The organism is Bradyrhizobium sp. CB3481, assembly GCF_029714305.1.
Lineage (GTDB): Bacteria > Pseudomonadota > Alphaproteobacteria > Rhizobiales > Xanthobacteraceae > Bradyrhizobium.
Genome location: NZ_CP121647.1, coordinates 2,086,063 through 2,141,640 on the forward strand (window position 1 = coordinate 2,086,063; position 55,578 = coordinate 2,141,640).

Here is a 55,578-nt window from a genome sequence, read left to right on the forward strand (position 1 = left end):
CCAATGTCTGATATAATTGATATCTGCCGGGTTTATCCAAGAAAGGCCCGCATGAAAAATTGATCCCCGGGGGAGCACTGCCGCCGAAATGGCCGCGGGCCGGCGGTTTTATTCAATACGCAATCATCCATAGGGGAAACGCCATGAAACGTCGTCAATTTCTAAGTACGGCAAGCGCTGGCCTCGCCGCGTCCGCCGCTCTTGCTGCGCCAACCATCGCCCAGTCGATGCCTGAACTAAAGTGGCGCTGCACCACGAGTTGGCCGAAGTCACTGGATGTGCCTTTCAGTGCATCAGAGACGATCGCGAAATATGTTGCGGAAGCTACCGACAACAAATTTCAGATTCAGCCCTTCGCAGGCGGCGAGATCGTGCCTGCCTTGCAGGCGGTCGATGCAGTAAGCAATGCAACGGTCGAAATGTGCCACACCGCCGCTTATTACTTCATCGGCAAGGATCCGACCTTCGCACTCTATTGCTCAGTACCGTTCGGCCTGAACTCGCGACAGCAGAATGCATGGTTCCAGGATCATGGCGGTCAGGACATGCTCAACGAGTTCGGCAAGAAGTACAACATATACGGCATTGCGGGCGGCAATACCGGCACTCAGATGGGCGGCTGGTTCCGTAAGGAGATCAACAGCGTCGAAGACCTCAGCGGATTGAAGATGCGGATCGGCGGTTGGGCGGGCAAGACCCTTTCAAAGCTCGGCGTGGTCCCGCAGCAGATCGCAGGCGGCGACATCTATCCGGCTCTGGAAAAAGGCACGATCGACGCGACCGAATGGGTTGGTCCCTATGACGACGAGAAGCTCGGCTTCTACAAGGTCGCCAGGTACTACTACTATCCGGGCTGGTGGGAAGGCGGCACGGCGCTGCATTTCTTCATCAACCTGGACAAGTGGAACGCTCTGCCAAAGGCTTACAAGTCGCTCCTCGCGCTGGCCTGCGGCTATGCCAACATGGACGTTCAGGCGCGCTACGATGCGCGCAACCCGCCGGCCATCAAACGGCTCGTCGCCAACGGGACACTTTTGCGTCCGTTCAGCCAGGCGGTGATGGAAGCGTGCTTAAAGGCTTCGAACGAGGTCAATGCGGAAACCTCCGCGGCCAACCCTGATTTCAAGAAGATCTACGATTCGCAAATGGACTTTCGAAATGACGAGAATCTCTGGTGGCAGATCGCGGAGTATTCATATGAAACATTCATGATTCGGATGCGCCCGAAGGGCTGAACGAGCCGCGCGCTGGCACTTCGGGAAACTCCTCGATCTGTCTGACCAGCTTTATGGCGTGCCGACGAGGGCATTCGCCCTGACCGAGTCCATGACGGCACGCTTCTAGAATGCAGTGGCTTCTACGGTCAGCAGCAAATCGCTCTTCTGATTGAAGTGGTCTCGTCTTGAAAGTTCGTCAGGTTAGTCGGATACTGGGTAGGATCCCTTGGGCCATCATCAATCCGAGGAGGACGATCATGGCGATTCAGATCGTTATGGACCGCACCGGCGACAGCCATCACCCTTTCAACCCTCGCGACCTGCAGGAAGTGGCGAAGGCGGAGCAGCGGTTTTATGAACTGACGAAGGCCGGCTTCACCGCCGCGGTCCGGACGGGTCCCGCTCAGATCTCGCAGATCAGATCGTTCGACCCCACTGCGGACGAAACTCTTTTTTTCCCCAGGCTGATCGGCGGGTAGCCGCTCATGTTCGGTTTTCGGCCGGTGGCGCCGGGCGTCCGCTCCCGTATGAGAGCGGCGCGAATGCTCTTCATCAAGCACGGCGCCGAACGCACACCAGAGGGAAGGTCGCTGCTGCTCTTGCGGCGTTGGCTATCGCCCGCGCAGCGGGAGCAGTTCGCAAGGAGGGGCTACTTCGAGGTTGTCGGAAGCGAAAGTGGGAAGCGGTACCGGATCCACATCGGGACGTCGGTCAACGTATGCGAGATTGACGAAAGAGGCCGCCTGCAGGTGGGGTTGTGCTTCATGCCGATCGGCGCGCTGCCGATCGGAGATGTCATGCTCGCTCAGAAGATTGCGTTGGAAACATGCGAGGGCAAGGCGCGCGCCGTGGCTAGGAGGTTCACGCCGAGCAAATTTCAGTTCAGACAAGCCCGACCTCTCGGTTGACGCCGCGTACCTCATCGCGCCGCTGCACCAACTTCAAAGTAAGTTCGCTCGCTGTCTTGACGTTGGAAGCTGATCCACCCGTCCATCTCGGCGCTCGAAAGCTGGCCCGTTTGCGGACGCAATCGGCGCGTGGCGGCGCACCGAACAAGGCGTCCAGGCTTACGAAGCCGGCCCCAAGCCTTCAAGTCGGGTATCCTCATGATTGCGACCACGTTCCCGTCGTTGGATGCTTGCTCTTTTGTGTCCTTGTCGCAGGTCCAGGCAAAATTTACTTTGCCGTAAAGCTCTTTCCCTCCTGTTCGATCCGTAGCCCCCTTCTTGCAGGCGGCGGTGAACGATCCGGCTTTGCAAGGTCCGGGCATGCGCGCCATCGTCGTCGTCCACACCAGATATTCCATGCGGCTGGGGACGGTGAGCAGCCTGGCGTTTCGCCACCATAGTTCGAGGATGCTATAGTTTGGATGATGCGTTACCAAATGAGCCCGTAAGGGAGGCTGACATGAGGGCGTACCGCGATTTGGTTTTGGCAATCACTTTACATCGCGCTGATTGCAAGTCCAGCAGTTGCGCAGAACTACTCGCCCAAGCAAATTGCGCCGAGAACTGAACTCTACCAGATTTCCACGCTGACCTTATCCGATCAGCAGTTCCTGACAGGAAACCCCGCTGGCGCCGCGGTGACTATTGTCGGCCAGCTTCGGATCGCTCAAGGTTCTGGCCGACTTCCGGTTGTTTTGCTCCACACGCGTCCAGCGGATACGACGCTCGCATCGATGTCTGGTCTAGAGAGCTAAACGAACTTGGTATTTCGACTTTTGCGCTGGATGGCTTTACCGCTCGTGGCTTGACAGATGTGAATAGCAATCAAGCTGCGCTCGGGCGAACCAACCTCATACTAGATATTTATCGTGCGCTAGACATTCTCGCCAAACATCCGCGTGTCGATTCGGCACGCATCGCGCTGATGGGCTTTTCGCGTGGTGGCCAGGCCACGCTGTATGCGAGCCTCAAGCGATTCCACCGGCTTTGGCAAGTCAGGCGTGGAATTTGCGACCTACGTCCGTTCTACCCGGATTGCATGACAACATTCCTGTCCGAGACCGACGTTGTCGGTCGACCGATCCGCATCTTCGGCGGTATGCAGGATGACTATAATCCAATTGCTGTCTGTAAGGCATACGTTGAGCGACTGCCAGCCGCAGGCGCGGATGTTGAAGTGACCGAATATCCGAACGCTGCGCACGCATTCGACAACCCGCTCGGCGCACAGCCAGCAAAGGAGCAGCCGACATTTCGGAGCGTACGCAATTGCAAAATCCGCGAAGAAGCAGAGGGGCTTCTCATCAACACCGAAACTGGGCAGCCATTCAATTACAGGGATGCTTGCGTCGTACACGGTCCACACACTGGACACGATCCCGACTCCACGCAGGATGCCAAACGGGCGGTGAAAGGACTATTCAGAAGGGTGTTCCAGCTAAGCTGATTCAGCAGGAAGCGGGCTGCGCCCACCGCCCAGAGGCGAAGGAACCAGGTCGGCTTGTGGCCGTAGCAAGGTGACATTGACCATCGGAACGTCTGCTTATCAGGGTAGACCTCACGCTTAAGGCGGCCGTCATCGTCGTTTTAGAGCGGCTCCCTACCTCGGGGTCACGTTTGTTCCTAGCATGACAATCCCAAACAAGTGTGTCAAAGCTGCTGCCCGAATCCGTCTTCGCGGGGGGGGCGTGGAAAGTTGCTCCCAAGGATCGGCCACGGGGCTATAGTCTTGCCAGTTGCCCCCGTCACCAAGGCCAAGTGAATCTAACCTCTGATATTGGTAGCGTGTCTAATGCGCGGATCAGTATACGTGGGGAGGTTACGATGACACCATTCTCCCGTCGCCGTTTGCTCGACATTGCTGGTGCAACGGGTTGCTCGACGGTAGAGCGGCTGGCCAATGATCGGCGGATGGTGTCGGCCCTATAACTTGTCGGACGATTTGCGATGGCAATGGCGGATTTTCGTGCACCTTTGTGAGTATAAAGCCCGAGATCAGCAGGCGTGGTGTAAGGAGTGTTCAATTGGAAATAGGCGCCACGGCAATCGGCGCAGATTGATGGTTGGGCGCGACCGCCTTTGTTACTGTTGAGGGAATCAGAGTTCCCGAATTCCCCCAGCCAAGCGCTCTCGACCGCCGATCAATTTGGAGCGCGGCGCAAGATAGATGAGCTCTGGAACCATTTCAGCGAGTGTCCGGTTATTCCGTGGGGCCGATGAAGGAACCATCGCCATGAGGATCGAATATCTTGCTGCAATTGCGATAATTGCCGCTGGTACCGGACTGGCGGTCCATTCTGTTAGCTCGTTGCCAACCGATAAGCAGGCTGCGATTGACGCTACCCAACTGGCAACCTTGCTAGCTCAGTCCGTGGATCCGTTTTTGCATCGCTCTGGCGGCTGATTCCGTTGCAGTATCCCCGTCCCTTGGTCCGCAACCTTCGGGGAGCAACCTTCAACCGCGTAGCGCTGCCTGAGCGGAGCGGAGTGGCCGGACAGCAATGCATTATCTCACGTTGGCAATCCTTGTTTTGGCATATGCGCCGATTTCATCGCCGGCGTTTGCGCAAACCTGTTGCCCCGCCGGCTGCGCGCTGGAAGCCAATCGGTGCGTGACCACGGGTCCGCTGTGGACCAGATGCATTCCCATCGCCTGCGCCGAGGATGCTCAAAGGTCGCCCGCCGTGTCCTCTGGCCGCCCGCCCGAGCGCCGAAAGAGTGCGGTGCTTGTCCGCCCGCTGCGCACGGCAAGTACCTACGTGGTCCCACGTCAGATCCCCCCGCATTGCCAATTGACGTATCCAACCCAGGCGCAGGTCGACGAAGCGACCAATCAATGCATTAGCGCGTTGACCCGAAGTGCGCAGTTGTGGGAGTGCTTTTTCGAGGACGATGCGGGCAGGGCCGAAGACAGGCGAACTGGCCTGAACTGCCCCGACCGTCAAGCTGCGCTGACAAAGCAGTGTCAAAAGCGCTGCGTCAACTACGCATCGGATACGACCCACTTGGTATGCAGTGGCAGTTATCCGAACACCGTTTGGCGTATCTCCTTTGGAGATATCGTGGGCAGCACTGGCAATTCTGCGCGAGTAGACCTCTGCGGGCCTCCGCTAAAAACCATTCTCGCGAAGAAACCGCCACCGGGTTGAGAATGATGGGAAAGCGCGTGGAGCTTCGAAAGGCAGTCTGCCGCTGCGCAAGCCTGATGGATCGCCTTCTTCGTGATATTTTTTGCCTTCATCTTGTGCTGCCATTGCGTTTCCGCTCATAGCGGACACCCCAACGCACGTTGCTCATTTCTGCTTGACCCTGGCAGTGAAAAGTCGCTAGTCAGCTACGATTTGTCCGTTTCCTGATGGGGGATACGGATGGACCCTTCTTACCCTGCAGGCCTCGGGCGCCTCCACGACTGGAAGCGGCGGTATTCACTTCAATGGCACAACTTTTGGAAATGCGCAGATGGGAGCGTCGCAGTCCACGACGTTCACTTTTGCTAGCCTCGGGATCACCAACGCAAACCAGCGGGCTCTGATCGTCAACCTCGCACGGCCTGGATCAGAGAATCCACCCTCCGTGACCACAGCTCTGAGCCCGCTCGTCACAAATGCTAACCTTGCGAATGCAGTCACGCTGAACGTTTGCAGTGCAAGCGGCGCGCTCTGGAGCAGCACACCACGGCTGCCGGTCAGACGCTCAACCAATTCTAGGGAGGTGTCGGCGGATCTGGCCTTGTTTTCGGGCCTACACCGGCCGAGCAGACTCAGGTGAACAGCACGATGGCGGCCAATGCTCGCCTGGAAGTGTTCACGGTGGGTGCCACTTTCGCCAACGCTCAGGGCGGCCTTGAATCGTCCAGGCCGGTATTCTCACTGCCGCAATTCCGGAAGCTTCTACCTGGGCAATGATGGTCCTCGGTTTTTTAGGGTGGGTCTTGTTGCCTATCGCCGCCGGGGCAAGGACTTGCATTCCGCGTAACCTAAGTGGTTGTGTCCCACCGGTAGTGCTCAACAGGGGGCGGCGGCGTGCCCCTGCTGAGAATTTGCGCTTCTTAATTACGATGAAGCACAAGACGCGCAAGGCAGGCGAGACTTTAGGACATTTGATGCCGCCGTATCGCTTCTATATCGCTATTTTTATATCCGCTATAACGCCTAGGCCCGTTGGGGTTGATAGTGGTTGATCGTCTTAAAAGCTCTACAGAGCATCTAGAAGCGACTGGCTGCCAAAGGTTGATAGAAGCGAAATGGTTCTGCTCGACGCTGGTCACAAGCGACCCCTGCTCGGTCATCGAACATCAATTCATCTGTCCGATTTGCAATTCGGCTGACCAGAAAAAACAGTTGGCGCCACTTCGAGTATTGCCGGATAGGCTCTCGGCACCCGCTTTGGCGCGATTGACGCCCGACAAAGGTGTATTTGGTGTAATCGTTTTGCGAGAGCTCGTCGCTCTGGCATATTTTTCCGCTCTGGAATTCGCCAGCGCGTCAGAACCGCCGTGGTCGCAAACTTGCTAGCGACGAAACGAGGCTTACCCATCGGCTTAATCCTTGTCAGGACTCACGATGAGGAGGCGGTCTATTGCCGGCACTCACGTCGCCGCCCATCCAAAGTCGTGTATGTCTCTGATACTGGATCGAAAGAGCGGAACTGCGCACAGCCTGCGGGACCGGCAGCGGATTTGCGGGGCGATGGCGCAACTCGCCTTTGACCGGCCGGAATTGCCCCGACCTGATCGACGGTCTCGGGTGACATACTGTCCGCTTGCTTTGCTGCAGGCGAACCTTCCAGAACGGGAGCGGAATTCTCCTTTGTAGATGATGTCACTGTAGGAGCTGGAGCTTGGGCGGTGGAACCTCGCGGCTCTTCCTCTGCAGCCATCTTGTCCCTATTGGACTTTGCCGCGATTTCGTCACGCGCTGAATTCAGGTTGTTGAATGAGGATATGAGAACATCCATACGAGCGTTTAGCTCATGGAGGTGTCCAATCATTTTTCCCCGCTCGGCCGATTCGCTGGATAGCAAAGCCGCCATAGTCTGTATTGTTTGGTCCTGTGTTGATGGCGGTGTGTCGTGCTTTGATGGAGAGACGTAGAGTGACCAATACTCTCTAGCCTGCTTAGATGATGCTCCGAGCACGCCTGACAAAATAATCACCACCAACAACATCCAGATAAGCATCCAGCGAGGCGGCGCCGGCTGTTGACCAGCAGTCTTCGAACTCGCAGCCTCTTCGTGATCTCCGGCATGAGGAAAAGACAGGCCCACCCGGTCCGTGCCTGCATCTGCACTGTTTGTCGGAATACTCTTTTCAAGTTCGAGAGCAAGTTCATGCAGGTGTTCCGCTGTCCTGACGAACACCTGTCCTTTACCGTCAGTGACAAGCTTACTTAGCAACACACATTCGGCCGCGTCTGAGCGGATTTTGTCCAACTGCCTGCGTACGTTGGTCATGGGAGCCTTGCATCCCGAAAGCTGGCGACGGCCTCAAGAACCTAATGAGCGAATGATCGTCGCGATTGGCCTTGATTTCAGTTGTCACAAGTAGCGGCTCGGTGCGAGCGGACTTGTTGAGTGAGCAACATCCTCAACGAGTCCGCAACCGATGCCGCCGCGTGCCCCCGTTAGCAAGCTTGCAAATGTTCGCGGGCTAGTCTGTATCAAAACGTGCAGTTTGCGGCGGAACTGATGTGGATGTGGTAAGAGGGACACACATAGTTCGAGCCCTACCGCACGTGTTTGTTCGCGGAACGTTGAAGACCTTACTCAACTGGGGCTCTCGCCACCTCGGGAGGACCAATGTTCGGGAGCGCTATACTCCAGGGACAAGCCGGCTCATCAAGCGACCAATGACGACACCGATCGAGTGGATCGGTCCCGCGGCAACTAACCCGACGCAACCGTCTCTGGCAGCTGCGGCCTGCCTCCACAGCGCCAGCGCCTCATGGCTCGCTGTGCAGCGGATAATGAATACAACGTGAGATCGGCGGTCCTCATACGCACCACGCCTCCGCGATCCGCCGGGCTGCAATCTGGAGTTTTGGCGTCAAGCCGAGGCCGAGATCAGCGAGCGCGATCCGCGGAGTGCGTCATTATGGGCTGCTCAAGATGCCCTAGATGATCTCTACGCCAGGACCGTTGCCTGGCACCACAAAATCCGGGTTTGCAGGTGAGGGTGAAATATCACGCTCGATGATGCTGGTGGCTATTAGCCACTCGTTTGCATTTCCGCTCGCAATAATCACCAGAGCATCTTGGTTGTCGAGTGCCTGCAGTTGAACTATCAGCTCTTTGACGGTCATCGTGGTTTTAAGCCAATCGAAGAAATCGTCGCCTCGATTCCATCTTATCGAGAAGAGACCGCGATCCACCAAATCAAATGTAGGCTGCAAGTTCGGCTATTAATTCCGTGACGTCATCTCCGACCGAATCTGGTGCCCTTTTCCGCCTCTTGCGCAAGCTTCAGCCAATCCTCGGCAAGGTGCAACCAAGCGTCCCTATCCACAGGGCTCGCGGCCTTCTCCGCCAACTCATGGCACTCCAGCTCGCGCGAAATAGTTTAGCCCCAGCAGGCGTGAAGGTCACGAAGGTCCCGAATTCGTGCATCCTGAGCCAGCCGCGCTCGATCGAGAGTTTGAGGCCCGCCGCCGTACTCGGCTGGCCTGCCGCGGTCACGGAAATGAAACGGCTCGCTGATTTTCTCGATGTGTATGCGGCACTGGATCAGCTCGACCGCATTTGGAGATTTCCCAGGATCCGGCGGTGCTGCCATGACGACGCTCCCTATTTGAGTGGGCGGGAGCGCAACTGGCGTTCACATCACCGATGTCTGCCGGGGGACCGCAGCGCAAGTCGGCCTAAAGTAGAGGTGATGTCAGGTCCCGAGGCACCGACGGCCTATTTACCGTCGTTCCAAATATCAGTCCCGAGCTTCCAGTCTTTTCCGACCTTTTCCCAGACCACCACATATTTCCCCGATGTCTCTTGCGGCGTCGAGCCCTTGGTCTTCAGGCTATAGGTCCCCATCTCGCGTGCGGCGGAGGCGCCGAGCGGTTTGACCTCAACGGTTGTCAGTTTCAGATCGCCACCTGTTCCGCCATGCTTTTCCACATTGCCTCGATGGCCGATGCGCCGCGCACCACTGCAGAACCTGGCGGCAATGCGGTCGCATCGGGGGAGTAGAGTGATGCGATTCCAGCGAAATCGTCCTTGTTGAAGAGTTCGACCAATTTCGCATGATCGCCTCAATCTCGCCTTTCTGAGCAGGCGCCGGGGCCATCGATCATGAATGCAATCACAAGCGTCAGACTCCGCATCATCGTCATAGCCATCATCTCTGCTAATACGTGTTTCATCGGCATCGAAGGGGAGGAGGATCAGAGCGATCCTCCTCCGGTTATCGCTTCAGATCAACCACTCAGTTGAACGTCTGAAGCCTGAGCTTCAGCGAGCCGTCGGCCTGCCGCTCGAACACGTGCATTGCGAGACCGCTGAAGGGCGCCGGCTTGCCATCCTTGTCCTTGCCGGTAGCGCTCCACTTGGCCGTGGCGAACACCACCTTGTCGTCTCCGCCGGCGTCGATTATCTCCAGCTTGTGACCCGTCACGCCGCTCGCGAAGAGCTCGGCCCAGAACTTCTCGATCTCCGCCGGACCTGACGCGACCTGGTGGGTCGGCGGCATCAGCTTGGCGGTCGCAACATAGTGCGCTGTAACGGCCTTCGCATCCTGCTTGTTGAATGCGACGTCCCACGCGGCATACGCTTTCTCGACATCGCTCTTGGCGTCTGCGGCAAACGATACGCCCGAAGCGGTGGCGAGCAGACAAATGACTAATGCTGATGCTTGAGCCAATTTCATAGGATAACTCCTTTGTTGGACTGAGGCCTTTGGCCTCTTTTCCGATCGCTAGACAATCAATGATCGCATGCAGCAGCATGACGATAGCGTCGCTCGTGCTGCACCTGGCTGTGTTCGTCCTTAGACGCGGTAAGTTTGCATGTCCCGCAGGCGCGATGGCGGCTTTGGCGGCGCCATTGACCTCGAGCTTCCGATTTCGCGCGCCGTGACGCCGCTAACAGCCGTCATACATGCGCCGAGTGCCAACCATCGTTGCCGGTTCTGCGACGGATCATTGTGTCCCGCCACGGCTTCGCGGTTGTGGCTCGACTCCATCCATTTGTTTGCGGAACAACAACCCCGGGGAATTACCGTCAGTGACGTTGACGAACCGGACGATCCTGGAACCAACGGCTTCGTCAGGCGTCGAATCCCTACCTCCGGCACCTTACCCCCAAAGCCCAAGCCAGAGGAAAACCATCCAGGTTGGCGGTCCTGATGTGCGAACCACTTTGCGTCAGGACCGTTTGCGACCCGAGGAGGGAGCAATGAACAATCGCATGTCCAGGACGCCCACCGGGGCCGAACGGGAAGCTCGAAAGGTCTTCAGAGACGCGGACGCCAAATTGTCGTTGTCGGAATATGAACGCGCGCAACGGGCGCTCCATGCAAACCGGGAACGGTTGAAGGCGGAGCGGCTGGCTCGCGAAGCGGCGGCAAAACAGCAGCACAAGACCTGATCGGAGTAGACATCGTATCCGCACCGATTAGCGTCAGCCGGCTCGCTGGTCGAGGCTCGAGACCAGATTGGGATGACTGATCTTCCGCGCCCACATTTTCATTCGACTAAGATCCTCAGCGCATCGCCGAGTTGCCACGAGGCAGGCTGTCGCGACCGACGGCCGGGAGCGTCAGCGAAGGCGCCGTCTTGCCCAGGCAGGATCGAGCGGGGCGGCCTCACTCTCACCGGCATCCCGATGATGTCTCCCATCACCAGGATGAAAAGGCGACGCCAGCTCTAATTCCGCCCCTGTGGGAGCGAATGCTCAAGGAAGAAACGCAGCATTTCCCTCGTTGCATCTGGTCCGTCCGGATCGGTGTAGGAGCCGACGGGGCTGCCTCCCGACCATGCGTGTCCGGCTCCGTGGATTTCCCAGTGCTCGAGGATTCCGCGTCCGCCGGCGTCGATATGGACTGTGCGGGTGTAGGCATGCCCTCCCGGTACCCGTCCGCGATGAACCTTCACCGTCGTGCTCGTCGCTGCGATGGACTGCCGGACAATTCGACCGCCGTTTTTCGAATGCACCGTGGTGTCGCGGTCGCCGTGGAAGACGATCGTCGGAATGGTCGGTCCGTCGCTCGGCATTGCCTCGGACCCCCCGCCGTGCTTCATCGCGATCAGCGCGGAGGGCAGGTCCGTGGCGGCCCCGCAGGCTAGTCCGGAGTGTATGCCGATCGCTGCGTACAGATCGCCGTACGTCGATCCCATCACGGCGGCGGCTGCGGCCCCGGCCGACAGTCCAGCGACGTAGACGCGTTGTGGGTCGACCGAATGGTCGCGCATGATCTGGCGGGTGATGCCGGCGATGAGCGAGGGTTCGCCGCCGCCGCGTTGCTGGTCGGCCGGACGAAACCAATTCCAGCATCTCGCCTGGTTCGCTTCGGCCCGCTGCGCGGGATAGGCCACGAAACAGGTGTGCTCTTCCGCAATGAAGTTCATCCGCGTGCCGGCGGCGAAGTCCTCCGGCGACTGCGTGCAACCGTGCAGCATGATCACCAGCGGAATGGCCTGTCCATGATAGCCGCTGGGCATGAAGAGCCGGTAGGCGCGACTTCCCGCGGCGTTACCGTAGCTGCCTTCGATGAACTTGGCGCCGTCCGGCACGATGTCTCCCAGGCACGGCGGGCCGCGCCTCAGCGATCCTCGGAGGTCGAGCCCCGGGAGGTTCTTGGTGAAATCCTCCGGCGGACGGACCGTTCGATGCGGACTCCTCGCCTCCGTGGCATGTGCCTTGGCCTCGATGGTCGGCGGCTCTCTTTCTGTTGTGGTGGAGCGGTGTGGGGTGGGGCAGTGGCGTCCGGTGCGTTCTCATCCCGCAACATGCGTTGGAGCAGCGCGGTGGCCTCGACGAGATGGCCCGAGCGCGTGAGGCGCGTAGCTTCGCGAACGATGTCCAACTTCAACATGGTCTACCTCATTCTGTCGGCGAGAGCGGATTTGACGGCGGGACTGGCGTGCAGAGCTCCCAGCACGGAGACCGAGGCAATCGTGGCGCGAGCGAGTTCGGGCGTGACGTCCTGGGCGATGCTGGCGAGGCCCAGAACATTGATGTGCAGCATCTCGCCCGCCCGCTGCGCCGCCTCGAGATCATCGCGGCTGTAGTTCCGCAAGCCGAGGTCAAGGCTCTTTCGGGCCGCGGACTGCTTGACCACGTCGGCGTGGCGTTCGAGCTGGTTGCGGATTGCGGTTCGGATGAAATCGGTGCGGTTGGAGTAGAATCCTTCCTGCACCATCAAATCGACCTGACCCAGATCGACGAAACCAAGGTTGATCGTGATTTTTTCGCTGTCAGAAGGCTTTGGTCGAATCTCCTGGACGTTGCTGGCCATCGGTTTTCCATCCATATACCATCTGTATGGATGGTATATGGATAGACGAGCCGGCGCTTCAAGGCCTGCCTTGCGCGTCGGAGGCACAGAAGCGCAATGGTCGACCTGGGTCTCGTGCGGGTCACTGCGTTCCGCCCAGCTGTCCGCGAACGCTCCCGGGCCGGGCGCGGCTGGCCTATCACGCCGACCGGTTGAGTTATGGCTTTGGGTGGAGGAGCATTAAATGGCGTTCGTCCTCATCACCGGCAGCACCGACGGGCTCGGTCGGGCGGCGGCCCAGTCGCTTCTTGACGACGGTCATCAAGTGGTGCTGCACGCTCGATCGGCAGATCGCGCTGCGATCGTCGGCGATCTCGCGTCTCCGGTCGCCGGGATCGTCATCGGCGATCTCCGCAGCGCTGCCGAGACCAGGAGCATCGCGGATCAGGTCAACGCTATCGGACGAATGGATGCGATCATCCACAACGCTGGCGTCTACACCGAGCGCAGTCGCGGCGCTACGCCCGAGAGCCATGCCTCCACGCTGGCGGTGAACACCCTGGCCCCGTACATGCTGACGGCGCTGATTCAGCGTCCCGGTCGGCTGGTCTACCTCAGCAGCGGCCTGCATCGCGGAGAGGGATCGCTGGACGATCTCTCGACTGGACGAAGCGCACTTGGGATCCGGAAAAGGCCTATGCGGAAAGCAAGCTGCAGGTCGTCGCGTTGGCCTTCGCGCTTGCGCGACGGTGGCCTCAGGTCTTGAGCAATGTGGTCGATCCCGGTTGGGCGCGCACGAAGATGGGCGGCCCCGGCGCGCCGGTCGACCTCGAGACTGGCCAGCGGACCCAGAGCTGGCTGGCCGTGAGCGACGAGCCTGCCGCCAAGGTCAGCGGCCGCTATTGGCATCACCTGCGGCAGGAGCGGCCGGCCAGCGAGGCCGCCGACCCCGAATTTCAGGAACAGCTTATCGCGAAATTGGCCGAGCTGACGGGCGTGGCACTTCCTCAGGCTTAGGACCAAGGCCAGCGTTCGTCGCCAGCCCCGGATTCCTACGGTCCGATCGATGCGTAATCGTTTACGATCTGCGGCTATCTTGCCGCCTGATGGACATCGAGCACGACCCCGAGCGCGAGGCAGTTTCGGCGATGAAGCTCGCCGCCGAAGCTGATGGAGCCGAACGGCAGAGATGGATCAGCGCTGCGGTGGCGTGGATCGAACTCACTCGCTTGCGGGCGCCGCCCGGCAGCGAGCACGGCCGGACAGCACAGGCGGTCTAGTCGATCTCCTGCGGACACTCCGGACAGGTGTCGCCGATCGAATCCAGCACCCCCGCGATCGCGACCGCTTGTGGGGAGCAACCGGGCGGCGGGTCTTCGCAAGCGATCTGAAGAGCGCGCTCGCGGGCGTGTGGGTCGGCATGGAACTGGATCCAGCCGTGCTCGTCGCACTCGCGGATGGCGCCCGCGTCCAGCAGCACGGAAATCGCCCATCCGCGCAGCGTCCGGATCGCCGGTCGCTTTTCCTTCGTCATCAGCATCGGGGTGGCTCCTACTGGGACGAATCCTTGCGTCACTCCGTCCGTTCCGGGCGGTTAGCACAGAGCTGGGATTCGAAATCGCGGTGGCTGCACTTGTCCGTCTGTTCCGCCGGACTACTACGCAGGCAGCGCCGGGTCCTCCTTCTCGCCGGCGGCGACGATCTTCAGAGTGCCGTCCGGCATCCTGTGTATCTGAAAGGGCCTGTGGCCGTGGAAGGGGCCAGCCAGCGACTGGTCGACGGCCGCGCCAAGCCGCTCGCCTCGATCTATCCCGAGATGCTCTCGCAATTGTCGGTCCTTGAGCGTCCATCGGCTATCCTGACGATCGAGAACTATGCGAGCTTCAATCGACAGGTCCGCGAGATCGAGGACGGCAGCCTGGTCGTCTACACCGGCGGCTTCCCCGCAGCAGGGGTCATCGAACTTCTAGCAAAGGTTCTAGCGACCGTGCCGGCCGACGTGCCATTCCTCCACTGGGCGACGTGGATGCCGGCGGCGTCCCTATCTTCAGGTACCTGGAAGAGAGCCTGCCCCGCGGGCCGCGCCCGCATATTATGACCAGAGAGCTGGCCAAGAAGTCCGGCCAGCCCGCCGATCCGGATCCGAGTTGGGATCGATTGCGAAGTCCGACAGCGCGGTCCGTGACCTGGCGGAGTGGTTCGGTTGGGACGTGCGTCACATGGAGCAGGAGGCGCTAGATTCGGAGCCGCCAAAGATTAGGGGTCACCGTCTCATGAACCTTTCGTACGTGTCCTCGAGAGGCTGTCCTTCGGACCACGACTTTGGCTCGCGTCTGGTAGATGGAGCAACGTGTAAGCGGTCTCGTACTTCTCGCTCCGGAACGAATGTTCTTTGACACGCTGATTGAACCACGCTCCCGGGGGATCGACGCCACGGCGTACTTCCGGCGTGAACTGTTCCTGCGCAACGGCGGATCCGGCGGCAGTTCAACCGGGCCGCGGCTTATGCGGATGAAGATCCCGCTTGAAGGCAGGATCGCTCGACCATGCCCAATTGACGTATCAGTCGATGGAATTGACGAAGACCGCTCGCCTGCCATCTGAGGACCGCTGCTACCAGCGAGACTTCGTAGCGGCTCGCGCATTTGCCGATCGCGTCGAAGTCGGGCTTGTCTCTTGGCGCGATCTGCTTCCGGAAATCGTCCAACGGCGTCAACCGCCATGAGGCGAACTCGTTTGCCTCGCGCTCGACGTGGCCCTTGCCAACGCTACAAAAGCCAGTCATTTCGCCTTGCTTTTCCCTGACCCGTCAACCTATTCTAGGGTATTCGGTCACAAGCCTTGGCCGATCCTGAGGCTGCGTAGACAGCCCTTAAAACGAAGACGAAGGAGGACACGCTATGGCATTCAAGCATGCTGCGTTGGGTCTCGCTGTCGCGCTCGGACTGGGAGCTGTTTCTGTGCCGGTGACCGCGCAGGAAGGTCCCAAACTCTACGTCTTCAGTTCCGGATCGCTGGGCGGCTTCCCGAAGGCGGCGCTGCAGATGGGCGGTCAAGGCAACATCGATTGGGCGCCCGTGAGCTTTTATGTGCTCAAGCATCCCAAGGGCAATGTCATTATCGACACCGGCAACAACGACAAGACGATCACAGATCCCGAAGGCTGGTGGGGACCGCTCGCCAAGGGTTTCGGTCTGAAAATGACCAAGGATGACGCGATCCCCGCGCAGCTCGCCAAGATCGGGCTCAAGACCGACGACATCAAGTATGTCGTCATTGGCCACCTCCACCTTGACCATGGCGGCAACGTCGGTCAGTTCCCCAATGCTACGCTTGTGGCGCAAGACGATGAATTCAAGGCGGCCTGGTGGCCGGACGTCGGCTTCTCCGTCTACTACATTCCAGGGGATTTTGCCGACACCAAAAAGATGAACACCATCCGCCTCAATGGTGACCTCGATCTGTTTGACGATGGCTCGGTGCGTATTATGCGCGCCCCGGGCCATACGCCGGGCAGCCAGTTCGTGGTCGTGAAGCTTCCAAAGACGGGTTCGGTGATCCTCACCAGCGACGTCGTCTATCTGAAGGAAAATCTTGACAAGAACCTGATCCCGCCGATCCCCGGTACGCAGTCTCCCGGGGACGCCTACAAGAGTTATCAGCGCATCCGGCTCGTGCGTGATGCCAATAACGCGCAGATCTTCTACGGGCATGACCCGGAGATCTTCAAGGCGACGAAGAAGGCGCCCGAATTCTACGACTGAGGATTGGATAGGCGCGGGCGTTTCCTTCCGGAACATCGGCCGACCGACGCTGCGTTTTCGGGACGTTGCATGACCATCTCGCCAAGCGACGTGGCGCCTTCTGACGTGTCCTCCCGAAGGGTAGATGCGCAAGCCATCTCCGCCGTCGATGTCAGCAAGCACTATGGATCGGTCGCCGCGGTTGATCGATTGACGCTCGACGTCCGCGCCGGCGAAGTGCTCGGATTGCTGGGGCCGAATGGTTCCGGCAAGACCACCTTCATGCGGCTGCTTGCGGGTTATCTCATGCCCTCCGCCGGCCGCCTGACCGTGGCGGGGCTGGATGTGACCAGGGATTCGCTCGCGATGCGGCGGCGCATCGGCTATGTACCGGAAGGAGCGCCACTGTACCGGTACATGCGGGTGGGCGAATTCCTTGTTTTCATGGCGCGGCTGCGCGGTCTGCCGGAACGCGAGATCGAAGAGGCGGTCGCGCGCGTTGCGCAACGGCTCGCGATTTCCGCGGTGCTCGACAAACCCACGCGGGCCTTGTCGCGCGGCTACCGCCAGCGGACGGCGCTGGCGCAGGCGCTGATCCACGAACCGGACATCCTTATCCTTGATGAGCCGACCAATGGCCTCGATCCACGCCAGATCATCGAGATGCGGGAACTGATCCGTTCGCTCGCCGGACGCCACACCGTGCTGATGAGCTCTCATATCCTCAGCGAGGTAGAAAAGACAGCCGACCGTGTCGCGGTCCTGCTCGATGGCCGGTTGCTCGGCGTTCGCTCGATCGCCGATACGCCCGACCTCGAAGACTGGTTCCTGTCACTCACATGAGAACGCTACGCACGCTCCTCGCCAAGGAACTAAACGCGATTCTGACCTCGCCGATCGGGTACACGGTTGCCGCGGTGTTCCTGCTCGTGCTCGGCTACACCTTCAGCCTCACCCTGTTCGCGACCAAAGTCGCCAACCTACAATACATCTTCCATCAGATGTATGTGCTCTCGATCTTGCTGTTACCGGTCTTGACGATGCGCAGCTTTGCCGAGGAACGGCGCTCGGAGACGCTTGAGCTCTTGCTGACAGCGCCGGTGCCCGAGCTGTCGATCGTGCTCGCCAAGTATGCGGCCACTCTGACGCTTGTGCTCGGCATGTTTGCTGGCTCTCTCGTCTACGTGGTGATCCTCGCCCGCTACGGCGAGCCCGACTGGGGTCCGATCTATGCGGGCTATCTGGCATTGGCCCTGCACGCATCCCTGCTGGTCGCGGTAGGCCTCTTGATGTCGAGCCTTACGGAAAACCAGGTCGTCGCCGCGGCGCTGTCGATCGGCGTGTTCCTGATGCTCTGGTTCGCCGATTCGGTGTCCTATCTGCTGGCGCCGCCATTCGACAGCTTCGCCATCAACCTGTCGCTGATCGGCCATTTCAAGCCGATGGTTTCGGGGTCCGTGTTCCTTTCGGACATCGGCTATTTCGTCAGCGCGAGCATGCTCGCGCTGTTTCTCACCACCTGGGGGCTCGCGCAGCGATGAGCGCCGAGGTGATCAATATCGGCTGGTTCGTCGGGGTCATTGCCGCGCTTGCGCTGTTGTATGCCGCAGGGCTCAAGCTGCCGATACAAATTCGCTCGGCAAGCCGCGCCGTTACCGCAGTTCTCGTGGTCGGCGGCGCCATTGCTGTCGCAATCCTCGCCAATATCGCGCTATTCCGCCACGATGCCGCGCTCGACCTGACGCGCGAAAAGGCCTTCACGCCGTCGGCTGAGTCGCGCGCCATGGTATCCGCGCTAAAAGAGCCGGTTGATGTCGCCTATTTCTATCAGAAACAGAATCTCGGTGCGCGGGCCCTCGCCACGATGCTGCGGCAGCTGGAGCGGCAAAACGCCAATTTCCGCCTGCAGCTGATCGATGCGGACCAGAACCCGGCCCTGGCAAGCAGTTTTGGCGTACGGATCTACAATTCTGCCGTGCTGAGTGCGGGCGGCCGGCGCGTCGAGGTGGTCACCACCGACGATCGCGAGGTTGCCCTCGCCCTGCTGCGACTGATGCGCCGGCGCGAGGTCGTGATCTGCTTCGCCGCGGGTCATGGCGAATACGACATCGACAATTTCGAATTCCATACCCATTTCGAGGGCGCGCAAAGCCACAGCCACGACGCGTCCGGGCTCGCCATCGTACAGATGGAGCAGCATGGCATCGGCCGTCTCAGGCGCGCGCTAGAGAAGCTCGGACTGGGCGCGCGGAAAATTTCTTTCGCCACCGGTCAGCCCATTCCGGACGACTGCGCCGTCGTGGTCGAAGCCAATCCGCGGACCCGTTATAGCCCGGGCGAGAGCGAGATGTTGCGCAGCTATTTCGAGCGAGGCGGCGCGGCGATGCTGCTGATCGAGCCGGATTATGTGCTCGACGACAGCATCGCGGCTGTGCTCGCCCGGATGGGCGTCAAGGTCAACAGTGGCGTGATCGTCGATCCCAAGGATCACTACTTCACCGACGAGCAGATGATCGCCGTCTCGCGCTACGGCAATCATCCGGTCACGCGGGGACTCGCACTCTCATTCTATCCTGGCGCGCGGCCGCTTGAGACCATTACGGCGCCCGGCGTGCGCGTGGTGCCGCTCGCGGTCTCCAGCGCGGAAAGCTACGTCATCAGCGACCGCCTCGGCGGCCGTGCCGATCCGGAAGCGGGACCGCCGACCGGGCGGATCATTGCGGTGGCCTCCGAAGGACGCATCGGCGAATCGGCAAAACCGTTTCGTCTCATTGTCGCGGGCGACGCCGACTTCGTCTCAAATTCCTTCTTCCCTTATCTCGGCAATTCTGATGTCGTGCTCGCGGGCCTTGCGTGGCTCGCGCGCGAAGAGCGGGCGCCAACGGTGAAGCCGCCGGTGGAGGTGTTGCCGACGGTGAGCCTCACCGGCGAACAGATGCGCGGAATCTTCATCGTCACGGTGCTGCTGATGCCGGGTCTGATCGCCGTTGCGGGCGGCGCCATGTGGTGGCGGCGACGATGAGCCGCCTTGGGTGGGCCGCTGCCGCGCTTGCCGCCGTTGCATTTCTTACGGCGCTTGCCTTCACTGGCGGCCGCGGCGGTCCGGGCCTTGCGCCGTTCACGTCCAATGGACTCCTGACCATACCGGCCGGGGCAGTGCGCGTGGTCGACGTCTCGACCCGAGAGCGGCAATGGCTGTTTGTACGCGGCGAGGGCGGCTGGCAGATAAGGCGAGGTAAGGCCGAGGCTGGGTTTGAAGAGCGGCTTGAGGCCGCGCTCACGCTCCTGCGCAATTCGGGCCCGGAGCGAATCCTGACGGCGGCAGAGGTTGCGAGCGTCGACGCCGGGCAATTCGGGCTCGATCCGCCAGCACTACGCGTAGTCGTCAGGGGAGGCGAGGCAAGCAGCTTCGCGATCTCATTCGGTGCAACAAATGTGCTCGGGCTATCGCATTACGCGCGGGCCGATGGCCGAAGCGAGATCGTGCTGCTGCCGGGCTTCGTGGCCGAAGCATGGGAAGCGGTGGGAGGCATGCCGTGATTACGTGCGTGTTGCGGTGGATGACGTTGGCGCTGGCCCTACTTTGGTCTGCCATCGTTCTCGCGCACGCGGTCACCACGGCCCTCATCCGCATCGAGCTCGTCGACAATCGCTTGCACTATGCGCTGTCGGTCGTCTTGCCCGAAATACCGAACCGATCCGCCGAACTTCTCACCTCCGCCGCCAATGGCGATCGTTCGGCGGCGGAGCGAGTTGTCGCCTATGCCGGGCAGACCCTGTCGCTCGAACTCGGCAACGCGCGTTGCCGGATGGGCCGGGTGCGGATCAGCGGAGCCGGCGCCAATGACGCCCGCGCCACGATCGAGATCGACTTCACTTGTGATGCCTCGCATGGCCGCCTCGAGATTGCCGAGGACTGGAGCGCGCTTCTCGGCGAGCACTATCGAACATTGGGAAATGTGCGAACAGCCAATGGCGAGCGTCAGGTCAGCTTTGAGGAATCGTCACGGAAGATCGCGATCGAGGTGGACCGCGTCGCTGCAACCGGTTGGTTCGATTTCATCAAGGTCGGCGTCGAGCATATCATAACCGGCTATGACCATCTGCTGTTCCTCGTCGCGCTGTTGGCGACTGCGCAGGGCATTTGGTCAGTCGTCCGCATCGTCACGGCTTTCACGCTCGCGCACAGCGTGACGCTTTCGATTGCAACACTGAATATTCTGACCATTCCCGGCTACATCATCGAGCCGCTGATCGCAGCGAGCATCGTCTGGGTCGCGCTCGAGAATTTGCTCGTCAGCGAGCCGGACCGGCGCCGCTGGATCTGGAGCTTTGTATTTGGCCTTGTGCATGGTTTCGGCTTTGCATCGGCGCTGGGCGAACTCGGCCTGAAGGGTAGTGCGATCGTACGGGCGTTGGTCGGCTTCAACGTTGGTGTCGAGATCGGCCAGTTGATTTTCGTCGCGGTGTTCTTGCCGGCGCTCGCCATGCTCAAGCGTGGACGCGGCGCGTCATTGACCCCGCGGATCACTTCCATCGCGGTCGCGATTGCCGGCACTTACTGGCTGGGCGAACGCATTATCGGGTATTGACGCGCGTTTCGCCTAGCGCGCTCGCTGCGGCAACCATCTCCGATTGTGACAGCGTACCGAGATTGCTACCGTCTTGCTGTAGTACGGCGATTGCGCCGTCAAGCGGCTCAGGCGGACCGCGCTGAGGAGGAGGGGGCCGAACCAAAACTGACAGCCATTTTTTTTGCATGACAAATGCTTTTAGCCAAGCCAAGACGCTCAGGAGTAACGAGAAGAAGAAGCCAAATCTTTCCCCAAGACCAGGAAATAGCTATACTTGTGGCGCGCCCCAGAGTTGACACTGAGGGTAGCTAGCAAACTGGAAGCCCTGTCGGTTAGACAGGGCTTTTTTTGCTTGCGAAAGACCCCGTAAATTTCGCTCCACTTTCCCGCTCGGATTACCGCAGAAACGCACGGTGTGGCCGATGCCCGCAGCGATAGGTTTTGTGAAGAGTTTCGGATGCCGGCCGCAACGGAGGATGCCGCAAGGTCAGGCAGCTGGCGTCCAATGAGCTCAAAAGAAACCGCGTAATCTTCGTCAAGCGTTGTTGCCAGCGCGCTGCCGAGCTTTCTGGTGGGTACTTCCGGCCGGTATAGCGATGAGGATTTATTGTTCGAGGCAAAGAAGACGTTTCCAAACAGCCGAATTGCTGTGGATTTCGATCATATCGTGATTTAACCGTGGCGTGCCGATCAGTTCGAGCAGCATGTCTTTTGGATCGTGTTTGGTCGCACCAGCGGCAACTGGATATCTATGGCGAGCCGATGGATGCGCTGTACCAGTCCCGTCGAGGAGGACCTCGCGAAAACAAGAGAGCTTGGGCCGTCCAATGCGCGTTGCTCGATCATCTCAAAACCATATGGACCGAACCTGACGAAGGTATCTGGGAGGTCCGTGGCGGCCCGAAACAATTCACCTATTCCAAGATCATGGCGTGGGTGGCGTTCGACCGAGCGATCAAGTCGGTCACGGAGTTCGGCATGCAATGACCGCGAACGCAGGACATTCGTTCAGGTATACGGCGAACCGCAGCTTACACGCCTGCAGCGTTGATATCTTTCCCGGTGTAGTCCGTCATCATCGCTGTCGCGACCAGCGTAATGACCGCACATATCGCGATATAGATCGCAATCGCGGTGGCAGAATGATAGGTGCCGTACAGCCATGTCGCGATCAATGGCGCCGGGCCGCCGGCGATGACGGACGCGAGCTGATAGCCGAGCGAAGAGCCGCTGTAGCGCAATCGCCCGGTAAAGCTTTCGGCGATCAGCGCGGCTTGCGGACCGTAGAGCATGTCATGCGGAATAAGAGATAGGATGATCGCGAGAAAGATGATGGCCGACGATCGAGTGTTCAGCATGGCGAAATAGATGAAGCCGAACACACCGGTCACTACCGCACCAATCATGTACATGTTCTTGCGGCCAATGCGGTCCGACAGATGGCCGAACAGGGGGATTGAGACAAACGATAACACGGAGGCCGACAGAACCGCCGAGAGCAGGAAGTTGCGAGGGACATGCAGCGTTTCGATGCCGTAGGAGAAGATGAATGCCGTGAAAATGTAGAACGGCGCCTGTTCGGCCATACGCGCGAAGGCGGAGAGCAGGATCTCCTTCGGATGCTGCCGGATCACGGTCAGCATCGGAGTGCGGTCAACTTTGCGCTCGGCAAGCAGCTTGGCAAATACCGGGGTCTCCAGAATGCCAAGCCGGATGTAAAGGCCGACACCGACCAGTATCAGACTTAGGGCGAACGGGATTCGCCAGCCCCAAGCCAGGAAATGTTCACCGGACATTTGGCTAAGTGCGAGGACCGCCAGATTGGCGAGGAAGAGCCCGCAAGGCACGCCAAATTGTGGCCAGGAGGCGATAAAGCCGCGCGAATGATTGGTGCGCGCCCACTCCATTGACATCAGCACGGAGCCGCCCCATTCACCGCCGACGCCGATGCCTTGGATGAATCGCAGGGCGGTGAGGATTACCGCGCCCCAGATCCCGATGCTATCGTATGTCGGGACCAGCGCCACCGCGAAGGTGGCTAGGCCCATTAGGAGGAGCGTTGCGATCAGGGTCGACTTGCGGCCGATACGATCTCCGTAATGTCCAAAAATGGCCGCGCCGATCGGACGTGCCACGAAGCCGATCGCGTAGATGGCAAACGCCTCAAGCGTCCCGACCCAGGGGTCTGAGTGTGGGAAAAACAGCTTTGCGAAGACGAGGCCCGTGACAATGCTGTAAAGGAAAAAATCGTACCATTCGATGGCAGTCCCAATGGTGGAAGCAATGACGGCTCGGCGAAGCTGAACCTGATGTTCGGATGGCGAGAGGGAAGGGATGTCGGCATCGAGTGTTGCCATGAGCGGTTCCTCTGCGACACCCCCCTAGAAGCCGGATCGGAATAAGCCTTTTTCGCCTGAACGCGTTGGTCGCTTAAACGTTCCTGCAATGCTACTAGACTTTAGATGCAGCAATCAGATCTGGACCAAGCCGGGTGGGCGCCAATATATCGCATTGCGATATAAATATAACTGCACCCGAAGCAGCGTTTGGAAGAACAGCGGGCCTCGAAATCAGTCCAATGCAGCGGAAGCTTGGTTTGCCAAGCGCTTCATCTCATCCCAAAGGTGCCGATCTGAAGCGTCATCGTGGATTTGGGGATGTCGTAAGGAACGACAATGGCGCGTTGGCAGCCCCCGGAGCCATCTCAAAGTCTTTCCTGATGAATTGGGCCGCAAAGGTACGGCCCTGAAACGATGAGATTTTCGGCCAATTTAAGAAAGCGGCGCTCCGGCATGGGAAACGATAGGCTTATCGGTCGGCGCCGGCGCCAGATCGCTGCTATTCGCGTCGCCCAAGAATTCATCGAGCGTGGCCTGTATCTTTTCTTTAACGGAAGGGGGACCACGGTCGCTCATATCATTATGCTGGAACGGTGTGTTGACGATATCGATGCCGTCCGCCTTGGCCTGCTCAGGGGTGGGCAGCACGCCGGGATCGGTTTTGAAATGCGGATCTTTCGAGCGAAAGGACAGGATCTTCAGCTTGTGGCTGAGGACAAAGGGAACGCGCAAATTATCGAGCGTGATCACCTTTGATACTAGTTCGGGATGTTGTTTGGCGAAGTACATTGCAACGTCTCCGCCATTGGAATGTCCAACAAGCGTCAGATGACGGTAGTCCGCGTACGGCCTCAAATGTTTCAGTTGCCCAAGTACAAAGAGAATGTTGGCTTCATCTCTTTCATACACTCTACGCCGGCCAACGTAGGGCAATCCGACCTTGGTCATCAACGGCGGATCGCTCGGAAGGTCTTGCTGAATGCTGGCAACCAGATAACCCCGAGCCGCAAACACATTGGCGAGGAATGAATACTCGGTATTCTTGACGGTATTCCCGTTGCTGATGATGGCCACAGGGAGCCTCCAGTAGCCTGCATTGGCCTTCACCTCATAATCCCTACGTACGGCAAGATCGACAGCGACAGGTCGCTGTCGAGCCGCATCGAACAGGTTCAGCGGTTCGTGTTGAATGCCCCATTTGCTGATGGCAAAATACACGGCCCCGGTGAGGGCACAGATACACGCCAGAACAGCAAATCCTCGCTTCATCGTTCCATCCCAATCACTTTCTATTCAATAGATGGTGTAGAAACGAAAAAAGGGGGCAGACCGCACCACCAGGTCAAAATTAATTTTCAGAAAGTTGTTGCACCGTGCTTGGCTATGGCACGAAGATTTCTCGCTGAGAAATCCCCCTATATAGCGGACAATAATCTGCGATACCTGACTTGTCGGAAAGCTGATCTGCGGGGGCGGGGGAGCATCGGCCCGACGAACAGCAAGTCAGGCAGCAGAAACGACGTTTCTCGAAAACTGGAGCCAACGCGTCCTACCGCGCTACAGCCAAGCCAATCGGCGCGATGGCAATTTGATATGCGCCTACCTCCTCTCCGGTGGCGGGTTTGCCGCCGATGGGTAGTTAACGACCAAAAGCTCAGTTACGGCCATGAAAGCGACGGCACTCCCTATTCCAATGCTGAAGTGCATGGCTCTTGTGTGAGCGAAGCCCAGCACCCAAGGTGAAACGACGAGCCAAGCTCCAAGCAGAACATTCAGCCATTCTTTCCAGTTGGCGTAAGCGAGGATGGCCGATATCGCGGTTACAGCAACGGCGGCGCTGCTGACCAAAATATCTATCCTCGCATTTTGTTGCGCGTAGGCGAACAGCCACGGCGAAGTGAACAGGAAGACGGCGAACGAAAGGTTATAGATATCCAGAATCGATTCGCTGCGCCATTTCGATATTTTCGTTCCTGACATTGAAGCCTCCATTCCGTGGAAGCGTAGGGTGCCTCGGGGTTATCTTTGAAGCCTCTTCTTCATCGCGATTACTTTGCGCAAATCCGGTGGAACGATTTCATCAAAAATCAGCGCAAGCTGCTGATCATCGGCATCTTCGTTGGAAACGTCTCTCGGAAGGGGAACTGGAAGCCTGAGCCGTCCACACGTCGCAAGCTGAGTTACAAGTATCCTCCAAGTCATCCCCAACGGTGGCACCCCCAAGGGGACCCTCGACTCAAATGGAATCAGGCTGCGAAGTCTGTGGACGCGCTCCGGATGTCTCTCGAACCAGACGCGATCGGTTTCCGGTTCACCGAATGGGGCGGCTTTGTCACGCGAGGCGTCCACGGGATTCGGATCGTTCATGTCCGTTACCTGTTTCAGCTGCTCGATCCAGGCTCAGGAGCACGCTCCTCGCCAGAAAGAGCACACAAATAACCATGCACAAATATATCGTGCTACGATACTAATATCAAGATCCGCGGCACCTCGATCGCTGCCCGGGCGGGCTTCCCTTGGCGGAAACTTGCCGTTCGGCAAGCTGACGATTATGTTGCGTCGCAACCTCGTTATGCCGAGGACCTAAGTGCCCGGTGGGCGCCGTGATCCTATTGTTGTTCGACGCTGCCCAGCAATTGCGAAACTTTTCGCAACATTCGGCTTGAAGAGCCAAGGTGAGCATGGTGAACGGCGGCGACTTTGTGCAAAAGCGATTGACCTCGTTTCGTGAGAGTCACCAGCACACGTCGTTTGTCCTGCGCGTCGACCATCCGCCTCAAAAGTCCGAGCTTTACCATTCGGTCCACGAGTTCAACCGTGGTATGGTGCTTGACGAGTAAAAGTCGGGAAAGCTCACCGACAAACATCGGTTTCTGACTGGAAAAACCTTTTATAGCGAGAAGCGCCTGGTACTGCTGAGAGGTTAGGCCCGCAATCTTGGCCCTCATATCGCTGAAAGCGAGGAAGAGTCTCAACTGGTAACGAAAGCGGGCAAGGGCTTCATAGTCGACGGTGCTCAGCGCATTTGATTTGGTTCGCTTGCTGCTGGCAGCTCGAAGCGGCCGCCGCGATTTTCGTTCAACTCGAGCCATTGTCTAAACCTTGCGTTGTCCATCTTCCAACCGCGACGCAATCTCACACCGCATCGATCTCCAAGACCCGTTGAAGCGCAGACGACCTGCTCGGACGATGAAGATTATGCGTTGGGTGAACGCATCAACTATAAGAGTTTCTGAATTGCCACCGGAACTCGACTATTTCTGCGGCGCGTCGAGTTTTCCAACGCTTCTGCGACTTCGATCCTTGAGATTTCTCCCGCTGAAAATCGTGAGATAATATCACCCCACATTGCCGAAAGGGAATTGCCGGTGCGTAGCTGCGGCTGGAGAATTTTCCCTCTCGTTTCCGCCCTCCTGACGACCTCAGCAATGGTTTGAGGACCGCAGTTTCGAGCGCCGGGGAGATGTTTATAGGTCAGCCTCTGATAGGCTCCGTGCTCGACGGCATCGCCGATAGCCACAAGGTGCTCGTGATCGATGTCGGGGGCGTGCATCACCCGCGCTCGAATCAACAGGCGCGCGTTACCTAGAAAAACGTGCAAGCATCGAAGGGAGCGCCGTTGCGCAAGGCACCCGGTTTGCGAGCCAGCACCGGCACATAGTGCCACGGATTGTAGGTCGTCTCGCCGCGACCAAAGGATCGTGGGTGTTCCGCAACGATCCTTCCGTCCTGACGGATCTAGATGCGATCCTGGACTTCAACTGGACGTCCGATTGCGCTGGCCGTGACCGAGTACTTGTTGTTGTCGAAGCGCACCAGGCACGTCTTCGAGACCGAGGCCTGCATCGCATGGAAGCCGTCGAACCGACCGGCATAGGGAACGAGCTTGGGGCGTTCGGCTTCGAACACCTCCCAGACCGTCTGCTCGGACAGCTCCGGATGGCGATGCGCCTTGGCGTAGGCGATACATTTATCGAGCAACCAGGAGTTCAACTCGTCCAGGGGTTTGAAGCGCAGCCGTGGCGTGAAGAAGCGTTCTCGGACCAGCCCAACCTGCTTCTCGACCTGGCCCTTCTCCCAGCCCGAGGCCGGCGTGCAGGCAACCGGGTCGACCAGGTGGTGGCCGCACATCTGCATAAAGCGGCGATTGTAGCGGCGATCCTTGCCGACAAAGATCGTCTCTCCACCGCGGTCTTCATGTTGTCGTAGATGCCGCGGCTGCAGGTGCCCTTGAACAGAGCGAACGCCCGGTCGTGGGCGTCGAACATCATCTCCTGCGTCTCCCGCGGATAGGCCCGCACGAACAGCATGCGGCTGTGGCAGAGCCGGACATGGGCGGCCTTCACCATCACCGTGGTGCCGCCCAGCAAGACCACCTCGTGGCTCCAGTCGAACTGGTAGGCTTCGCCTGGGGCAAAGCTCAGCGGGACATAAGCCGCCGCGGTCGATTGTCCGCGCTCCTTGCTCCACCGCCTGGCGTAACGCCGCACCGCGTCGTAACCGCCGTCATAGCCGCGGCCGCGCAGCTCTTCGAAGATCCGGATCAACGTCAGCTGTTCACGAGCCGGTTTGGCCGCGTTCGCCGCCAGCAGCCCATCGAGCTCCGACGGCCATCGCCCCAGCTTCGGCCGCGGCTGCACCTGCCGCTCGTACTCGAAGGAGATCTCTCCCGACCGCAGCACCTTCCGGACCGTGTTCCGCGACACCTCAGGTCGCGGGCGATCTCCTTGATCGTCTTACCTTTGATGAAGGGCTCGCGCCGTATCCGCGCAATTGTCTCCACGACCAGCATCCCCAACCACCTGCTTCATTCCAAAGCAGGCAGCGCAACAGACCTAACTGGAGGGGGTCAATTTTGGACGCCGATCCCCCGGCTTAGGGGGTCAATATTGCAGACGATGACGTAATTGCGGTCAGCGCCTGCGGCTCGAAAGGTTCGATATCTTCAAGCCTTCCCGCAATCTCGCGAATCGGAGGGGGCTATGAAGCAATATGTTGGGCTGGATGTCTCGCAAAAAGAAACGTCAGTATGTGTGGTCGACGAAGTGGGTCAGGTCTTGTTCGAGGGAAAGGCCAGGTCCGACCCGGGGGCGCTCACGGCACTGCTTCGCAAGCGGGCGCCACAGGCGGAGCGCATCGGATTTGAGACCGGGGCGATGGCGAGTTGGCTATGGCATGAACTTCGTAGAGTTGAGCTTCCGGTGGTCTGTATCGACGCGCGGCATGCCCATGCGGCCTTGTCCGTACGCATGAACAAGAGCGATCAGAATGATGCCCGAGGTCTGGCCGAACTGGTGCGGGTTGGCTGGTATCGAGAAGTCAAAGTCAAGAGCGAGGAAAGTCAGAAGATCCGCGCGATACTCGTCGCCAGATCCCGGCTCGTGGCCATTCGTCGAGATATCGAGAACCAGGTCCGCAGTCTAATCAAAGAATACGGCTTGCTCTTCCCACGCGCGATCGGACTGCAGTTTCGCAATCAGGTTTGCGAGCTATTGGGCGAAGATCATCAGCTCCTCAGTGTGATCGCGCCGCTTCTGTCGATCCATGAGCAGATCTGCAAGCAGCAAAGCAAGTTCGATGACGAAGTCCGCCAGTTGGCAAAGTCGGATGAGACGACGCGCCGCCTGATGACGGTTCCTGGTGTCGGCGTGGTGACCGCCTTGACCTTCCGCCATACGATCGACGATCCATCGCGCTTCCGATCGGCATCAAGCGTCGGCGCCTATCTGGGTCTTACGCCTCGACGCAACCAGTCTGGCGAAACTGACATCAATGGCAAGATATCACGATGGGGCGACCGTCTTCTCCGAACTTACCTGTACGAGGCGGCGACCGTCCTCCTTTATCGAACGAAGAAATGGTCCTCTCTCAAGGCTTGGGGCATGAAGCTCGCCAAGCGGATTGGCATGCGAAAGGCAAAGGTCGCCATCGCGCGCAAAATCGCCATCGTTCTTCACTGTATCTGGGTCGACGGCACATCGTTCGACTGGGGCCAGGCGGAAGGAAGCCTGATCCGATTTGCAAAGTTCCTGGTCCGGTCTGCCGGACTGGCGATGTCCCGCTGGGACGGTGTTGTGGCGACCTCGTTCATTCGGCTGGTGGCAGCTTGACTGTACTCCGCTGCAGACGTTGAGGCGCCCGACCCGGACATCATCATGAGGCGCTGCGCGACCTCGGAAAGGACCATGACCCCAGCGAAGACATCAACCAGCCTGGGCGATCCAATGCCTGGCCGGCAAAGCACGTATCAGCCGCGCCCGCGCCGTCTCCGCAACCCGGACCAGCTCCGACGGCGCGAGCACTACCTCCGTGCCGCGGGGCGTTCAGAAATGTAAGCTTGACAATAAACTGCAATTAAAGGGCCGAATGACACCTGCCCGCAGGCCGACCGTGGTGGTGACGATGCCGGGCGCCGCAAGCGCCGCGGTCGGTACCAGCAGCAACGCTGCAACAAAGAAACGTTTCAGTTTGATGGCGAGTACCTCCTAAATGAAAGAACGCGCGCATGACAGGAGGCCGCATGAACCCGGCAACGCGCTTGCGCCTCCGATCGCGCCGCGCGCACTAATTCATTGCACTAATCCATTGCATCATGCCGCGGTCCACGCGCTCTTCCAGTTCTGCGCTCGACTTGTCTCGCCGCAACGGCTTTTGCGCGTTCCTCGCAACGTGCGCGTAGATCCTCGAGTTCGTCGGCAGTTAGATGCTCAATGCCGACAAAGGAATTCTGAACGGTGCCCGTTCGGATAAGTTCATCCAGCTTAACCTGGATGGCTGCGCTATCCCGATTTTGCGAGTTCTGGATAAGGAAGACCATCAGAAAGGTCACGATCGTCGTTCCGGTATTGATGACGAGCTGCCAAGTGTCAGAAAACTGGAACAGAGGTCCTGTAACCGCCCATATGACGATTGCTGCGCAGGCTAGGACAAAGGTCGATGCACGACCGGCCCTCTGCGAGGCCTTGTTTGCAATGGCCGCGAATAGTCGGCGGGGTCGTCGCTCGCTTTGCTGATGGTCCAGCTGCATACGGTCCTCCTTTCCGGAGGCTTCTGCCCGGTTTGCCGAACGGAAGTCTCGCGCTCTCCACCTTCGATGCTAGGCGCCTGATGCATTCGGCGAACCTTTGGAATGAAACGAATTTCGGAGGCTTATGATCCTGGCTTGATCAAGCTTTATGTCAGTATTGCTGGGCCATAGCTGGGCCAGCGCGCTTTCGGGCAAACAGTCTCTCGACGCGCAGATGGCCCTGGTCGTCATCCGTACACGAGAACATTGCTATCGCTCCGGGTCTCGAATGGAATGCCACGCCATATGCTTAGAGATCGGGGAGAGGCAGGAGCGAAGCTGGCTCGAAGCCGTCGGTCTGAGAGCCGGCGTGTCAGCCGTGAGTCCCGCGCAGGAACTAAGCGTTTGCAGCTCCGTTGTCCTTGCCGCAAAAGGGAGGACTGCAATGGACTGGAATCGCGTTGAGGGAAATTGGAAAGAAGTAAAAGGCAAGGTCAAAGCGCAATGGGGTAAGCTGACCGACGATGATCTTGACGTCATCGACGGCCACCAAGAGCAGCTGGAAGGCCGATTGCAGCAACGCTACGGATACGCCAAAGACCAAGCAAGAAAAGAAATCAATGATTGGTTCGATCGCCAAAAGTGGTGAACTGAACGAAAGAAGCCCCGCGAATGCGGGGCTTCTTCTGCTTTTATCTGCGGCGCGCTTCTGGATTAGTGATGCCAGAACAGCGCGAGCAGCAGGATGATCGGCAGCGGTACGCCGAGCAGCCACAATAGTGCTCCTCTTCCAAAACCCATCGTTACCTCCTCCTTCAGTAATATCGGAGAACGCTCTCAAGGAGAGCTTCGTTCCGGTGGCGGGCGGGTGGATCAACTGTGGCGGTTCCTGAGCCTTGCCAGTTCTTTTCGGACGATTCCAACTGAATTCCAGACCTTGTCTACGGCGGCCTGCAGCTCTTCCTTGGTCACGCCCAGTGCATGAGTCCAGTGTTTAATCTCATGCGGTTCGTGCATGTTAATCTTCGAACGCTCGAGTTGTTCTTTGTTGCCTAAGTGCGCCATGACCTCTCCCGAAAGGAAACTATGGTGGAACCGCCGTGTTCCGAGCAATCGTCTTTGCGTTCAAGAGTGAACATAGCCGCCTTGTCGCCCCGCGGGCCAGACTCTGGCAGCGCGCCGCATACAGGGCCGTAGCTTGCGCTGAAACACCATCGCTCTGTCGTCTCAGTGAGCGTTGACGTGCCGCCGGCAGGATACACCCAGCCGTCAGTCGCGCCTTGTTATTCCGTGGGACCGGCGTCGAAACGCCACTCGCAGGCCCGAAGGCAACACCGTCAAGCTCTCCGTAAATGCCTATGCCCTCCTAAAGGTATCGACAGAAAGCATGAGGGAACATTCTTGTTGCTTCCTTTGTTCACCGTTTTTACGGAGGTGCTAAATGGCAAGAGCAACGTGGAAGCGGCCTAGCTCGCCAATCGGCAAGAAGGGTCGCCGCAAGACAAATCCGTCGTACAAGCGTCGTGTGGGCGAGCCTTGGTCGATGGCCGACGTGAGGATGCTGAAGCAGCTTGCGAAGGATAACACTCCCACGGGAGTGATGAGCATCAAGCTCCAGCGTCCAGTGGCAGCAATTCGGAGCAAGGCACAGCGCGAACGGATCTCGCTGAAGCCGATTAATCGGTCACCATATAACCGCCGCGCGGCCAAGTCCCGATCCATCAAGCGGCGCTAACCAGACGGGTCCAGCTTCTCTATAATCTTCCAAGACGGCGAGGTCCGGTCGACTTGATTGCCTTCACAAGACATCGTTGCCTCGCCTAATAGCCAAAAGGGCGCTTGTCCAGGCGAGGTCAGATGGCCCTCGCACGTAGGCGAGACCAAAGCAATATGGGCATATTGGGTTTATCACGTGGCTAGCGCTTGCGTGTGCATCGATGATGCTATTTGAAAGTCAGTCGTCGACGCTCACCTGTTCGTACCACCTCGTCAATAGTTTCGACTAGGGAGCAGCCGGCTTCGGCAGCATCGGCAATTTCGCCCGAGCGGTCGAAAAAGTCCCAGGCGATTCTACCAGAATTGGGAGCGATTCACCCATATGAGAAAAACCGCCGAAGAAGCTCGCAGTTTCCGAAGAGAAGATCGCGGCTTGAACTTCGTGGCGGCGCAACTGTCGGGTCAGGGCGGCTTCGGCTCCTTCGGCATTCGCAATCGATGCTGCGCAGTGCCGACGGTGGTGCAGCTGCTGCTCGGCCCTCGCAACGGCAAGCCCATAAAGATGATGCAGGCGCGGGGACAGAGTTGGTCGGAGGGCCCATAGTTTGGTTTGCCGCCGCCAACGAGGAACGGATAACCGATCCGCTCATTGCCTCCCAATGGATCGCAATCTTGCTGGTCGTCTTCAGCGCCAGTCTGTTAGGAATTTTTCGACGGATGCCTGAAAGCGGCCTCGGTTTCCCGGCCTCATGACGCCTAGCTCCTCGCGGGGCTTCTCCATGGAGATCGCGGCGCGGTATCGCCGCGTCGCCCACGATCTTCTTCTCGCGCATTGGAACAGGGCTCGCTGTTTCGAATTGTGCATTCAAAGAGGAGCACGGGAGCACCGAATTCAATCAAATTTGCGCTTGATCGGTTGATTTATCAGACAGGAGCCGTTTATGCACCAGCTTATCTATCTCGTTGGATTGATCGTGGTGATCCTCGCCATTCTTTCCTTCTTCGGGCTGCGCTGAGCGCCGCCATGAGCACCATCGTCGAAGAAGAGCTGGCTTACTCCAGCCCCGCACCCATTCCAGCCTATCTGGCTTGGACACCGGCCATCGCCGGCGCACTGATTGCAACGGCCTTTTCAGCGGTACTGATCGCCTTCGGCACCGCCATCGGTTTGGGCGTTGCATCGGCCTCGCCAACCTGGCGCGATGCATCGGTCGCGCTCTGGCTGCTGTCGGGCATCTATTTGATCCTGGTAGCATTGGTCAGTTTCGGCTTGGGCGGATACATCGCCGCGCGCATCCGGATGAGAACGCCATCGGCGGATTCCGGGGACATTGAACACCGGGACGGTCTTCATGGCCTGGCTGCCTGGGCCATTGCCGTCGTTCTTACGGTCCTGCTCAGTGCTCTGATCGCCGGCGCTGCCGCTTCGCGCGCGCCCAACGAGCCAAGCGTGCCTTCCGCGAGGGCGGCAGAGCCGTTGCTGAGCTATGAGCTTGATCGCCTGTTCCGGCCGGCGCGACGGAATCCCAATGCCGAGACCGCCACGGAGCGCGCGGAGGCCGGACGGATCCTGCTGACCTCGTCCAGCCATAGCGGCGTCGCGGCTGAGGACCGCACCTACCTCGTGCAGCTGGTCACCGGCATTGCCGGCCTTGCCGGCCCGGACGCCGAGCGCCGTGTCGACAGTGTCATCGCCAGCTCAAAGACCGCGATTGCCCGCTCCCGGCGCAGCGCCATCATCGCGGCTTTTTCGATCGCGTCATCGGTCCTCCTCGGTGCGGTTGTCGCATGGTTCGCGGCCGGCGAAGGCGGACGACATCGCGACGGCGCCGAGCCTGAATGGCTGTCAAACCGCTCTCGAGCGCCCAGGAGGCAGGCCGTCCCTTAGCATCACTGCTTTCGCTGCCGGTTGAATCCCGGGCTCGAAATGCCGCGTGGCCGGAGCATGGACCTTGCGCCTTTCGTGATCTACCCTAGCCTCTGATGTATAGACGGAGCATGCGCCTTGTCGGCGTGCCGCGTCTGGCAGCCGGGAGGAAGCGCGGATGGAGCTATCCTATTCACAGAACCTCGAGGATTATCATCTCTCGATCGCGTTTGCGGGACAGGTAACGGGCACTTATCTCGACATTGGAGCAGGGCATCCCATCGCCGACAATGTGTCCTATTGGTTTTATGAACGAGGATGGCGCGGCGTGATCGTTGAGCCGCAGACAAAACTTGCGGCGTTGTATCCCCGGCTGCGTCCACGCGACGTCGCGGTTGCTTGCTCGATCGGACGGGAGTGTGGCGAAGCCGATTTCCACATCGTTGACCGCCTGCACGGGCTTTCGACGTCGATGGAAGGGGTTGCGCAGGCGGCCCAAGCGTTTGGTGTCGCTTATCAGTCCATTCGCACGCCCATGACGACGCTGGCCAAGCTGTGCGAGATCCATAATCTCGGTACAATCGATTTTCTGAAAATTGATGTCGAAGGTGCGGAGGGTGATGTGCTGTTCGGCGGCGACTGGGAGCGCTTCCGGCCTAAGGTCGTTGTTGCAGAAGCGGTCACTCCAATGACCTCGGAACCGTCATGGCAGGAATGGGAACCGTTCCTGATTGCGCAGCGCTATCGCTTCGTTCTGTTCGATACGCTCAACCGCTTTTATGTGGCCGAAGAATGCCCGGGAATCATGGCGCGATTCCCGACCGAGCGAGCCCCGTGGCATGCGGTCCGTCACATGTATGAAATAGGTCGCGCCCCTGAGAATGTGGGCCATCCCGATCACGCGCTGGCTCGCGAGTTGGCGCGCGGGTTATGGGCGAGCCTGCCTTACCTTGATCCAACCCTCATTGCATCTCTCCTGGTTCGGGCTCGCCAGCTTGAAAAGCGCGACGACCTGGCGGCGCTCGCCTCGATGGTCGAAAGCGAACAGTTTCGCGCGTCATTGGGGCGCATCGCCTGCGGTTATGACGGCGGACAGGTCGTCGACGAGTGAGAAAGCCGGATTCGGAATCACCGTCGACCGGCCGCGCGCTGCTACCGCGATCGGCCAGTTGATCCCAAATGCAGGCGAGTTCTTGAAACCTCTCAGCCCATCTCTCGTAGATTGCGTATGTCCGGCCAACCGGGACGCATTCGATGACGAGAAAGACACCTCAAGCCCATCGCCTCAGCGAACGGATCAAGTCGGCACGTGAAGAAGCCGCGCGTCTTTCGGCCGGTCCTGAAAAAGATGCTCTCCTTGGCCAGGCCGAACAGGACGAAGTCGCGCTGCGCCTGATTCAGTGGGTGACTTCTTCGGGGCAGCTACCGCCGCCATCCGACTTGGTTCCTGTGGAGCGGCATCCACTGCGGCGGAAATGACAAGAAATGTCTGGGAAACACTGGACTACCCGCTAAGGGCAGCGCGAATAGCAAGCCTCAGCTCATCCACGGTCTTCGCCACATAAGGTGCTCCTGCTGCCGTCAGACGCTCGGCACCATGGTGCCCCCAAGCGACGCCGATTGACCTCAGCCGAGCCGCCTCAGCCATCTGCATATCGAAGGTGGTATCACCGACGAAAATTGCGTCCTTCGCCTCCACCCCGGCGGCAGTAAGCGCCTGAAGAAGCATCGCGGGATGCGGCTTCGAAGGCGCCGTGTCTGCCGCCTGAATGTTCTGAAAGTACTCAACCCATCGCAGCGTCTGCAGGGCAGGCGCAATGGTGTCGGATCGGTGCCCGGTCGCGATCCCCATCACGATATCGGTGGTTCGGCTCAACTCATGGAGGAGGGCGTCGATCCCATCGAACGGCCTTTCGGCAAACACCGGATCGGCCCTTAGTGTCGGCAAGAGGAGGTCATATGCCTTGATCATCTCGAGAATGGGGGCGGCCGGGCCGGCGAGCTCCGCCAGAATGACATCGAGGGATTTTCCAACCAGCGACAGGCTGTGAGCCGGCGAGGGAGCGGGCAGTCGAAATTCGGAAAACACGATCCGATGGCTCTCGAGGATCAATGGACGGCTGTCAACAAGCGTGCCGTCGAAATCGAAGATGACCAATTTCAAGGTTTTGCTTTCTACGTTCGCGCTGACTGAATCCAGCGCATTGTTTCTCAAATTCGACATTTCTGATGCAGTCATTCCAATCCGGCAATGATGGCTGCAGGCTATCGATTCTGGCATGAATAGGTGCGGACTAATTCCCGGGTGTAGAAGGGGACAACGAGCTGCCGCTCCATGTTGTGCGTCGCGGTGGCACAAGATAGCCAAAAGTAATTGCCGGCGGGATCGATGACTAATCTATTTGGTCGGAAGTTCGCGAGGATTGCCGACAGATATGGAATAGTCGAGAACCATTCCAGCGGGGCGAGATCTGGTGGTCCTCGCTTCGACGAGACAAAGCGCGGATCGCCAAGGGCCGGATCAGAGTCCTGGCTCATGGCGAGGGTTGCGATCGCTTCTCGGTAGCGAGACCAGGCCGTGACGAATTTTGCGGTCTCGACGACGTGTATCAATGTCACCGCGATCAGGATCGAGGCAAGTGCGCACGCCCTGCGCGGCGACGATAGGGCGTGCTGTATCTTGGCCAGCGGTTTCGCGACTAATCCTTCCCGCGTCATGACGGCGAAGGTAGCCATGACGCCGAGCAGAGGGATGGCTATGACCAAAGCCGTCCGCATGTAGTAGCGGCTATTGGCATGCACTGAATGATCGAAGCGAAGCCAGTAGACGCAGAAAACGGCGACCAATATCGGCAGCGCGAGTATGCACGCTCGCTTCGGAAACCATATGGAGATCAGTCCGAGCAGTGCGGCATAAACACTAATTGCTGCCAGCAACTCGACAATGATTTCCACTCTGAAGATTGCGGGGTCGAAGAAATGCAGCGCTGCCCGCCTGAAGGCGCCCGCGTAGTACTCGTCAGGTGGGAAAAGAATCTTCGATGCGGCGGCCAGCACGGCAATCACGAGCAGAATTGCGATCCCGCGGAGGAATGGCATGCTGCGCAAGCCGCGTAACGCCAGGGTACCAAGCACGGCGATCAGCAGCACGAAGGCTCCTTCGTGGGTGAAGGCGAGTAGAACCCACGTCGCGAATACTAGTGCCGCCCCAAGAATCGTCGATCTTGCGTAATGACTGAGTGCCAGCGCCGGCCAAAATAGCGCGTGGGCGAACCACATTTCGGTAGGAAAGCCGAAAATCAGCGGGCAGAGCAGGGCAGTCGAACCGCACGCGTAGAGGAAGATCAAGCGGCCGGAGGAGCGATCGGCAGCGTAGGTCGCTGCCAGGCCCGCCAGCGGGGCAACATAAAACAAGAAGCCATAAGCGACGATGCCCGCCCAGGGATTGCCTGTGATGGTAGCGAGAGCTTCGGCGGGCAAGAGTGTCAGCAGATATACGGTGGTGCGGCCGGAGATGTTATGCCAGTGGAACGCCCAAATATCCTGGACTGCGACGGCGTAGGAAAACATCGCGCCATCGCCGTAGAGCTCAAGCTGATACGCCAAAGCGATGACGATAAAGGCGACTGACCAGCACAGGCCCGCTACGATAACCATCAGTCGAAGCGAGTCGCCTGGTCGACACAGCGTTATGCCCGGCGTCTCAGCGACCGTCCGTATCGGTGACGATGCAGCACCCGATCGGAAGAGCATTGTGTCAGGACGTTTCCTTGAGTGTGACAAGCTTATGTCCGGAACGTTGCGCCTTAGTCGTCAGGTAACGCTTGTTATGAGGTGTGACGGGAGCCTCGAGGGGGACGCGCGCCGTGATCTCGATACCGGCCCGCGTCAGCCCATCCAGCTTGGTCGGATTGTTGGTGAGCAGCACGATCCGTGTGTAGTTGAGGTTTCGCAGCATGCCGGCGGCAATGCCATAATCCCGCTCATCATCCTCAAAGCCAAGCACGGTGTTGGCATCTCGCGTATCCAGACCGCCATCCTGCAAACGGTAGGCGCGCATCTTGTTCGCCAGGCCGATTCCCCGGCCCTCCTGCGCAAGATACAGGATGATCCCGCCACCGAGGCTTTCCAGGTGAGCAAGCGCCAGTTGAAGCTGGTCGCCGCAATCGCAGCGTCGGGAGCCGAAGACGTCTCCGGTTAGACAGGCCGAGTGAAGCCGAACCGGCACGGGCTTGGATTCGGCAGGCTTGCCAACGACGATCGCGACCTGCTCGACGCCGAGCGCGTCCCGAAATACCACGAAGCGTGCTGATGTCCCCGATGCGAGCGGGATTGTCGCCTCGCTGGCCAGCGCCAGCCCGTTCGTTGCATCCGCGACAAATCGGTGGACCGCGTCAGCATCGACGACAGAAATTGACCGGATCACGTCGTTGTCAATTACCGTCGCGTGCGCTGCAAGGATGGCCGGCAAGCCGCGAACCAGCTTGACGAGCCGGATGGCCGCCGTCGCTGCATAGTCCGCAGCCCTGGCTTCCACGATGAAATGGCTCTTGTTGCCCGCAGCGAGCTCAAGAACGCTGCTTGCTTCGATAGTACGGGAAAGCGGCAATGCCATCGGCGTGGAAGTCTCGATACCGATTGCGCGCGCCCGCTGTTGGGTGACGATTAGCATCGGTGCTTCAGAACTGCACAACATCGAAAAGTCGCGCAGCCTCTGGTCGTCGAGTCCCTCCACTGGAAGCGCAATCAGGTCTTCGCCGGGCGCGCGGACACGAATCGGCCTCCGCGCCTGCAGTTCACTCAAGGCGCGGCTGGCAGCGAGATGCTCTCTGCTGCCAAAGATGACTGAGACGGCGCTCATATGCTGGACCTTCTTTTTCTAGCCGCGTTCGTGGAACACCAAAAGTCCCGGATCATTCCGCTAGAAATCAGATGGATTTTTGGGATCGAGTGGCCGATAGTAAGCATTGATATCAGGTGAACCCCTCAATTTTTGATTGGCTCCGTGCAACTAGGTAATTTGCCCACCAGCAGACTTGCTCCTCCGGACGCATGGGCTAGCTTTGTTGACCTCTTTCGTAGGGGACAGCAACCGTTGCCGCAAGGCTGGGCGGATTTATTCGGGCCGTTGCGGAACGGGATGGTCGACGACCTCGTTATGGTCGGGCAACTCGGCCAATCCCTGGATGGCCGGGTAGCGACAGCGACTGGCCATTCGAAGTATATCAACTGTCCCGCCGGCATTGAGCATCTGCACCGGCTACGTTCGCTGGTCGACATTGTCGTGGTCGGCGTAGGCACCGCGATCGCCGACAATCCTCAATTGACGGTGCGACATGTTCCCGGGCCTCAACCGGCGCGGGCTGTCATTGACCCGAAGGGACGCCTCCGCTCGGACGCGAAACTGTTCGCCGAGGATGGCGCTCGCCGCCTGCTGATCACTACCGAAGGGGCGCCAGTGGCGGTGCCTGCCGGAGTAGAAATCATCACCCTGCCGTCGCAGGAAGGAAACATTGCACCGTGCGATATCGCTTCGGCGCTGAGACGTGCGGGCATGCGCCGGGTACTGATAGAGGGTGGAGCGGATACCCTGTCGCGCTTTATCGCGGCCCGATGTCTCGACCGGCTCCATGTTACGGTCGCCCCCGTCATGCTGGGCGCTGGAGGACCGGGCATCGACCTGCCGCCGCTCGAGCGTGCTGACCAGGCTCACCGGATGCCGACCCGCGTGCACCAGATCGAGGACGATGTGTTGTTCGATTGCGATCTTTCGGCTCAGCGCATCGTGCTCGGCGTGGCGAAGAAATCGACGTGACCCACGCGCATCGTTGAAGCCCGGCGCGCGACAGCCGTTCTTCGTCTGTCCAGCCAATTATCGATGTCCTGGCCCGATAGCGATCCCACTTCCCGTGCGGCGGCGCCCCAGCCATTGAGCAAATCGATTTGAATCTCCTGATCGGCCGTCCCGATTACCCAATCGGAATTGCCCCGTAGCACCGAATATGCGAGCGCCTCGAACCGGGAAATAGCAGCAATACCGCCGGAAGGGCCCAGTGCCGGCCCGAAGCCCTTATCGGTATGTTGATGGGCATTCACGGCGGCGGTCACGGCCGCATCGGCCGGGTCTGATGGTGAAAGCTCGATCCGCCCATCATAGCTGAGCGCAGCATAGACCGGTAAGGCGCGCGAAGCCGCATGGCGCGCAAAGCGTTCGAGCCAGGCTTCGGAGACGAGGTCGAGCAGCGCCGAAATCGTGATGAGATCGCTCGGCTGCCTTAGCGCGGCTTCGAAGTTTTCGTTGATGTCGAGTTGAATGGCATGCAGGCTGATGTTGTCCGAAACATTGCCGCGGCATGCAACGTCCAGCAGGCGAGGGTCGTTGTCGACGAGATCCCAATGTTGCCGTGCCGGCAGATGGGGGGTGAGTGTGCGCAAAGTGGAGCCCGCGCCGCAGGCGAGATCGACGAGACGTATAGCGCTTTTCGATTGGAGCAATGAGGCTACGGCAGCGAGCACCTGTGGATTGCGCGCACGCCTGTCGTAGCTTTCCCGCAAGTTCAGCCATTCAACGGAGAAACTGCTCATGCGAGCTTGTCCAGCGTAGCGGCAAAGATCGCTGCGGATTCCCGCCAGGTCGGCAGCGTTCGCGCAGCCGCCAGTGCCGCTTCGGAAAGGCTGCGCCGTTGCTCTGCATCGGCGATGATGCCACGCAGGGCCGCTGCGAGCGCAGCGGGATCATTGGGGGACACCAGCAATCCCGTGCCTTGTGGAATCGTATCCGGTATGGCTCCGGCCATCGTCCCGATTACGGGAAGGCCGTGGCAAAGCGCTTCAGCGTAGGCCATGCCGTACCCCTCGAAGCGCGAGGCGAGCACGAACAGGTCGGCCTTGGCATAGAGCACGGCGAGTTGTGCTGACGGGATGGCGCCCATCGTTTCGATGCGGCCAGCAAGCCTGTGTTGCGAAATGAGATACCGGATTTTGGCCGCTTCGCTCCGATCCCGCGTGAGGTCGCCGACGATGGTTAGCCGCCAAGGCATGTCAGCGAGCACCGCGAGGGCGGACACCAGGATGTCAAACCCCTTGCGCGGCACGACCGACCCGACCGACAGAAGATGCGGGATGTCGTTTGGCTCTCGCGCGGAGAGTGACACGGGATCGTTTCCGGGCCTTGCGACCGTGATGCGCGCGGCCGGCACGCAATAATCCGAGGCTACGAGTTTCGCCGTTGCCGGGCTCGTCACGACGACTTCACGGGCCTCGGCGAGTGCTGCCTGTTCGCTGCGGCGAAGGGAAGCAGCGCGCTCGGCGGCCAAGCCGGATTCGAGCGCCAATGGATGATGTACCAGGGCGACCAGCGGATGCCGGCTCGCCAACTCGGCCGCCACATCAGGCAGGACGCCGAGGGCGAGTCCGTCCAGCACGATCGGCCGGCCCTCCGGTAGCGCACCCAACAGCGATCGTGCAGCCGCACGGGTTGCTGCGTCCGGTGCAGGAAATCCGTCACCGATATTGAGATAGTCGACTTCCCAGCCCAGATGACGGAGTTCGGCCATGATCCGCTTGTCATAGGCGTAGCCGCCCGTCGGCGTGTCGAGACTGCCCGGCACGGCGAAGACGACGCGCTTCACCACAAGGGGGCCTCATAGGACGCGCGCGCGATGTGCGACTCGGACAGCGTAATGCGCAATGCCTTGAGCTCTACCCCGGGGCGACCGAGTTCTCCGGCACGGGCAGCATTGGCGAGGCCATCGTAGATATGCTTTGACAGGAACTCGGTCGTGGTGTTCTTGCCGTTGAATTCGGGGATCTCGTCGAGATTGCGATAGTTCAGCGGGCCAAGCATCGCCTTGAGTGCGTCATGGGCGAGACCAATGTCGATGACGATTCCATTGGCATCGAGCGCATCCGCGATGAAGGCAGCGTCGACCACGAATGTCGCTCCATGCAATGCCTGCGCGGGCCCGAAAACCGGGCCGCGAAAGGAATGCGCGATCATGATGTGGTCTCGAACTTCGATGGTGAACAAGGCTGGCTCCTTACGGATAGGCGACAGGTTGACAGAGCGCAGTGCTTCCTTCCGCAAGAATCCTCGGCAGAAGTTTCGGCAAATCGCCGAAGGCGATCGGCGGCGCAATCAGTGCGTCAAGCCGGGGATCAGCGAGCAGGCTCAACGCGGCGGAAAGACGACGATTGTAGCTCCAGCGCGGACGGTGCGACGGGGCAACGCTTCCGACCTGGCTTGATATCAGCCGAAGGCGGCGGCTGTGAAACGGGCCGCCGAGAGGCGCGGTCACAGGCCGATTACCATACCAGCTCATCTCAAGCACGGTCGCCTCATCCCCGGCCAGCTCTAGCGCGGTGCCCAGCCCGTCCGGCGAGCCGCTGGCGTGCACCACCAGATCGCAGTCGCGCGCTGCCTTTGCCGGCTCTGCGAAACCAACGCCAAGTGCAGCGGCTAATTCCGCGCGGGCCGGATTAATGTCTACGAGGGTAACCTCGGCGCCGGGCATTCGCCCGCAAAGATGAGCAAAAAGGGAACCGACGACGCCCGCCCCTATGACAGCGATGCGGTCGGCCGGCCCTGGAGCAGCGTCCCAGACACCATTGAGCGCGGTTTCCATGTTGGCCGCCAGCACGGCACGTTGCGGCGGTATCTCATCCGGCAGGACGACGACTGACGCCACGGGAATGTTGAACGTCGTCTGATGTGGATGGAGCGCGAAGACGTTCTTGCCGCCCAGCGTACCACCTCGTTCATGCACCCGTCCGACGGCCGCGTAGCCGTACTTCACGGGAAAAGGAAAGTCGCCGGCCATGAACGGCGCGCGCATCCTGCCGAATTCGCTCTCTGGGACTCTTCCAGCGAAGACAAGCGATTCTGTTCCGCGGCTGATAGCGCTAAAGATCGTTCTCACGCGCACTTCGGCGTCTTCAGGCTGAGTCAAAATCTCCTGCCGAATTTCGGCCTTACCTTGCCCGCAATACCAGAGGGAAAAGGCGGTATCGGAGCTCGAACTGGCAGCCATTTTCTTCAATCTCGGGCTGGAATTACCGAAAGTCTGTCGTGTTATACAGTAATCTGCACCAGCCGATGTCCAATGAGAAGCCGTAACCTGTCCCGCCAGCCGCACCTGCTCCGAAAATGAACGAAACTGAAGCCGCCGGAAAGGTCATGTTCGCGAGGCGAGCGACATTTGCCGTCCTGTTTTTTCTGGCAATGACGGGATCGTTGGTTCTTGCCGCAATGGCGCTGGCGCCCGGAGGACTCGGGTTCGTCGATATCGTCGCGCTTATCCTGTTCGCATTCACTCTGCCCTGGATGGTCGCCGGCTTCTGCAATGCCCTGATCGGGTTTGTCATCATGCGCTACGCCGCCGATCCGGTCGCCGCGGTGCTGCCGGCGGTCGGAAAGGTCCGCGACGATGACCGCGTGACGGCGTCGACGGCGATACTGCTTTGCGTGCGCAACGAACTGCCGGTGCGTACCATCCGCAACCTTGAGCCGATGCTCGACGGTCTCTGCGCCTCCGGATATGCAGAGCGCTTCCATCTCTATCTCCTCAGCGACACCAGCGACGCCGCACTTGCCACAGCTGAGGAGGCGCTGTTCTCCGAATTGATCACAACCTGGCGCGACCGGATCGCCATCAGCTACCGGCGGCGTACCGTCAACCACGGTTTCAAGGCGGGCAATATCCGGGAATTTTGCGAGCGCTGGGGAAGCCGTCACGAGTTCGCAGTTACGCTCGATGCCGACAGCTTCATGCCGGCGGACGCGATCATCCGGCTCGTCCGTATCATGCAGGTCGATCCAAAGCTCGGCATCCTCCAGGGGCTGATCGTGGGCCTGCCGTCGACGAGCATGTTTGCCCGTATCTTCCAGTTCGGTATGCGTTTAGGCATGCGCTCTTACACCATCGGCAGCGCATGGTGGCAGGGGGATTGCGGTCCCTATTGGGGGCACAATGCGATCCTGCGCCTCAAGCCGTTCATTGCGCACTGCCAGCTTCCCTTGCTGACCGGTGACGGCGGAGAAGCACGGCATATCCTCAGTCACGACCAGATCGAGGCGGCGCTGATGCGATCGGCCGGCTATCATGTGCGCGTGGTGCCGCGGGAGGACCTAGGTTGGGAGGACAATCCGCCGACGCTCCTGGAATTCATGCGTCGCGACCTGCGCTGGTGCCAGGGCAACATGCAGTACTTGCGGCTCGTCACGCTGCCGAATCTAACGCCGGTCAGCCGCTATCAGCTTGTTCTCGCCATCCTGATGTTCGTCGGCTCGCCAGCATGGGTCGGTCTGCTGGGCCTTGCGACCGCTGCGCTGATCCACTGCGATGATCCCGCCAACATCATGCGACCGGATCTGGGAAGCGCACTGATCGCGTGGGTGCTTTTGATGTGGTTCTCGCCGAAGATCGCGGGCGCGCTGGACGTTTTGCTGGTGCCGAAGGAGCGCCGCGCATTTGGCGGGGCAGGTCGCTTCACCGTCAACTTCGCGATTGAAACAATCTATTCGATCGTCCTTTGCCCGATCCTTTGGATCAGCCATACGATTTTCCTGTCGGGCCGGCTCTTCAACCGCGACGTCCACTGGATGGGCCAGGTGCGCGACGACCACGTGGTGCCGTTCGGCCTGGCGATGCGCGATCTGTGGCCGCAGACGCTTGTCGGATGTCTATCGCTCGGCCTGGTGTTGTTCTACCAGCCATGGGCAATCCCCTACATTCTGCTGCTGGCCGGCGGGCCGGCGTTCGCCGCGCCGTTCGCGACGGTAACCGCCTGGCCTGTTCTCGGCACTCTCGCCGCGCGGATCGGGGTTGGTCGCCTGCCCGAAGAGACGACTACTCCGGAGCACCTGCTCGAGCTTGCCTTGCCTGCGATCACTCCGGAAAGCCGGCCGCCCTTGACAAGCTCGGTCTAGCCGATGCTTCGGTCCATCCGGGTAGCACGCGCAACGCTCAGGTCGCTTCGCATCTATTATGGAGACCGCCAGCGTTCCGCCGCGATGGACCGCCTTCATGGCAATTTCGTCTCATCCGGAGATCTGGTGTTCGATGTCGGCGCGCATGTCGGCAACCGCGTGGCCTCGTTTCGCCGTCTTGGTGCCCGCGTCATTGCGATCGAACCGCAACGGGCGATGGTGCGAACGCTGCGGCTGCTCTATGGCCGCGACCGCTCGGTGACGATCGAAGCGGTCGCGGTTGGAGGGACGCCGGGCAGGGCGCGGATGCTGATCAATCCCGACAATCCCACGGTGTCGTCGGTCTCGTCGGCGTTCGTGACGGCCGCTGAGGGCGCGCCCGGTTGGGAGGGCCAGCGCTGGAGCGAGTTCGCCGAGGTCGAGGTCACCACGCTGGATGCGCTGATTGCAAGGCACGGCGTTCCCGCCTTCATCAAGATCGACGTGGAGGGCTTTGAGGCCGAAGCGCTATCCGGCCTGTCTCGGGCGGTGCGCGCGCTGTCGTTCGAGTTCACCACCATTCAGCCAGACGTGGCGCTGGCCTGCATCGAGCAATGCGCGGCGATGGGTTACGCGCGCTTCAACGCCGCGCTCGGGGAAAGCCAGGCGATGGTCGGCGAATGGGTGAGCGCGAAGGAGATCGCGCGCTGGCTCAGCGCGTTGCCGCAAGCCGCAAACTCGGGTGACATCTATGCCATGGCCGCCTGAGGCGACGCCGTCGCCGCCGCGTCTTTTGACGGCGTCCGTTGCCATCCTGCTCGGGATCGGTTTCGCGCTGACATTGGCGGTTTTCTATCCCGGCGTGATGACTTTCGATTCCAAATACCTTCATGAATACGCCATGAAGGGCACGATGGGCGATTGGCAGTCCCCGGTCATGGTGTGGCTGTGGGCCCTGATCGATCCGCTTGCACCCGGCGCCGGTAGCATGTTCGTGCTGATCGCCGTCACCTACTGGCTAGGGTTTGGGCTTCTTTCACTCACGCTCGTGTCCCGCGGCAGGAGAGTTGCGCTGCTGCTGCCATTGTTAGGCATGACGCCGCCGTCGCTGGCGCTGGCCGGCGTTATCTGGCGTGACGTCCTGTTTGCGACCTCCTGGCTGCTCGCGGCATCGATTGCGTTCGCGGCCGCCGAGCGGCAATCATGGATCAGATTGTTGGGCCAGGCATTGGGGCTGGCACTGGTCGCCTTCGGCGTATTGCTCCGGCCGAACGCCCTGTTGGCGGCACCGCTTCTCGCTGCCTACACGATCTGGCTGTCGCGGACATCATTCCGGAGGGCCGCGATCCTCTACATCCCCGCGGCGCTCGTCTTCTTCGGTGCCGTGCAGCTCGTCTACTACGGTGTCCTGGACGCAAAACGGGAGCACCCCCTTCAGACGGTCATGATCTTCGATCTCGGCGGCATCAGCCACTTCGCCAAGGCGAACCAGTTTCCGGTCGAGTGGAGTGCGCCGGAGAACGCGATGCTTCTCGATAGATGCTACCAGCCGACGATGTGGGATATCTACTGGCGGCTCGAGCCCTGTGATTTCGTGATGCGAAAGATCGAGCGCGAAACAGGCCTGTTCGGCACCCCCGCCATCTCGAGGGCGTGGTTGGCGGCGGTCCTGCGCCATCCCGTCGCCTATCTGCAGCACCGCTCAGCCTTCATGTGGAATTTTCTCGCGGGCGACAACCTGGTGATGTGGACCGCGGACATCGAGCGTCCGATGCAGGACGTGTTCCCGCATCGCGCCGCCTTCAACGCGCTCCGTACGGCGCTCGACGCGCTCACGCCGACGCCATTGCTTCGTGCTGGCTTCTGGCTGCTGGCTTGCATCGCCTTGTGCGGTATCGGCTGGAACAGGCCGCCCCGCGAGGCCACGTTTGTCTTGAGCGTCTGCGGATCCGCCGCCGTCTACGTCCTCACCCTCTACGGCGTCGGCGTGGCGTCCGATTTCCGCTACGGCTACTGGGCCGTGTTGGCGGCGATGTCAGGGGGCGTCGTGCTGCAGGCCAGGCAGGGCGGCAGACCCCTACAGAAAGGCTAGAACGGCTTACTGCTTTGGCTCCGCCGAGGCGGTCCAGCTCTTGTAGTCAGCTTCGGAAACCATGGGCAGCTTCTTGACGAAAGCCGCGATCGACCAGATCTCGTCGTCCTTGGCGCCAGCCAGTTCGAAGCTCGGCATGCCGGTCATGTTGATGCCGTTCTTGATGATCCAGAACACCTGGGAAGGGGAGAGGTCGCCGGCGACCTTCTTCAGGTCGGGCGGATCGGGATGCAGCCCTTCCGAATATTTGAGCCACATCACCCCAGGCGCACCGTGGCAGTTGGCGCAGCCGTTGCTGGCATAGGCCTTGGCGCCGGCCTGGACCATGTTGTTGTCGCCGAACGAGGCAGGCGGATTGTCGGTGGCGTGGCGATTGATGGATGCGACCCGGACTTTGGTCAGGGCCCAGGTCACGACCGCGGGATCTTCCGCGGTCCCGGCGACGCTGTAGTAGCCGCCAAAGAAAAACACAGCAATGCCAATGCCGAATACGATCGCCAGTGCACCGATCGTCGCAAGAAGTCGCATGCGAGCCTCCGTCAGGGCCTGTCACCTGGTCAGAAATTATGACCCAGTGTGGAATAGCGGGCCGTCTGTATGGTTGCATAAGATTGGACATCATGGACGAAATGACGCGCTACCTTGATCAAAATTCAACGACTGAGCCGAGAACCAATCCGGCCGGTGCGGGCGGTGATCATGTTCCGCGATGTATCAACCCTTGGCGGCAGCATCGCGAAGACGCCGTACAACCGGATTGCCGCGCTTGCCCCGGATTCCTGCTGCATGCGGCAGCGCTGATTCTTCTGGTTGTGACCGAGCGAAGCTTGATCGGGGCGGGCATCTTCCTGCTGGTCTGGATCATGCTGAGCTGCCTCGGCCTGGCGCTCGTGCGGCGTCCGACCATAGTCGCGCTGATCTCGCTCGACGGCTGTTGACGGTTCACGGCCCTGCCGAGCAGTCCGGCCGCAGGCTCGTCTTGAAGAGTCGCCTTGGAGTGGGCACGACGGCCGAGATCTGGCTGCCGATAGCCGAGGAGGCGGCGCTGCCAGCACCCCGTGCGGAGGCTCTGGCACCCATACCTCGGGCCAGCCGCCAGCTTTTTGTGCTGTGGTCGACGACGACCTCCTGGTGCTCGAGAATACAGCGGCGATGCTGGAGGATCTTGGGCATGCAGTGGTCGAGGCACGCTCGGGCGAAGAGGCATTGGCTCTCCTGCGCCGCACGAGGACCGTCGACCTCGTTGTCACCGACTATGTCATGCCAGGGATGACCGGCCTGCAGCTTGCTGACGCGGTAGCTGCGGAGCGTCCCGGGACGATGATCCTCCTGAGTACTGGGTGTGCGGAGCTTCCGATCGAAGCCCGTTCTAACCTGCCACGCTTGTCAAAGCCGTTCGATCAAGCTGCTCGGGCGAGAGCTATCGAGGGAGCGATTCGCGAGGGAGATCACACACGGGTTCTGTCGTTGCGTTTCGGCCGAAGAGCGCGTGAGATTTCATTGTGCCGGGGCTACTGTCGGTTGCGCAGCCAAACGAGGTAGCCACATGATCATAGCTACTTGTCCCGCGCACCTTTGTCGATTGCTCGATGTAGTCCGCGATTAGCCCACGGCCATCTGACCGTCCGGCTATTTTCCAGCACCTGTCGTCAGACCACTGACGATGTAGCGTTCAAGAAAGATTCCGACAATGACGAGCGGGGCGATTGCCGCCGTCGACAGCGCCGCCATCGACCACCAGTTAATGCCTTGCGACCCAGTTTGGCTCGCCACCATGACGGGTAGGGTTTTGGCATCCGTACTCGTCAGCAGCGCCGCGAAGAAGTACTCGTTCCAGCACAACACAAGCGAGAGGATGAACGCGGCCGCCATCCCGGGGACGGCGAGCGGCAATATGATGCGAAAGAAGGCGCCCCAGGTTGAAAGCCCGTCCACGAAGGCGGCCTCATCGAGTTCGATCGGAATCGAATTGAACTGGTCGCGCATGATCCAGATCACGATCGGCAGCACCGTCAAGGTATAGAGCAGGATCAGGCCAAATCTGGTGTCGAGCAGAGACAACGCCTTATAAAGCACCAGGAACGGCAGCGCGAGGACGACCGGCGGCAGGATCAGCTGCGACATGAAGAAGAACAGGATGTCGTCGTTGCGCATCCACGCAAACTTATAGCGGAAGCGGCTCAAGCCATAAGCCGCGAGCGATCCGAGAATGAGGGCCAGGACTGACGCGCCGACCGACGTTATGATGCTGTTGGCGAATCGGCTGACGAACTCGCTGCGGGCGGTGGAGATTCCGAAAATCGTGTCAGGCGACAGGCCGAGCGAGCGCCAGCCTTTCCAGTCCGGCTGAAAGTCCAGCCAGGGAACCAAGTGGCCTTGCGTCACGTCGATCGCCGATTTGAATGAAGTCGTGACGGTCCAATAGATCGGAAACAGGCAGACGAACGACCAAAGCATCAATGCGCCATAGATCAAGACGCGCGATAATTTGGCCCGCGCCGTAGCGCCGTGCTTGCGGCCGCGCTTCGATCCCGATGTCAAGATGGCCAATCCGGCAACTCCTTGGGAATATCCGTTCTACGCGGCCTTCTGCGTCCAGCGTCGGGAAAGGCGCAGCAGCAGCGTGAGGAACAGGATGATCATGAGAAGATAGAACATCGCGAGCCCCGTGCCATATCCGACGTTCGACCTGTCGCGGTACACGCGATATATGAAGCTTGACACCGTATCGGTGGCGCCGCCAGGACCTCCCGCCGTGACGTTGATCACGATGTCTGCGAGCTTCAATTTGAAGATGATCCGGATGATCAGGACGGTGATGCTCACCGGGAGCATGATCGGAAACGTGACATGCCAGAACGACTGCCAACTATTGGCGCCGTCGACCTTGGCGGCCTCCAGCACCTCCTTTGGCATCGCCTGCAGGCCTGCGAGCAGGATGATCATGATGAAGGGAATGGATACCCAGGCATCCATCACCTCGATGCTCAGCCACGCCGACCAAGGCGAAGCAAAGAACGCCGGATTGTCCCATCCCAGATAGCGCGCCAGCGTAGCCGCCGGACCGAACCGATACTCCATGAGCGACTTTCCGATCATCCAGCTCACGGCCACCGGACTGAGCATCATCGGCAGCAGGAATACCACACGGAAAAACTTTCGAGCACGGATCTGGGCGCTCAGCAGGAGGGCAAGTCCAAAGGCAATCGCATATTCGGCCAGGACCGCGATCGCGTAGAAGATCATGTTGCCGAGCGCGTTCCAATAGTAGGTGTCGTGAAACAGTCCCACGAGATTGTTGAGGCCGCTAAAGCGCGGGCCTTCAAGTGAACTGAGATTCCAATCAAGGGTGGCGATGTAGATTCCGAACAGCGTCGGAAAGATCACGACCGCGACGGTGAAGAAGACCGCAGGCAGCAGAAACAGCGCCCGCGCGCCGCGTTCACCTCGGATGATCACGAGGCCGGTTCCGATCGCAACGGCCCAAAGCAGGTAAGCAACAAGGACGGGGCGCCAATCTGCAAAGCCTATGGTCGTCACACCGATCGCGTGCAGAAGCTGGACCATGAGTAAGAGCAGCAATCCCAGCGAGGCCAGCACGACGATCACGCGCCCAACGTACCTTCGACCGGCAAGGATGTGCCGAGACGCCGGCTTGTGCCGATCGTCCACCTTGGATTCAGCTAACGGTGATGAAATCTGCATCAGAGTAGCAACGCATCAATTTCAACGTTGAACCGGTAAGGAAGGCGTCTCGGCTGGCGCTCAACGCGGCGCCAGCCGAAGTGTGAGGCGGAAGCCGGATGGAAGCTACACGCCGAGGGACGCCTTATAGAGTGCAATCTGCTTCTCGCGGCCGATCTGGTCGGTCAGCTTTTCCCAGGCGGCAGCGATGTTGTTTGCGCCGGTCTGCGCGTCGACTCTGCCGGCGAAGATCTTGGTCAGTTCGTCTTCCGCGATACTGTAATACTGGAAGATACCCGGGATGCGCGGTTCGACCGCGCGATTGGGGTGGTTGTAGGAAGAAAGCTGCGAGTTCAGATAGGACGTGATGTACTTCCGGTCATAGCCCGCCGCTACCCACTCATCGAAGTTGAAGTGGCTGGTCCGGTGCGCCTGGAAGCCTGATGGATACATGACCATCCACAGCGAAAGGTCCTTGCCGCCGAGATGCGCTGCGGCACTCCAGGCCGCTTTATGCTTGCGCTCGTCGCCCGCGACCCTTGCCATGACGTAGATGCCCCAACCGAGATAGGCGCAGTTCGGCGCATGATTCGGACCGCTTGCGAGCTTGTCCCACTTGCCTGTCTTGGAATTGTAGACGTCTTCCGACCCCGGCAGGATGTCGAAGCCAACGACATCGCCGACCACCGAGGTGTCGCTCGCCTTCGCCACCTGGCCAATATCTCCCCACCAGGGAATCATCGAGCCGATGCCGGCCAGGAATTGCTGGAAGCCGGTGGTGTTGGGGTCCGCGTTGAGCTGATCAGCGGGTTCGGACGGCAGCGCATCGATGACGTCCTGGATGGCGCGAACCCAGGCCGGATTGTTGATGCGCGGCTTCATCGTATCGACATCGAACAGCCAGGCCTTGTCGTCCGGATGCTTGGCGTAAGCTGAGGCGCGGCTGGCAAGGAAATAGAAACCGAATCCACCCCAGGGCTTGGGCGCATCGAGGTAGCCGAACGCGTTCTGGCCCTTGATCTTCTTGCCCTTGAGGAATTTTGTGACCGCCTGGACCTGCTGCCAGGTCTTGGGCACGCCCCATTCGCCTTGATTGCCGGCGTCCTTCCAGGCCTTGGCGAGAGCGGGGTCGGAGAAATAGTCGGTTCTGTAGTTGAAGTTGTGGCAATCCCCGTCGATCGTGACGCGATAGGTCTTGCCGTTCCAGGTTCCGACCGGCGGCTTCAGATAGTCGACATAATCATCGATATCGATCTGCTTCTTGACCCAGTCCGGCATCTCCGACGCCAGCCCCTTGCCGCACACGTCTCCCTCGAACGGAGCGCCCATTTCGAGGATGTCGAAATCGACTGTGCCGGTCGCGATCGCTTGCTGCAGCCGCGGATTGTAGTCCGCCTGAGCAAGGTCGATCCATGAAATCTTCGCGCCTGTATAGGCCTCCCATGGCTTCAGGAAGCCACGGAACAGCAGGTTGTGCAGATTCTGGTTGTTCAGTCCCATGAAGGAGAGCTCGACGCCCTTGAATTCCCCTTCCTTGACGCTGGCCTTGGTCGGGCCAAGACAGAGTTCGCCCACCTTCTGCCAATCGGCATCGGTTGGCGCGCCTTTTCCAACGCCTGGAATCTGTGAGATCTGCGACCGCAGATTGCTCTGCGCCAAGGCATGTTCGGAGAACGAGCCGAGCGCGCCTGTCGTCCCCAAAGCAGCGGCGCTGACTGCTCCCTTAAGGACGGTACGCCGATTCGGCTTCATTACGGAATGCTGATCGTGTCCTTGCAGTTTCATTGCGTAACCTCCCTATTTTCTTATGGCGATGGCTTACGGCTGGTTCTGCAGCTCCCTGTGCACCGGTCGGCGATGCGACCTGCAGAAATCATCTTCGCGGCAGCGGCTGGCCGTGAAACGGACCGGCGTTGTTACGGAACTGATGTTTGACGGTGCAAAGGTTTCGTTTCTTCACGGCTTTTTCGCGGCTTTGTTGATTTGGTAGGCTAGGTTGCGTCGGGAGCGATGACCCCCTTCTTGAAGACGAAGCAGCCGTAGAAGCGGCGCTCGCCGGTCTGAATTACGCAATAGGCATTCTTCGCGCGCTCATAGAAGGCAAATCGCTCGACCGATCCCATTGGCAAGGAACGCCCCTCGGCGGCATCGATCTCCTTCTGCACCTCGCACTGCACGGGCGGGATCTCATCGGGCTGACCGACGATTTCCATCCGCAATGCGGGCTTTTCGACAAAGGAATCGAGCGGCAGGACTGAAAGAATGGCGCGTGTGGCGCGGCTCGCGCTGACGTTATCAATGCGGAGCAGCCGGCCCAGCACAGTCTGACGAGCAACCGCGTCGGCAGGAAAATTGGTGTCGCAGACGACGAGATCGTCGCCATGGCCCATGGCGCGCAACGCGTAGAGGATGTCTGCGTTCAGGATTGGATCGATGGATTTCAGCATGCTGCGCCTCCGATGAATTCCGACCGGCTCTTTTGGGTGGCTGGCTCTCTCACTCAACCATGCAGCCACATCCGCTTGTCGATAGGGCACGGGTTGAACGAACGGGTTGCCGCACTGCCAGAGGTACTCCGCGATTTCATTCAGTGGATGGTCGCCTTTAAGCAAAGCTCATCCTCCCGGGTCGTTGTGGTACATCGCCCGCATCCGCGTTGCGCGCTCGCAGAGTAGGGGAATGGCGGCGCGATCAGGCGAAAAGCTCGCACGGATCGCCGGCTTGATGCAAACCTCCTGCTCGCTGACGCCGGCCGCGATCATGCCCAGGCGTGCCGCACCGAAGGCCGCACCGAGCTCGGCGCTGTTCGGCACGTCGAGAGTAAGGCCGGTCGCATCCGCCAGCAACTGGGCCCAGTAGGAACTCCGCGAGCCTCCACCGACCATCAGGCAGGAGGTCGGCGCCGCGCCCGCGTCGACGAGCACGTCAAGGCAGTCGCGCAGCGCAAACGCAACCCCTTCGAGGACGGCGTAGACTAGCGCTTCGGGACCGTGATCGGCGCAGAGCCCTCCGAATGCGGCGGTCGCATGCGGATCGTTGTGCGGCGTTCGCTCGCCGGTCAGGTAGGGTAGAAAGACCGGTGCGTGGGCGCGCCGCTCCGGCTCTGACGCGAAGCGCTCCGCACGCGCGAGCAATCCCGGGATGTCGCCGCCGGCGCCCGTGATCCTGGCAATCCAGGACAGTGCTGCCGCCGCCGAGAGGGCCACCGTCATGCCGTGCCAGCGATCGGGCAGCGCATGACAGAAGGCATGCAGCGTGCGCTCTGGCAGAGCCACCGGATGATCCGTGACGGTGAAGATGACGCCGGACGTCCCGAGCGAGAGGAAACCGTCGCCGGCGCGCACCGCGCCGATGCCGACGGCGGAGCAGGCGTTATCCCCGCCGCCACCCGCGATAGGAATTTTACGGCCCGCAAGTCCCCATTCGGCTGCAACCTGCGTCGAGAGAAAGGCCGAGACCTGCGAGCCTTCGACGACGCGCGGCATCTGGGCTTCCGTCAGGCCGCAGGCGGCGAGCAGGGTGGCGTCCCATCGACGCCCGGCGACGTTGAGCCATAGCGTGCCGGCGCTGTCCGACATCTCGGAAACATATTCGCCCGACATGCGGAAGCGCACATAGTCCTTCGGCAGGAGGATCATCGCCGTTCTCGCGAACACCTCCGGCTCGTGCTTCGCGACCCACAGCAGCTTCGGCGCGGTGAAGCCCGGCATCGTGGTATTGCAGGCGCGTGTCGTGAAGTCCGTCACGCTGTCGAGCAATTCGCGGCATTCGGCGCCTGAGCGTCCGTCGTTCCAGAGAATGCAGGGCCGCAGCGCTTTGCCGGCGGCGTCGAGCAACGTCGCGCCGTGTTGTTGCCCGGAAAGGCCGATCGAGGCGAGTTCGTTCCATTCGCGCGGCGCCGCTGCGGCCAAGGCGGAGATCGCGCTCTGGGTCGCGATCCACCAGCTATCCGGTTCCTGCTCCGACCATAATGGGCGGGGCCGGTCGACTTCGAGCGGTGCCGAGCTTTCGGCGATGAGATTCTGACGCGAGCCGATGAGGACCGCCTTGACCGACGAGGTGCCGATGTCGATACCGAGATGGCTGGTCACGTCAGATTCCCACTCTTGTGTCTTCCTCGCGGTGCTGCATTCAGATCGCAATCCCGTCGGCGTCGAACAGATAAACCCGCCCCGAGGCAAGGCCGACCGGCAGCGTAACTCCGCGAACGACGGCCGGCCGTCCGCTCGCGAGAATCGCTATCTGGGGCGCGTTGGCCGCAGTGGCATAGACCTGGGTGTGGCCGCCGAGATTTTCAGAGAAATCCGCGGTTAGGTTGAGAATGGGGTTGGGGTCACCGATCGTGAGATTGTCGGGCCGCAGCCCCACCGTGACGGGGGCGCCCGGCGACACTGGACGTTGCGGCGCGCGCTCGACGGTCAGCTCTCCTCCGACAAAGGCTGGATGTGAGAGGGTGATCGCTGTGTCCGCGACATCGCCGATCCTGGCCTCGATGAAGTTCATCTTGGGCGAGCCAATGAAGCCCGCGACAAAGCGGTTGGCCGGTTCATCGTAGAGCGTGCTCGGCGAGCCGACCTGTTCGATCTGGCCGGCGCGTAGCACGACGATGCGATCTGCGAGTGTCATTGCCTCGATCTGGTCGTGGGTCACATAGACCATGGTGACGCCGAGATTGCGGTGCAGCCGGGCGATCTCGACGCGCATTTGCGCTCGCAATTCCGCGTCGAGGTTGGAAAGCGGTTCGTCAAACAGGAACAGCTTCGGGTGACGCACGATCGCCCGGCCGATCGCGACGCGTTGCCGCTGGCCGCCGGAGAGTTGGCGGGGCTTGCGCGACAGCAGCGGACCAATCTGAAGGATGTTAGCTGCTTCGTCCACGCGGCCGATAATCTGGTCCGCGGGCATTTTTGCCATTTTGAGGCCGAAGGCGATGTTGTCGAACACGCTCATGTGCGGGTAGAGCGCGTAGGACTGGAACACCATCGATACTTCACGATCGGCCGGCGCAACGCTCGTGACGACCCGGCCGTCGATCGAGACGTCGCCTGCGGAGATCTCCTCGAG

The 55,578-nt window shown here is 60.1% G+C and carries 59 protein-coding genes and 3 pseudogenes (1 of these 62 only partly in view); 30 read left to right on the forward strand and 32 right to left on the reverse strand.

The annotated features are described in order from the left end of the window. Positions 1–143 precede the first annotated feature (143 nt). From QA643_RS10030 to QA643_RS10045, 4 genes are all read left to right on the forward strand, one after another. The gene (locus QA643_RS10030; protein ID WP_283034761.1) at positions 144–1,235 is read left to right on the forward strand and encodes a TRAP transporter substrate-binding protein; all 1,092 of its coding nucleotides are present in this window, start codon (positions 144–146) and stop codon (positions 1,233–1,235) included. Positions 1,236–1,474: 239 nt separating this feature from the next. Next, entirely contained in the window at positions 1,475–1,696 is a 222-nt protein-coding gene (locus tag QA643_RS10035; protein WP_283033017.1) for a hypothetical protein, read from the forward strand. 63 nt (positions 1,697–1,759) lie between these two features. Then, positions 1,760–2,125: a hypothetical protein gene (locus tag QA643_RS10040; RefSeq protein WP_283033018.1), complete on the forward strand. Its 366-nt coding sequence runs from the start codon at positions 1,760–1,762 to the stop codon at positions 2,123–2,125. A gap of 853 nt (positions 2,126–2,978) precedes the next feature. After that, positions 2,979–3,611, forward strand: a complete 633-nt coding sequence (locus tag QA643_RS10045) for a dienelactone hydrolase family protein (RefSeq protein ID WP_283033019.1) — start codon at positions 2,979–2,981, stop codon at positions 3,609–3,611. 3,128 nt (positions 3,612–6,739) lie between these two features. Here QA643_RS10045 and QA643_RS10050 read toward each other — a convergent pair. From QA643_RS10050 to QA643_RS10070, 5 genes are all read right to left on the reverse strand, one after another. Next, positions 6,740–7,615: a BA14K family protein gene (locus QA643_RS10050; RefSeq protein WP_283033020.1), complete on the reverse strand. Its 876-nt coding sequence runs from the start codon at positions 7,613–7,615 to the stop codon at positions 6,740–6,742. A 659-nt stretch (positions 7,616–8,274) separates the two neighbouring features. Further along, on the reverse strand, positions 8,275–8,463 hold the full coding sequence (locus tag QA643_RS10055) for a hypothetical protein (protein ID WP_283033021.1): 189 nt from the start codon (positions 8,461–8,463) through the stop codon (positions 8,275–8,277). 595 nt (positions 8,464–9,058) lie between these two features. Further along, positions 9,059–9,271: a nuclear transport factor 2 family protein gene (locus QA643_RS10060; RefSeq protein ID WP_283033022.1), complete on the reverse strand. Its 213-nt coding sequence runs from the start codon at positions 9,269–9,271 to the stop codon at positions 9,059–9,061. Beyond that, positions 9,238–9,390: a nuclear transport factor 2 family protein gene (locus QA643_RS10065; protein WP_283033023.1), complete on the reverse strand. Its 153-nt coding sequence runs from the start codon at positions 9,388–9,390 to the stop codon at positions 9,238–9,240. Before QA643_RS10065 ends, QA643_RS10060 begins: the two co-directional genes overlap by 34 nt. A 188-nt stretch (positions 9,391–9,578) precedes the next feature. After that, the gene (locus QA643_RS10070) at positions 9,579–10,019 is read right to left on the reverse strand and encodes a nuclear transport factor 2 family protein (RefSeq protein ID WP_283033024.1); all 441 of its coding nucleotides are present in this window, start codon (positions 10,017–10,019) and stop codon (positions 9,579–9,581) included. Between the two features lie 527 nt (positions 10,020–10,546). Here QA643_RS10070 and QA643_RS10075 point away from each other — a divergent pair. After that, a complete protein-coding gene (locus QA643_RS10075; protein WP_283033025.1) occupies positions 10,547–10,738 on the forward strand; it encodes a hypothetical protein in 192 nt (63 codons plus the stop codon). Between the two features lie 278 nt (positions 10,739–11,016). Here QA643_RS10075 and QA643_RS10080 read toward each other — a convergent pair whose 3' ends face one another. Together QA643_RS10080 and QA643_RS10085 are read right to left on the reverse strand one after the other, a co-directional pair. After that, positions 11,017–11,883, reverse strand: a complete 867-nt coding sequence (locus tag QA643_RS10080; protein WP_283033026.1) for a PHB depolymerase family esterase — start codon at positions 11,881–11,883, stop codon at positions 11,017–11,019. Between the two features lie 305 nt (positions 11,884–12,188). Further along, positions 12,189–12,608, reverse strand: coding sequence for a CopG family transcriptional regulator (locus tag QA643_RS10085; RefSeq protein WP_283033027.1), 420 nt, complete (start codon positions 12,606–12,608; stop codon positions 12,189–12,191). A gap of 223 nt (positions 12,609–12,831) precedes the next feature. On the opposite strand from QA643_RS10085, the pseudogene QA643_RS10090 reads away from it, so the two are divergent. Further along, positions 12,832–13,604: pseudogene (locus QA643_RS10090) on the forward strand (SDR family NAD(P)-dependent oxidoreductase). Between the two features lie 89 nt (positions 13,605–13,693). Then, positions 13,694–13,867, forward strand: coding sequence for a hypothetical protein (locus tag QA643_RS10095; protein WP_283033028.1), 174 nt, complete (start codon positions 13,694–13,696; stop codon positions 13,865–13,867). On the opposite strand, the gene QA643_RS10100 is transcribed toward QA643_RS10095, so the two are convergent. Then, complete coding sequence (locus QA643_RS10100) at positions 13,864–14,127, reverse strand: hypothetical protein (RefSeq protein WP_283033029.1); 264 nt, start codon at positions 14,125–14,127, stop codon at positions 13,864–13,866. The two genes, QA643_RS10095 and QA643_RS10100, sit on opposite strands and share 4 nt — an antisense overlap. 276 nt (positions 14,128–14,403) lie before the next feature. Here QA643_RS10100 and QA643_RS10105 point away from each other — a divergent pair. Further along, positions 14,404–14,825: pseudogene (locus QA643_RS10105) on the forward strand (Wadjet anti-phage system protein JetD domain-containing protein). A 147-nt stretch (positions 14,826–14,972) separates the two neighbouring features. Continuing rightward, positions 14,973–15,191: a hypothetical protein gene (locus QA643_RS10110; RefSeq protein WP_283035116.1), complete on the forward strand. Its 219-nt coding sequence runs from the start codon at positions 14,973–14,975 to the stop codon at positions 15,189–15,191. Here the strand turns inward: QA643_RS10110 and QA643_RS10115 are convergent. Continuing rightward, a complete protein-coding gene (locus QA643_RS10115) occupies positions 15,091–15,372 on the reverse strand; it encodes an ImmA/IrrE family metallo-endopeptidase (protein WP_283033030.1) in 282 nt (93 codons plus the stop codon). The genes QA643_RS10110 and QA643_RS10115 overlap by 101 nt on opposite strands. A 115-nt stretch (positions 15,373–15,487) precedes the next feature. Here QA643_RS10115 and QA643_RS10120 point away from each other — a divergent pair, with 115 nt between their 5' ends. From QA643_RS10120 to QA643_RS10155, 8 genes and pseudogenes are all read left to right on the forward strand, one after another. Further along, entirely contained in the window at positions 15,488–16,351 is an 864-nt protein-coding gene (locus QA643_RS10120; RefSeq protein ID WP_283033031.1) for an N-acyl homoserine lactonase family protein, read from the forward strand. Between the two features lie 189 nt (positions 16,352–16,540). Further along, positions 16,541–17,173, forward strand: coding sequence for an ABC transporter ATP-binding protein (locus QA643_RS10125; RefSeq protein WP_283033032.1), 633 nt, complete (start codon positions 16,541–16,543; stop codon positions 17,171–17,173). Then, positions 17,170–17,871 (forward strand): ABC transporter permease subunit, encoded by a 702-nt coding sequence (locus QA643_RS10130; protein ID WP_283033033.1) that lies wholly within the window; start codon positions 17,170–17,172, stop codon positions 17,869–17,871. The genes QA643_RS10125 and QA643_RS10130 overlap by 4 nt, the downstream gene beginning before the upstream one ends. Beyond that, complete coding sequence (locus QA643_RS10135) at positions 17,868–19,352, forward strand: Gldg family protein (RefSeq protein ID WP_283033034.1); 1,485 nt, start codon at positions 17,868–17,870, stop codon at positions 19,350–19,352. Before QA643_RS10130 ends, QA643_RS10135 begins: the two co-directional genes overlap by 4 nt. Then, a complete protein-coding gene (locus tag QA643_RS10140) occupies positions 19,349–19,870 on the forward strand; it encodes a hypothetical protein (RefSeq protein WP_283033035.1) in 522 nt (173 codons plus the stop codon). The genes QA643_RS10135 and QA643_RS10140 overlap by 4 nt, the downstream gene beginning before the upstream one ends. Then, complete coding sequence (locus QA643_RS10145; RefSeq protein WP_283033036.1) at positions 19,867–20,922, forward strand: HupE/UreJ family protein; 1,056 nt, start codon at positions 19,867–19,869, stop codon at positions 20,920–20,922. Before QA643_RS10140 ends, QA643_RS10145 begins: the two co-directional genes overlap by 4 nt. Before the next feature lie 562 nt (positions 20,923–21,484). Continuing rightward, positions 21,485–21,580: pseudogene (locus tag QA643_RS10150) on the forward strand (ribonuclease Z); the annotation flags it as partial. Between the two features lie 35 nt (positions 21,581–21,615). Continuing rightward, positions 21,616–21,891 (forward strand): glycoside hydrolase family 15 protein, encoded by a 276-nt coding sequence (locus QA643_RS10155; RefSeq protein ID WP_283033037.1) that lies wholly within the window; start codon positions 21,616–21,618, stop codon positions 21,889–21,891. A 44-nt stretch (positions 21,892–21,935) separates the two neighbouring features. Here QA643_RS10155 and QA643_RS10160 read toward each other — a convergent pair whose 3' ends face one another. From QA643_RS10160 to istA, 7 genes are all read right to left on the reverse strand, one after another. Continuing rightward, entirely contained in the window at positions 21,936–23,261 is a 1,326-nt protein-coding gene (locus QA643_RS10160) for an MFS transporter (protein ID WP_283033038.1), read from the reverse strand. A gap of 414 nt (positions 23,262–23,675) precedes the next feature. Beyond that, positions 23,676–24,512, reverse strand: coding sequence for an alpha/beta fold hydrolase (locus tag QA643_RS10165; RefSeq protein WP_283033039.1), 837 nt, complete (start codon positions 24,510–24,512; stop codon positions 23,676–23,678). 330 nt (positions 24,513–24,842) lie between these two features. After that, complete coding sequence (locus QA643_RS10170) at positions 24,843–25,223, reverse strand: SPW repeat protein (protein ID WP_283033040.1); 381 nt, start codon at positions 25,221–25,223, stop codon at positions 24,843–24,845. Positions 25,224–25,852: 629 nt separating this feature from the next. Beyond that, positions 25,853–26,335: a MarR family transcriptional regulator gene (locus QA643_RS10175; protein ID WP_283033041.1), complete on the reverse strand. Its 483-nt coding sequence runs from the start codon at positions 26,333–26,335 to the stop codon at positions 25,853–25,855. A 128-nt stretch (positions 26,336–26,463) separates the two neighbouring features. After that, positions 26,464–26,796, reverse strand: a complete 333-nt coding sequence (locus QA643_RS10180) for a hypothetical protein (protein ID WP_283033042.1) — start codon at positions 26,794–26,796, stop codon at positions 26,464–26,466. Positions 26,797–26,981: 185 nt separating this feature from the next. Then, on the reverse strand, positions 26,982–27,224 hold the full coding sequence (locus tag QA643_RS10185; RefSeq protein WP_283033043.1) for a hypothetical protein: 243 nt from the start codon (positions 27,222–27,224) through the stop codon (positions 26,982–26,984). Between the two features lie 8 nt (positions 27,225–27,232). Further along, the gene (gene istA, locus QA643_RS10190) at positions 27,233–27,949 is read right to left on the reverse strand and encodes an IS21 family transposase (RefSeq protein ID WP_283033044.1); all 717 of its coding nucleotides are present in this window, start codon (positions 27,947–27,949) and stop codon (positions 27,233–27,235) included. 276 nt (positions 27,950–28,225) lie between these two features. On the opposite strand from istA, the gene QA643_RS10195 reads away from it, so the two are divergent. Further along, entirely contained in the window at positions 28,226–29,353 is a 1,128-nt protein-coding gene (locus QA643_RS10195) for an IS110 family transposase (RefSeq protein WP_283033045.1), read from the forward strand. 467 nt (positions 29,354–29,820) lie between these two features. Here the strand turns inward: QA643_RS10195 and QA643_RS10200 are convergent, their stop codons facing one another. Then, positions 29,821–30,270: a low affinity iron permease family protein gene (locus tag QA643_RS10200; protein WP_283033046.1), complete on the reverse strand. Its 450-nt coding sequence runs from the start codon at positions 30,268–30,270 to the stop codon at positions 29,821–29,823. Between the two features lie 424 nt (positions 30,271–30,694). Between QA643_RS10200 and QA643_RS10205 the strand changes: the two genes are divergently transcribed. After that, on the forward strand, positions 30,695–30,898 hold the full coding sequence (locus QA643_RS10205; RefSeq protein ID WP_283033047.1) for a CsbD family protein: 204 nt from the start codon (positions 30,695–30,697) through the stop codon (positions 30,896–30,898). 224 nt (positions 30,899–31,122) lie between these two features. On the opposite strand, the gene QA643_RS10210 is transcribed toward QA643_RS10205, so the two are convergent. Beyond that, positions 31,123–31,314: a DUF3606 domain-containing protein gene (locus tag QA643_RS10210; RefSeq protein WP_283033048.1), complete on the reverse strand. Its 192-nt coding sequence runs from the start codon at positions 31,312–31,314 to the stop codon at positions 31,123–31,125. Between the two features lie 376 nt (positions 31,315–31,690). Here QA643_RS10210 and QA643_RS10215 point away from each other — a divergent pair, with 376 nt between their 5' ends. The 5 genes from QA643_RS10215 to QA643_RS10235 all read left to right on the forward strand — a co-directional run bounded on the left by QA643_RS10215 (position 31,691) and on the right by QA643_RS10235 (position 35,311). Then, on the forward strand, positions 31,691–31,984 hold the full coding sequence (locus QA643_RS10215) for a hypothetical protein (protein ID WP_283033049.1): 294 nt from the start codon (positions 31,691–31,693) through the stop codon (positions 31,982–31,984). A 363-nt stretch (positions 31,985–32,347) separates the two neighbouring features. Then, entirely contained in the window at positions 32,348–32,569 is a 222-nt protein-coding gene (locus QA643_RS10220) for a hypothetical protein (RefSeq protein ID WP_283033050.1), read from the forward strand. Positions 32,570–32,989: 420 nt separating this feature from the next. After that, positions 32,990–33,853 carry a hypothetical protein gene (locus tag QA643_RS10225; RefSeq protein WP_283033051.1) on the forward strand — a complete coding sequence of 288 codons (864 nt, stop codon included), beginning with the start codon at positions 32,990–32,992 and terminating at the stop codon, positions 33,851–33,853. A gap of 157 nt (positions 33,854–34,010) precedes the next feature. After that, positions 34,011–34,943: an FkbM family methyltransferase gene (locus tag QA643_RS10230; RefSeq protein ID WP_283033052.1), complete on the forward strand. Its 933-nt coding sequence runs from the start codon at positions 34,011–34,013 to the stop codon at positions 34,941–34,943. Between the two features lie 143 nt (positions 34,944–35,086). Then, positions 35,087–35,311 carry a hypothetical protein gene (locus QA643_RS10235; RefSeq protein WP_283033053.1) on the forward strand — a complete coding sequence of 75 codons (225 nt, stop codon included), beginning with the start codon at positions 35,087–35,089 and terminating at the stop codon, positions 35,309–35,311. 25 nt (positions 35,312–35,336) lie between these two features. Here the strand turns inward: QA643_RS10235 and QA643_RS10240 are convergent, their stop codons facing one another. The 3 genes from QA643_RS10240 to QA643_RS10250 all read right to left on the reverse strand — a co-directional run bounded on the left by QA643_RS10240 (position 35,337) and on the right by QA643_RS10250 (position 38,693). After that, the gene (locus QA643_RS10240; protein WP_283033054.1) at positions 35,337–36,071 is read right to left on the reverse strand and encodes an HAD-IA family hydrolase; all 735 of its coding nucleotides are present in this window, start codon (positions 36,069–36,071) and stop codon (positions 35,337–35,339) included. 26 nt (positions 36,072–36,097) lie between these two features. Beyond that, the gene (locus tag QA643_RS10245; protein WP_283033055.1) at positions 36,098–37,489 is read right to left on the reverse strand and encodes a hypothetical protein; all 1,392 of its coding nucleotides are present in this window, start codon (positions 37,487–37,489) and stop codon (positions 36,098–36,100) included. 100 nt (positions 37,490–37,589) lie between these two features. Further along, a complete protein-coding gene (locus QA643_RS10250; protein ID WP_283033056.1) occupies positions 37,590–38,693 on the reverse strand; it encodes a GTP cyclohydrolase II in 1,104 nt (367 codons plus the stop codon). Positions 38,694–38,972: 279 nt separating this feature from the next. On the opposite strand from QA643_RS10250, the gene QA643_RS10255 reads away from it, so the two are divergent. Further along, entirely contained in the window at positions 38,973–39,647 is a 675-nt protein-coding gene (locus tag QA643_RS10255; RefSeq protein ID WP_283033057.1) for a RibD family protein, read from the forward strand. Here QA643_RS10255 and QA643_RS10260 read toward each other — a convergent pair. From QA643_RS10260 to QA643_RS10275, 4 genes are read right to left on the reverse strand one after another with little or no spacing between them, the layout of a single operon-like run. Then, positions 39,608–40,417, reverse strand: a complete 810-nt coding sequence (locus tag QA643_RS10260; protein ID WP_283033058.1) for a class I SAM-dependent methyltransferase — start codon at positions 40,415–40,417, stop codon at positions 39,608–39,610. The two genes, QA643_RS10255 and QA643_RS10260, sit on opposite strands and share 40 nt — an antisense overlap. Then, positions 40,414–41,463 carry a glycosyltransferase family 4 protein gene (locus QA643_RS10265; protein ID WP_283033059.1) on the reverse strand — a complete coding sequence of 350 codons (1,050 nt, stop codon included), beginning with the start codon at positions 41,461–41,463 and terminating at the stop codon, positions 40,414–40,416. Before QA643_RS10265 ends, QA643_RS10260 begins: the two co-directional genes overlap by 4 nt. Then, the gene (locus tag QA643_RS10270) at positions 41,460–41,861 is read right to left on the reverse strand and encodes a 6-carboxytetrahydropterin synthase (RefSeq protein ID WP_283033060.1); all 402 of its coding nucleotides are present in this window, start codon (positions 41,859–41,861) and stop codon (positions 41,460–41,462) included. The genes QA643_RS10265 and QA643_RS10270 overlap by 4 nt, the downstream gene beginning before the upstream one ends. Before the next feature lie 10 nt (positions 41,862–41,871). After that, on the reverse strand, positions 41,872–42,861 hold the full coding sequence (locus QA643_RS10275) for a zinc-binding alcohol dehydrogenase (RefSeq protein WP_283034762.1): 990 nt from the start codon (positions 42,859–42,861) through the stop codon (positions 41,872–41,874). A gap of 146 nt (positions 42,862–43,007) precedes the next feature. Here QA643_RS10275 and mdoH point away from each other — a divergent pair, with 146 nt between their 5' ends. From mdoH to QA643_RS10290, 3 genes are all read left to right on the forward strand, one after another. Continuing rightward, positions 43,008–44,759, forward strand: coding sequence for a glucans biosynthesis glucosyltransferase MdoH (gene mdoH, locus QA643_RS10280; protein WP_283033061.1), 1,752 nt, complete (start codon positions 43,008–43,010; stop codon positions 44,757–44,759). An 84-nt stretch (positions 44,760–44,843) separates the two neighbouring features. Then, the gene (locus QA643_RS10285) at positions 44,844–45,506 is read left to right on the forward strand and encodes an FkbM family methyltransferase (protein ID WP_283033062.1); all 663 of its coding nucleotides are present in this window, start codon (positions 44,844–44,846) and stop codon (positions 45,504–45,506) included. Beyond that, positions 45,490–46,830: a hypothetical protein gene (locus tag QA643_RS10290; protein ID WP_283033063.1), complete on the forward strand. Its 1,341-nt coding sequence runs from the start codon at positions 45,490–45,492 to the stop codon at positions 46,828–46,830. The genes QA643_RS10285 and QA643_RS10290 overlap by 17 nt, the downstream gene beginning before the upstream one ends. 6 nt (positions 46,831–46,836) lie before the next feature. Here the strand turns inward: QA643_RS10290 and QA643_RS10295 are convergent, their stop codons facing one another. Beyond that, entirely contained in the window at positions 46,837–47,358 is a 522-nt protein-coding gene (locus QA643_RS10295) for a cytochrome c (protein ID WP_283033064.1), read from the reverse strand. Between the two features lie 92 nt (positions 47,359–47,450). Between QA643_RS10295 and QA643_RS10300 the strand changes: the two genes are divergently transcribed. Further along, positions 47,451–47,768 carry a hypothetical protein gene (locus tag QA643_RS10300; protein ID WP_283033065.1) on the forward strand — a complete coding sequence of 106 codons (318 nt, stop codon included), beginning with the start codon at positions 47,451–47,453 and terminating at the stop codon, positions 47,766–47,768. A 214-nt stretch (positions 47,769–47,982) separates the two neighbouring features. Next, the gene (locus QA643_RS10305) at positions 47,983–48,372 is read left to right on the forward strand and encodes a response regulator (protein WP_283034763.1); all 390 of its coding nucleotides are present in this window, start codon (positions 47,983–47,985) and stop codon (positions 48,370–48,372) included. A gap of 87 nt (positions 48,373–48,459) precedes the next feature. On the opposite strand, the gene QA643_RS10310 is transcribed toward QA643_RS10305, so the two are convergent. The 6 genes from QA643_RS10310 to ugpC form a co-directional block, all read right to left on the reverse strand. Continuing rightward, positions 48,460–49,371, reverse strand: a complete 912-nt coding sequence (locus tag QA643_RS10310) for a carbohydrate ABC transporter permease (protein WP_283034764.1) — start codon at positions 49,369–49,371, stop codon at positions 48,460–48,462. 36 nt (positions 49,372–49,407) lie between these two features. Further along, positions 49,408–50,535 (reverse strand): sugar ABC transporter permease, encoded by a 1,128-nt coding sequence (locus QA643_RS10315; RefSeq protein WP_283033066.1) that lies wholly within the window; start codon positions 50,533–50,535, stop codon positions 49,408–49,410. Between the two features lie 105 nt (positions 50,536–50,640). Next, on the reverse strand, positions 50,641–52,299 hold the full coding sequence (locus tag QA643_RS10320; protein ID WP_283033067.1) for an extracellular solute-binding protein: 1,659 nt from the start codon (positions 52,297–52,299) through the stop codon (positions 50,641–50,643). 206 nt (positions 52,300–52,505) lie between these two features. Next, positions 52,506–52,961, reverse strand: coding sequence for an RbsD/FucU family protein (locus QA643_RS10325; RefSeq protein ID WP_283034765.1), 456 nt, complete (start codon positions 52,959–52,961; stop codon positions 52,506–52,508). 168 nt (positions 52,962–53,129) lie between these two features. After that, positions 53,130–54,605, reverse strand: a complete 1,476-nt coding sequence (gene xylB, locus QA643_RS10330; protein ID WP_283033068.1) for a xylulokinase — start codon at positions 54,603–54,605, stop codon at positions 53,130–53,132. 40 nt (positions 54,606–54,645) lie between these two features. Next, positions 54,646–55,578, reverse strand: the 3' portion of a protein-coding gene (gene ugpC / locus QA643_RS10335; RefSeq protein WP_283033069.1) for a sn-glycerol-3-phosphate ABC transporter ATP-binding protein UgpC. Its footprint extends 153 nt past the window's final position; the window shows 933 of its 1,086 coding nt (coding positions 154–1,086); its start codon lies off the right edge, out of view; it ends in the stop codon at positions 54,646–54,648.

Excerpts from the sequence above, each read along its gene's own strand:
- QA643_RS10175 (WP_283033041.1), bottom strand. The coding sequence starts at position 26,335 with ATGGCTCGAGTTGAACGAAAATCGCGGCGGCCGCTTCGAGCTGCCAGC.
- QA643_RS10290 (WP_283033063.1), top strand. The coding sequence starts at position 45,490 with ATGCCATGGCCGCCTGAGGCGACGCCGTCGCCGCCGCGTCTTTTGACG.
- QA643_RS10255 (WP_283033057.1), top strand. The coding sequence starts at position 38,973 with ATGGTCGACGACCTCGTTATGGTCGGGCAACTCGGCCAATCCCTGGAT.
- QA643_RS10100 (WP_283033029.1), bottom strand. The coding sequence starts at position 14,127 with ATGCTGATGACGAAGGAAAAGCGACCGGCGATCCGGACGCTGCGCGGA.
- QA643_RS10110 (WP_283035116.1), top strand. The coding sequence starts at position 14,973 with ATGTTCTTTGACACGCTGATTGAACCACGCTCCCGGGGGATCGACGCC.
- QA643_RS10055 (WP_283033021.1), bottom strand. The coding sequence starts at position 8,463 with ATGACCGTCAAAGAGCTGATAGTTCAACTGCAGGCACTCGACAACCAA.
- QA643_RS10030 (WP_283034761.1), top strand. The coding sequence starts at position 144 with ATGAAACGTCGTCAATTTCTAAGTACGGCAAGCGCTGGCCTCGCCGCG.
- QA643_RS10140 (WP_283033035.1), top strand. The coding sequence starts at position 19,349 with ATGAGCCGCCTTGGGTGGGCCGCTGCCGCGCTTGCCGCCGTTGCATTT.
- QA643_RS10295 (WP_283033064.1), bottom strand. The coding sequence starts at position 47,358 with ATGCGACTTCTTGCGACGATCGGTGCACTGGCGATCGTATTCGGCATT.
- QA643_RS10070 (WP_283033024.1), bottom strand. The coding sequence starts at position 10,019 with ATGAAATTGGCTCAAGCATCAGCATTAGTCATTTGTCTGCTCGCCACC.
- QA643_RS10035 (WP_283033017.1), top strand. The coding sequence starts at position 1,475 with ATGGCGATTCAGATCGTTATGGACCGCACCGGCGACAGCCATCACCCT.
- QA643_RS10115 (WP_283033030.1), bottom strand. The coding sequence starts at position 15,372 with ATGACTGGCTTTTGTAGCGTTGGCAAGGGCCACGTCGAGCGCGAGGCA.
- QA643_RS10275 (WP_283034762.1), bottom strand. The coding sequence starts at position 42,861 with ATGGCTGCCAGTTCGAGCTCCGATACCGCCTTTTCCCTCTGGTATTGC.
- QA643_RS10135 (WP_283033034.1), top strand. The coding sequence starts at position 17,868 with ATGAGCGCCGAGGTGATCAATATCGGCTGGTTCGTCGGGGTCATTGCC.
- QA643_RS10205 (WP_283033047.1), top strand. The coding sequence starts at position 30,695 with ATGGACTGGAATCGCGTTGAGGGAAATTGGAAAGAAGTAAAAGGCAAG.
- QA643_RS10120 (WP_283033031.1), top strand. The coding sequence starts at position 15,488 with ATGGCATTCAAGCATGCTGCGTTGGGTCTCGCTGTCGCGCTCGGACTG.
- QA643_RS10195 (WP_283033045.1), top strand. The coding sequence starts at position 28,226 with ATGAAGCAATATGTTGGGCTGGATGTCTCGCAAAAAGAAACGTCAGTA.
- QA643_RS10180 (WP_283033042.1), bottom strand. The coding sequence starts at position 26,796 with ATGCACGCCCCCGACATCGATCACGAGCACCTTGTGGCTATCGGCGAT.
- QA643_RS10220 (WP_283033050.1), top strand. The coding sequence starts at position 32,348 with ATGAGAAAAACCGCCGAAGAAGCTCGCAGTTTCCGAAGAGAAGATCGC.
- QA643_RS10165 (WP_283033039.1), bottom strand. The coding sequence starts at position 24,512 with ATGAAGCGAGGATTTGCTGTTCTGGCGTGTATCTGTGCCCTCACCGGG.
- QA643_RS10315 (WP_283033066.1), bottom strand. The coding sequence starts at position 50,535 with ATGCAGATTTCATCACCGTTAGCTGAATCCAAGGTGGACGATCGGCAC.
- QA643_RS10085 (WP_283033027.1), bottom strand. The coding sequence starts at position 12,608 with ATGGCCAGCAACGTCCAGGAGATTCGACCAAAGCCTTCTGACAGCGAA.
- QA643_RS10230 (WP_283033052.1), top strand. The coding sequence starts at position 34,011 with ATGGAGCTATCCTATTCACAGAACCTCGAGGATTATCATCTCTCGATC.
- QA643_RS10200 (WP_283033046.1), bottom strand. The coding sequence starts at position 30,270 with ATGCAGCTGGACCATCAGCAAAGCGAGCGACGACCCCGCCGACTATTC.
- QA643_RS10215 (WP_283033049.1), top strand. The coding sequence starts at position 31,691 with ATGGCAAGAGCAACGTGGAAGCGGCCTAGCTCGCCAATCGGCAAGAAG.
- QA643_RS10285 (WP_283033062.1), top strand. The coding sequence starts at position 44,844 with ATGGACCGCCTTCATGGCAATTTCGTCTCATCCGGAGATCTGGTGTTC.
- QA643_RS10300 (WP_283033065.1), top strand. The coding sequence starts at position 47,451 with ATGGACGAAATGACGCGCTACCTTGATCAAAATTCAACGACTGAGCCG.
- QA643_RS10170 (WP_283033040.1), bottom strand. The coding sequence starts at position 25,223 with ATGTCAGGAACGAAAATATCGAAATGGCGCAGCGAATCGATTCTGGAT.
- QA643_RS10245 (WP_283033055.1), bottom strand. The coding sequence starts at position 37,489 with ATGGTTATCGTAGCGGGCCTGTGCTGGTCAGTCGCCTTTATCGTCATC.
- QA643_RS10325 (WP_283034765.1), bottom strand. The coding sequence starts at position 52,961 with ATGCTGAAATCCATCGATCCAATCCTGAACGCAGACATCCTCTACGCG.
- QA643_RS10040 (WP_283033018.1), top strand. The coding sequence starts at position 1,760 with ATGCTCTTCATCAAGCACGGCGCCGAACGCACACCAGAGGGAAGGTCG.
- QA643_RS10250 (WP_283033056.1), bottom strand. The coding sequence starts at position 38,693 with ATGAGCGCCGTCTCAGTCATCTTTGGCAGCAGAGAGCATCTCGCTGCC.
- QA643_RS10075 (WP_283033025.1), top strand. The coding sequence starts at position 10,547 with ATGAACAATCGCATGTCCAGGACGCCCACCGGGGCCGAACGGGAAGCT.
- QA643_RS10130 (WP_283033033.1), top strand. The coding sequence starts at position 17,170 with ATGAGAACGCTACGCACGCTCCTCGCCAAGGAACTAAACGCGATTCTG.
- QA643_RS10160 (WP_283033038.1), bottom strand. The coding sequence starts at position 23,261 with ATGGCAACACTCGATGCCGACATCCCTTCCCTCTCGCCATCCGAACAT.
- QA643_RS10235 (WP_283033053.1), top strand. The coding sequence starts at position 35,087 with ATGACGAGAAAGACACCTCAAGCCCATCGCCTCAGCGAACGGATCAAG.
- QA643_RS10320 (WP_283033067.1), bottom strand. The coding sequence starts at position 52,299 with ATGAAACTGCAAGGACACGATCAGCATTCCGTAATGAAGCCGAATCGG.
- QA643_RS10050 (WP_283033020.1), bottom strand. The coding sequence starts at position 7,615 with ATGACCAACGTACGCAGGCAGTTGGACAAAATCCGCTCAGACGCGGCC.
- QA643_RS10095 (WP_283033028.1), top strand. The coding sequence starts at position 13,694 with ATGGACATCGAGCACGACCCCGAGCGCGAGGCAGTTTCGGCGATGAAG.
- mdoH (WP_283033061.1), top strand. The coding sequence starts at position 43,008 with ATGTTCGCGAGGCGAGCGACATTTGCCGTCCTGTTTTTTCTGGCAATG.
- QA643_RS10260 (WP_283033058.1), bottom strand. The coding sequence starts at position 40,417 with ATGAGCAGTTTCTCCGTTGAATGGCTGAACTTGCGGGAAAGCTACGAC.
- QA643_RS10305 (WP_283034763.1), top strand. The coding sequence starts at position 47,983 with ATGCTGGAGGATCTTGGGCATGCAGTGGTCGAGGCACGCTCGGGCGAA.
- QA643_RS10240 (WP_283033054.1), bottom strand. The coding sequence starts at position 36,071 with ATGACTGCATCAGAAATGTCGAATTTGAGAAACAATGCGCTGGATTCA.
- QA643_RS10225 (WP_283033051.1), top strand. The coding sequence starts at position 32,990 with ATGAGCACCATCGTCGAAGAAGAGCTGGCTTACTCCAGCCCCGCACCC.
- QA643_RS10210 (WP_283033048.1), bottom strand. The coding sequence starts at position 31,314 with ATGGCGCACTTAGGCAACAAAGAACAACTCGAGCGTTCGAAGATTAAC.